Raw genomic sequence first — 57,671 nt, 5'->3', positions numbered from 1 at the left:
CATTAATGACAAACCTAAAAAAACTTCATAGCTTAAAGTTTGAACACATGCACGCATAGCTCCTAATAATGCATACTTATTATTGCTGGACCATCCAGCAAATAATACAGCATAAACAGATAAACTAGCCATCATTAAAAAGAACAAAATACCTATGTTTAAATCAATAATAACAAAATGAGAGGTAAAGGGAATAATAGGAATGACACACAATAAAGAAGTAAAAGCTATCACTGGCGATAAAATAAAAACAAATTTTTTACTAAAAGGAGGGATCCAATCTTCTTTAAAAAAAATTTTGATCATATCGGCACATAATTGCAAGCTCCCCATCCAACCAACGCGATTAGGTCCATGTCTATTTTGAAACCAAGCTAATAATCTTCGTTCAATAATACTTAACATGGCACTAGAAAAAACTGTTAAAAATAAAATAAAAATAACTTTCAAAAAACACAAAATTATTTTAGGAACATTTTCATCTAACCAAATCATTTAATAGATTCCCGTAAAAATTTAATTTTTTTACCAACAAGAGAAGCAGGAAAACCTTTTCTTCCAATGGGCAAACCTATTTGCTTTTCACTCAGACATGCAGATAATTTTATTGTCAAACGGTAATCTTTATTTAAACAATTAAATTCTACTATAGAATCTTTTTTTAAATTTAACCTCATTCCATCTGATAAACTAATCAAAGCATATTCTAATGGGATATTCTCTTGTATAGTAGAAGAGTATTGTGTTAATTCTTCATTTCCAAAAATATGATAATAAGGAATTATATTCCAGTATTTATCTTTTATAAAAACTTTCGAAGTTAAATTTGAATAACTATCTACTTTTCTTCGATTTTCTTTGAAAATATGTATTCCTGAATTACCCGATATTAAATCCTTACCTACTTCAACTTGAAATTTATTCCATGCTTGCGGTGAATTCCATCCTGGAAACCAAGCAAAGGGAATATGAGATACGGATGCATTAGGTTGATTATATCCTTCCATAGAAAATGCAAACATACTATTAATGTCTTTAGGTTGACGAGGTTCATGAACATCAATATCAGAACGTAAAGATGTTCTTCCACTAGAACGAATAGGAGATCGAGCAATCTTTTGACCATGAACTCGAAAACTAGAATTACATTCTTTTATTTTTATTTGTTTTAATATAGAATATTTCTCAGAATAAGCACTTATTACATCATCCAAACTAAACCAACACACTTCTTTAGTATCAATTTTTGACTTAATAATATGCAACCATTTCCAGCTATCAAAAAGACAATAATTTTGATTATAAAATTTAGGATCATAAACTTGAAAAAAACGCTGTGCTCTTCCTTCGAAATTTATTATTGTTCCAGAACTTTCAGTAAAATTCGTAGAAGGTAAAGATAATCCGGATCGCTTATAAGTTTTTGTATACTGATGATCTATAGTCATTATATTTTTTTGATTTTTTAAAAGATAATCACAATCATATTCAGATACAAAACGATATAAATCGTATTCCATAAAAATTATAGCATCTGCTTTTTTTTGTTTCATTTCATCTAATGCAGATTCTATAGACATTCCTCCAATCAATTCTGCGCCTAAAGCATTAGAAGAAGATGTTAAAAAAGTAGCACCAACATGGTGGTGAACAGAATAAGATTTAATAGCTTTCGCTATATTTATAGATGATTTTATAATAGAACTACTAAAAGAATGAGAACCTGAAATAATCAAGGTTTTTTTAGATGAAATTAATCGATTAGCAATTAATAATGCTTTTTCCTTTAATTCAGGATTCAAATTTGAAACTTCAGGTAAATTTTTATCTAACTGATGTGCGATAGCAGATGCTAAATCTACTTGTTTTGAAATAGGTGCAAAATAACACCATTCAGCAATATCATCTAATTTACTTTCATGTGTATGCATAATATATAAAGAATTTTTAAAATTTTCTGAAATATGAATATTAGAAGAAACGTTCCATTTTGGTATTCCATGTAAATTTGTTATATCTCTTGTCTTATTTTTAACTGCTTGACGAACTGCTAAAGCAACACGAGCAGACGTTTGTGTTAAGTCTTCTCCAAGAATTAAAATTACATCATAACTTTCGATTTCTTTTAATGACGGAACATATATATAATTATTTTTTAAAAATTCTAAAATTAATCTAATACACGCCTGTTCTTTTTTAGACATTCCATTAGAAAAATTTTTTTTTCCCACTAATTCTTGTAATGCGAAATTATTTTCTATACTAGACCTAGTAGAACCAACCCCAATTACACGATTGTATCTTTTAAAAAAATCAACTCCAATTTTTATTGCTTGATCAAAATCTAATACAGTTAAATTATTACTATTAATATATTGGGGTTTTTGGGGACGCATTTTTAAATTGGTATGAAGATACCCAAAACGACCAAGATCACAAAGCAAATAATGATTTATATTCTCATGATATCTATTCTCTATTCGACGTATTTCCCCATAACGTTCACCAATAGTAATATTGCAGCCAACACTACAATTCTGACATATTCCTGGAGAATATTGCATATCCCATTTGCGATTATATTTTTTAGAATGAGTTTTATCAGTAAATACTCCAGTAGGACATAATTCTATTAAATTGCCTGAATGTTCATTTTCTAATGAACCGTCTTCTATACGTCCAAAATAAATATTATTATTAGTACCATAAACCCCAAAATCAACACCATCTGCATAATCATTGTAGTATCTAACACAACGATAACATGAAATACATCGATTCATTTCATGTTTAATAAAAGATCCTAAATATTGATTTTTATGTGTTCTCTTTTGAAATCTATAATTTCGCATGCTATGTTTTGTCATTACAGTCATATCTTGTAAATGACAATGACCACCTTCTTCACATATGGGACAATCATGCGGATGATTCGTCAACAAAAGCTCGATAATAGCACTTCTAAAAATCTCCGATTCAGTATTTTTAATAGAAATTACAGCTCCATCGGTGACGGGAGTCATACACGACATGATTAATCGACCTTTATGATCTTCAAGACTATTATATTGCATTACAGCACATTGACGACATGCTCCTAAGCTGCCTAATAAAGGGTGCCAGCAAAAGTAAGGAACATTAACTCCTACTGATAAACAAGCTTGTAATAAATTATCTGATTTATTAACATTATAAATTTTACGATCTATATAAATTTTAGCCATAAGAGAATAATTCCAAAAACCTTTTTTAGATAAAATGACTTAAAATAACTATTTTCTATAAAAATTTTAATACTTAAACTAAATAGTTTTTACACTAAATATCATTAGATGGGATTCCAATAATTTTTTTATTCAAATTTATTTTTTCTGCATTAATTCCAGATTCAAATTCAGATCGAAAATATTTAATAGCACTTTGTAACGGTTCTATAGCTCCTGGCGCATGAGCACAAAATGTTTTTCCTGGACTTAAATGAAAACATAATTGTTCTAAATCGTTTATATCATTTTTTTGTCCTTTATTTTGTTCTAGACTTTTTAATATTTTTACAATCCATGGCAGTCCATCTCGGCACGGCGTACATAAACCACATGATTCTCGCGCAAAAAATTTTTCTATATTATACACTAGAGAAACCATATTAGTTTTATTATCGACAGCCATACAGAGAGCAGTTCCTAAACGACTACCAGCCTGACTTATGTTATTAAAATCCATGGGTAGATCTAAATGTTCTTCAATTAAAAAATCTGTACCTGCACCACCCGGCTGCCAAGCCTTTAAAAATAAACCAGACTTCATTCCACAAGCATAATCTTCTAAAATTTCACGTGCAGTAATACCGAAAGGCAACTCCCAAACACCAGGATTTTTTACTTTTCCTGAAAAACCCATTAACTTGGTTCCTGCATCAGAACTTCTGGATAAATTTCTATACCAATCTACGCCATGTAATATAATACATGGAACATTAGATAATGTTTCAACATTATTCACACAAGTGGGCCTTCCCCATAAACCAAATACTGCTGGAAATGGCGGTTTAGATCTTGGATTAGCTCTACGACCTTCTAAAGAGTTGATTAAAGCAGTTTCTTCTCCACAAATATAGCGTCCAGCTCCAGTATGTAGAATTAATTCAAAATTAAAGTTACTTCCTAAAATATTAAATCCAATATAACCAAAATTTATTGCTTCTTGTATAGATCTTCTTAAAATCTGTTCTGCTTGAACATATTCTCCTCTTAAAAAAATATAAGCACGAGAAACATTTAAAGCATACGCTGATAATATTATTCCTTCAATTAATTGATGAGGGATTTTTTCAATTAATAATCTATCTTTATATGTTCCAGGTTCCATTTCATCAGCATTACATACTAAATAAGAACGTTCTTTTGTATAAGATTTATTTTTAGGCATTAAACTCCATTTTAAACCAGTAGAAAATCCAGCACCTCCTCTTCCTTTTAAACCAGATTCTTTTATTATATTAATAATATCTTCTGGAAGCATGCTTTGTAACGCTTTTCTCAAAGCTCTATAACCATTTTTCTTACGATATTCTTCAATCCAAACAGTTTCTTCATCATCTCTTAACCACCAAGTTAAAGGATGTGTTTCTGCAAGACGTAAAATTTTATTCATTTGTATGATTCCAACAAACGCGGTATCGATTCTGTAGTTAAAAAAGAATATGTATCTTCATTAATCATAATTGTTGGACTTTTATCACAGTTTCCTAAACAACAAACTGGTAATAAAGTAAACCTGCCGTCTTTAGTTGTTTCTCCGGTTTTAATTTTTAAATGATCTTCTAACATTGCTTTAATTTTTTTATAACCAGTTAAAAAACAAACTACGCTATCACAATAACGAATAATATTACGACCGACGGGTTTACGAAAAATTTGACTATAAAAAGTAGCTACGCCTTCAATATCGCTCGGGTTAATTTGAAGTATTTCAGCAATAGCGTAAATGGCTTGATCGGAAATCCAGCCTCGTTTCTTTTGAACAATTTTTAACGCTTCTATTGAAATAGCACGAAAATTTTCATAATATTTTTTTTGATTTTCTATTTCGTTTATTTCTTCACTAGTTAATTTAAATTTTATAGAAATCTCTCGAATTTGACTTTTTTTTTATGCATGATTATCTATCCACGTCTGACATGACAAAATCTATACTGCCTAAGTACGCAATTAAATCTGATATTAAACTGCCACGAATTACTGAAGGTATTTGTTGTAAATGTGGAAAACTAGGTGTACGTATTCTTGTGCGATAACTCATTGTGCTACCATCACTGATTAAGTAATAACTATTAATGCCCTTTGTCGCTTCAATCATTTGAAAACTTTCGTTTGCTGGAATAACTGGTCCCCAAGAAACCTGTAAAAAATGAGTAATCATAGTCTCAATATTTTGTAAAACACGTTCTTTAGAGGGAGGTGTAGTTAATGAATCTTCAGATTTAAAAGGCCCTTTTGGCATATTGTGTAAACATTGTTTTAAAATAACAAGACTTTGATAAATTTCTTCTACTTTGATCATTACTCTTGAATAACAATCACTTATTCCTGTACCTATTGGTATTTCAAAGGTATAATTTTGATAGCCAGAATAGGGCCTCCATTTTCTTACATCAAAATTCAATCCTGTAGCACGTAAACCTGCGCCAGTGACACCCCATTGTAATGCTTCTTTCTTATTATATTCAGCAATACCTTTTGACCGATTAATTAAAATACTATTTTTTAAAGAAACATCAATGTAATACTTTAACCGTTTGGGCATCCAATCAAGAAATTCTTTTAATAAAATATTCCAACCTTTTGGTAAATCATTTGCTACACCACCAATACGAAACCAAGCAGGATGCATACGAGCACCTGTAATAGCTTCAACTAAATCATATATTTTCTGACGATCAGTAAAAGCAAAAAAAACAGGAGTCATGCATCCTATATCCTGAATAAAAGTCGAAATATATAACAAATGACTATTTATTCGAAACAATTCTGACATCATTACTCTAATTACTTCAGCTTTTTCTGGAACAGAAATATGGGCTAATTTTTCTACAGCTAAAACATAAGGTAGTTCATTTACGCAACCACCAAGATATTCAATTCGATCAGTATATGGAATGTAACTATGCCATGACTGACGTTCTGCCATTTTTTCGGCCCCGCGATGATGATATCCAATATCTGGAACGCAATCTACAATATGTTCGCCATCTAGCTGTAAAACAATTCTAAAAGCGCCGTGAGCAGAAGGATGGTTAGGCCCTAAATTTAAAAACATAAATTCTACATTATCATTTTTACGTTTCATGCCCCATAACTCAGGTTTAAATCTTAATCCTTCCATTTCTGAATCTTCTTTCTGTTCATTTAAAAAAAAAGATTCGTATTCAGTTGCTCTTGCAGAATAATTTTTTCTCAATGGATGTCCTTTCCATGTGCTAGGCATAATAATACGAGTTAAATTAGGATGTCGATCAAAAACAATACCAAACATGTCCCATGTTTCGCGTTCATACCAATTGGCATTAGGAAATAAGCTAGTAAATGTTGGCAGGATTAAATCATTTTCTAATAATGGCACTTTAATCATAATATCTGAGTTACGTTCAATAGATATTAAATGATAAAAAACTGAAAAATCAGCTTTAGGTAAATCTTCACGATATAATCTAATGCGTTCATCTGTACCGTGTAAATCATAAAGCATAATATAAGGTTGAGATAAATTACATAAAAATCTTCCTACTTCTATTAATAATGTTCTTTTAATCCAAATCACAGGAAAACCAGTCAAAGTAATTTGATAAAAAAAACATTCTTTACCAAAATTATCAAATAAATTTTTAATTACTGCATCAGTTGGCAGTTCTTCAGATTTAGTTTGCAAAAAAAATAAATCTTCTTTTGGAATCGTATTAATCATAAATCTCTCACTGTATTTAATTTTTTAAAAATACAATAATATTATTATCTAAAAAAAAATCAGTATTTTAAAGAAATTTATATTTTTTAACTTTATAATTAAATTTTTTCTGGATTTGTGAGATTAATAATATCAATAGTTTTTCTTCTTTTTTTAATTTTTTCAGATAACATTTTTTTATGATATACACCTTGTTCTCCAATTATCCAAGACAATGGTCTTCTTTCTTCATTGATTAATTTTTGCAACAACATTAAAGCTTGCATATATGCTTCAGGACGAGGAGGACAGCCTGGAATATAAATATCAACAGGTAAAAATTTATCTACTCCTTGAACGACAGAATAAATATCATACATGCCTCCAGAATTAGCACATGCACCCATAGAAATAACCCATTTTGGTTCTAACATTTGATCATATAATCTTTGAATCACAGGAGCCATTTTTATAAATGGTGTGCCCGCAATTACCATAACATCAGCTTGTCTTGGAGATGCACGTAATACTTCAGAACCAAAGCGTGCAACATCGTGTACCGAAGTAAAAGCAGATACCATTTCCACATAGCAACAAGATAATCCAAAATTATAAGGCCACAGAGAATTTTTTCGCCCCCAATTGACTAAATTATGTAATATTTGAGCTATTTTACCCATAAAAATATTCTTTTTTAAATATTCTTGAACAGGATCTAAAACAGACTCAGTACTTTGCTTTGGGTATTTCTTATTGTTATTTTTATCAGTATCTACTCTAGTTAAAGTATAATTCATTTTATATTCCATTAAAGTAAAATATATAACACATTTGATATTTGAATACTTTTAATGCGAAGACGACCAATCTAATGCTTTAACACGAATCAAATAAAACAAGCCTAATAAAAGAGATATTCCAAAAATCAAAGCTTCACTAAAACCAATCCATCCAGATTCTTTTATACTAATAGACCAAGCATAAAAATAAAGTGCTTCAACATCAAAAACAACAAAAAACATAGCAATTAAATGAAATTTTACAGAAAAATGAAGAACAGAACTTCCAGTTGATACAATTCCTGATTCAAAAGGAGTATTTTTGTATCTAGATGAAGATCTTCCGCCTAAAATCCAGCTTAAAACAAGCATAAAAAAACACAAACCAAAAGAAAAAAATATAAACAAAAAAAAAGATAAACATTCATTAATTGTTACTGTGTTTATCAACATCAATTTCCCCTAAAAATTTCAAAATATTTAAATTGAAAAATATAAATTTTTTGTATTTTATTTCATATTTTATTTTACGTTCTACAAAAAAATTACTATAGCCATATTAACTAATATGTTGTCTTTAATAAATAAAAAACTTATAAATTTCAGTTTTAATTTACTAAAACTTTATTTTTTTTACTCCTAACCCTTGATGAGCAAAAAAGCGACCCCATTTAATAATCATTCTATATTGTAGATATAAAAATAAAATACAAGCTTATGTAACTAATTAAAAGCCAAAAAAATGGCCGCATAAAGGTTGCAACCCAATTTATCAAGATATTGAATAGGAGAAATTTTAATGGGTAAAATTATTGGTATTGACTTGGGAACAACCAACTCTTGTGTTGCCATTATGGATGGCAACAAACCTCGTGTTTTAGAAAACGCAGAAGGTGATCGCACGACACCTTCAATTATTGCGTATACTCAAGAAGGAGAAGTCTTAGTAGGACAGCCTGCTAAACGTCAAGCTATAACTAATCCGAAAAATACACTTTTTGCTATAAAACGTTTAATTGGAAGAAAATTTCAAGATGATGAAGTTCAACGTGATATAAAAATTATGCCTTACAGAATTGTAAATTCTGATAATGGTGATGCGTGGATTGATATAAAAAATAAAAAAATGGCACCTCCTCAAATTTCTGCGGAAGTATTAAAAAAAATGAAAAAAACTGCAGAAGATTATTTAGGAGAAAAAATAAACGAAGCTGTTATTACAGTTCCTGCATATTTCAATGATGCTCAACGTCAAGCTACTAAAGATGCAGGAAAAATCGCAGGACTAGAGGTAAAACGAATTATCAATGAACCAACAGCAGCCGCACTTGCTTATGGATTGGATAAAGGTCAAGGAAATAGAACAATAGCTGTTTATGATTTAGGTGGTGGAACCTTTGATATTTCTATTATTGAAATTGACGATGTAGACAAAGAAAAAACATTTGAAGTACTTGCCACTAATGGAGATACACATCTTGGAGGAGAAGATTTCGATAGCAGATTAATCAATTACTTAGTGATAGAATTTAAAAAAGAACAAGGAATAGATCTGCGAAATGATCCACTGGCTATGCAACGCTTAAAAGAATCTGCAGAAAAAGCAAAAATAGAGCTATCATCTGCACAACAAACAGATGTAAATCTTCCTTACATTACAGCAGATTCAAATGGACCTAAACATTTAAACATAAAAGTTACTCGAGCAAAATTAGAATCATTAGTAGAAGATTTAATAATACGTTCCATTGAACCACTAAAAGTTGCATTAAAAGATGCAAAATTATCCATATCAGATATCAATGATGTGATATTAGTAGGTGGTCAAACTAGAATGCCTATGGTACAAGCTAAAGTCGCAGAATTTTTTGGGAAAGAACCTAGAAAAGATGTTAATCCAGATGAAGCTGTAGCAGTTGGTGCTGCGGTACAAGGAGGGGTATTGTCTGGTGATGTGAAAGATGTCTTGTTACTTGATGTAACCCCTTTATCATTAGGAATTGAAACTATGGGTGGGGTAATGACTTCACTTATAACTAAAAATACTACAATTCCTACTAAACATAGTCAAATATTTTCAACAGCAGAAGATAATCAATCAGCAGTAACCATACATGTACTACAAGGTGAACGAAAAAGAGCTGCAGATAATAAATCATTAGGACAATTTAACTTAGATGGAATTAATCCGGCACCTAGAGGAACAGCGCAAATTGAAGTAACATTTGATATTGATTCAGATGGAATATTACATGTCTCTGCAAAAGATAAAAAAACAGGAAAAGAACAAAAAATTACTATTAAAGCATCTTCAGGACTAAATGAAGAAGAAATTAAAAAAATGGTAAACGATGCAGAAGCTAATTCCGAAGCAGATCAAAAATTTGAAGAATTAATTCAAACACGAAACCAAGGTGATCAATTAGTTCATAGTACAAAAAAACAATTAAATGACAAAAAAGATTTAATTGAAGAAAAAACTAAAAAAGATATTCAAGCAGCTTTAGAGGAATTGGAAAAATCATTAAAGGGAGAAAATAAATCTGATATTGAAAAAAATATACAGAATCTTTTAAAGGTATCCTCTAAGTTAACAGAAATAAATCAAAAAAAATCAGAAAAAAATCAAAACGATGAAAATATATCATCTAATAAAACAGACGAAAATGTTGTAGATGCAGAATTTGAAGAAATTAAAGATCCCAAGAAATAATTAATTTCAAAAAATATTGAAAAATAATTATTGTGAATTTTAAACCAACACGGGCGTAGAAGCTTATCTACGCCCGTGTAATTATTTTAAAATTAGGAAGAGTAAGTAAGAATGGCAAAAAAAGACTATTATCAAATTCTGGGAATTCCTAAATCTGCTGAAGAACGCATGATTAAAAAAGCATATAAACGACTGGCAATGAAATATCATCCTGATCGAAACCAAGGAGATAAAGCTTCTGAAGGAAAGTTTAAAGAAATCAAAGAAGCTTATGAAGTCTTAATTAATGAAGAAAAAAGAAATGCATATGATCAATATGGACATGCAGCTTTTGAAAATGGTCAATCTCATAACACATATAGTAGCACTTTTACCAGTTCTGCAGATTTTGGTGATATTTTTGGAGATGTTTTTGGTGATATTTTTGGAGGAAATAGAACTCAAAGAGCTACAAAAGGAGCAGATTTATGCTATAATATAGAAATTTTATTGGAAGAAGCAGTAAAAGGAACAAAAAAAGAAATTCAAATTCCCACTCTTCAAAAATGCAAATCATGTCATGGAAGTGGTTCAAAAAATGGAACTAAACCTCGTGCATGTTCTACATGTCATGGAAAAGGTCAAATACACATTAGAAAAGGTTTTTTTACTGTTCAACAATCATGTCCCACCTGCCATGGTGCAGGATCAATAATTACCAATCCATGCAATGTATGTCACGGACAAGGACGAATTGAAACATATAAAAAATTATCAATAAAAATTCCACCAGGAGTTGATACCAATGATCGAATTCGTTTAAATAATGAAGGTGAAGCTGGTGCCAATGGAGCGGAATCAGGTGATCTATACGTCCAAATTACAGTAAAAAAACATCCTATTTTTGAACGAGAAGACAATAATTTATACTGTGAAGTGCCAATTAATTTTACAATGGCTGCATTAGGTGGGGAAATAGAGGTTCCAACTCTAGATGGTAGAGTTAAACTAAAAATACCATATGAAACGCAGTCGGGAAAACTCTTTCGTATTCGAGGAAGAGGCGTAAAGTCTATCCAAAATAGAAATCAAGGTGATTTATTATGTCGTGTTGTTGTCGAAACACCTGTAAATCTTAATGAAAAACAAAAAAATCTTTTGCATGAATTAGGAAATAGTTTAAATGGTTTTCGAGGCGAAAAAAATAGTCCTCGTTCAAAAAGATTTTTTGATGGAGTTAAAAGATTTTTCGATGACTTAACAAGATAAAATTTTATAAAGTATTGCTTCTAAATTAGAGGCAATACTATTTAAAAAATTATATTTTAGACATTTTACTAATTTGTAATGACAAATTAGATTTACAACGCGCGGCTTTATTTTTATGTATGAGACCTTTATTCACATGGCTATCAATGATAGGTTGCATTTTATTAAATGCCTCGTTTGCTATTATTTTATCACCAGCGATAATAGCTGCTCGTACTCTTTTTATAAAAGTACGAATCATTGAGCGCCGACTAGAATTTTTTTTCCGACGTTTTTCAGATGTTATTGCATCTTTTTTAGCAGATTTTATATTAGCCAATTTCTACCTCTGAATTTTTAAAAAATTAAAAATTTGTTTGAAAAAAAATTTAAAAATTAAAAATTTGTTTGAAAAAAAATTTAAAAATTAAACATTTGTTGGAAAAAAAAATATTAATGAATATACTAAAAAAATATTAGAATTTTAATTCAATCAAACAAAAAAATTATTAAATTTTTTAATACAATTTACTTCGTTTAACAAGGTCAACTTAACCATGAAGATTATACGAGGTATTCATAATATTAAGGAAATCAATTCTAATTCAATTATTACTATTGGAAACTTTGATGGAATACACTTAGGTCATCAAGAATTATTTTCAAATATATATAGAATGGGGCAAAAATACAAATTACCTACTATAATTATTTTATTTGAACCTCAGCCTCTAGAATTTTTAAGAAAAAAAGATGCTCCTCTTCGGATTACACAATTTCGTGAAAAAGTAACACGTATTGCTGCTTATAATTTTAACAACATTCTATGCATTAGATTCAACAAATCTTTCCAATCTTTAAGCGCAGAAGATTTTATCATAAATATACTTATAAATAAACTACATGTGAAATTTATAGTAATAGGCAATGATTTTAGATTTGGATTTCAAAAAAATGGAAATATCCATCTTTTAAAAAAATTAGGAAAAAAATATCAATTTAATGTTATACAAATTAAAGACTTATACAAAAACAATATAAAAATTAGTAGTACTAATATTAGAAAAGCGTTCTCTGAAAACAACATAAAACTAGTTTCTATTTTACTAGGTCGTAGATTTAGCATATCTGGAAAAGTGATACATGGAAATGCAATAGGAAGAACAATAAATTATCCTACAGCCAACATACTTTTAAATAAGAATTTTTTATTAACTAACGGAGTGTATGCAGTTAAAGTAAGATATTTATCAAATAAAAACGCTATAGGCATATCTAATATTGGAATTAAACCTAGTTTTTTTAAAACTAATACAAATAAATTACTTGAAGTTTACTTATTTGATATAAATATAAATTTATATGGGGAAAAAATAGAAGTTTTTATATATAAAAAAATACGTGATGAAAAAGTTTTTCTATCAAAAAAAGCACTGCAAAATCAAATTTTTAAAGATATTTTAACGGTTAAAAAATATTTTCAAATTTATTAAAACTAATTAATATAAAGAGAAAAAAATGAAAGATTATAAAAAAACTTTAAACTTACCTAAAACCGAGTTTTCTATGCGAGGAAATCTTTCAAAAAAAGAACCAAAAATATTAAAAAATTGGCATGAAAATAATTTATATGAATTAATTAGAAAAAAAAACCAAGAAAAAAAAATATTCTTTCTTCATGATGGCCCGCCATATGCTAATGGAAATATTCATATTGGACATGCAGTAAATAAAATTTTAAAAGATATTATCATAAAATCTAAAAATATGTCCGGTTTTGACGCGCCTTATATTCCATCTTGGGATTGTCATGGTTTGCCAATTGAACAAAAAGTTGAAGCGAAAATTAAATCAAATCAAAAAAAAATATCTACTGCAGAATTTCAAAAAAAATGTAGAAAATATGCGCAAGATCAAGTTAAGAAACAAAAAAAAGATTTTATCAGATTAGGAGTTATAGGTGATTGGGAAAATTCTCATCTTACAATGAACTTTAAAAATGAAGCGAATATTATTAGAACGCTATCTAAAATTATTAAAAAAAAATATTTATATCAAGACTTTAGACCTATACACTGGTGTCTTCAATGTTCATCATCACTATCTGAAGCGGAAATAGAATATTCTAAAAAAAAATCAGATTCAATTATAGTGGGTTTCAAATGTAAGCATAAATCAAATATAGAAAAATTATTTTTCTTTGAAAATTTGAATGACAAAGAAGTCTATATGCTGGTTTGGACAACAACACCTTGGACACTCCCATCTAGTAAAGCCATTTCAATAAATTCTAATTTTCAATATCAATTAATAGAAACTAAAAAATATAATTTAATTATAGCAAAAGAACTAGTTCAAAATGTACTCCGTATATTAAAGATAAAAAAATGGATAGAAATAAATTCTATTGAAGGAAAATTTTTAGAGAAAATCAAATTTTTACATCCATTTTTAAAAAATACTGATTTACCTATAATTTTAGGAGAACACGTAAATCTTGAATCGGGAACAGGAGCTGTTCATACAGCACCGGACCATGGAGTAGATGACTATATAGTTTGTCAAAAATATAATATTAAAACAAGCAATTTAGTAGATTTTAAAGGACAATACCTATCTAACGTACATCCCCAATTAGACGGTGTAAATGTTTTAAAGGCTAATCCAATTATTATAGAACTGTTGATAAAAAATTATGCATTATTTCACCATGAATCTTTAATGCATAGTTATCCGCACTGTTGGAGACACAAGAGTCCAGTTATATATAGAGCCACACCACAATGGTTTATAAAAATAGATAAGAAGAATTTGCGTTATAAATTATTGCAGGAAATAAAAAAAGTACGTTGGATACCTGAATGGGGAGAGTTAAGAATACAGGAAATGATTAAAAAAAGACCTGATTGGTGCATCTCAAGACAAAGAAGATGGGGTGTTCCAATGTCAATATTTATAAACAAAAAAACAGAAAATATTCATCCTGATACATTTTTTTTAATGGAAAAGATAGCAAAAAAAGTAGAATTAGAAGGAATACAAGCATGGTGGAATATAAATTTAGAAGAAATACTGGGAAAAGAATATCTGTTATATAAAAAAATATTAGACATATTAGATGTATGGTTTGAATCTGGAAACACACACACTTCAATAAAATATCATAATAAAAAGTATACTAAAAAAAATGCAGATATGTATTTAGAAGGGTCAGATCAACATAGAGGTTGGTTTATGTCTTCGTTAATAATATCAACATTAATTTCTGAGAAAGCACCATATTCTGAAGTACTCACTCATGGATTTGTTCTAGATGGAAAAGGACAAAAAATGTCTAAATCTATAGGTAACACTATTAGCCCTAACGAAATAATTAATACATTAGGAGCTGATATTTTAAGATTATGGGTTGCTTCCTCTAATTACTCAAACGATATTTTAATTTCTAAAGAAATACTAAATAGTTCATCTGATATTTATAGAAGAATCAGAAATACAGCACGATTTATGTTAGCAAATATTAATGATTTTAATCCTAAAACAGATATAATATCTAAAGATAACATGGTTTTTTTAGATAAATGGGCTATTGCGCAAACCAAAATAGTTCAAGAAGAAATTATAGATTTCTATAAAAATTATAATTTTCATGCAGTAGTACAACGTTTAATGTATTTTTGTTCTATAGAAATGGGTTCTTTTTACCTTGATATTATAAAAGATAGACAGTACACATTAAAAAAAAATAGTAAAGAAAGACACAGTTCTCAAACAGCTATGTACTATATAATTAATTCAATTGTAAGATGGATAGCGCCAATACTATCTTTTACTGCAGATGAAATATGGAGCTATTTACCGGAAAAAAATTCTCAATATGTATTTATGGAAGAGTGGTTTGACAAATTATTTTGTTTAGATCAAGATGAGTTATTAAATCATCAATTCTGGAATAAAATAATTAAGATTAAAAATGAAATAAATAAATTTTTAGAAGAGGAAATAAAAAATAAAAATATTAATAATTCACTTGAATCTTCTATTGTTTTGTATGTTATACCTGAATTATTCAGTAAACTAAAAATATTAGGAAAAGAGATAAAATTTATTTTTTTAACATCTGATGCAAAAGTAAGATTATATAATACAGCTCCTGCGTATGCTAAAAATAGTAAAACTATTCCTTATTTTAAAATCTCTTTAGAAAAATTTCAAGGGGAAAAATGTCCGAGATGCTGGCATTATTTTGATTTTACTAAAAACTATATAAAAAATAGAAAAATTTGTAATCGCTGTGTTTTAAACACTACAGGAAATGGTGAAACACGTATATTCATATAATGAAAAAACAATCTTTTAAAAAATCAAAAAATTTTATTTGTATAACTATAATAACCTTTATTCTTATTCTCGATACATCCAGTAAATATTGGATTGCAAAATATATTAAAATATACGAAACAAAAAAAATTTTTTCAATATTAAATTTTTTTCATGTACACAATTATGGTGCAGCATTTAGCTTATTATCTAAACAAAAAGGTTGGCAAATATGGTTTTTATCAATTATTAGTGTTTTTACTATACTTACGATAATTAGGATTATTCTAAAATCTAAAAAAAAAGAAATAAAAAAAATAACTGCATATTCTTTAATTATGGCAGGCGCTATAGGAAACTTAATAGACCGTATTATTTATGGTTTTGTAATAGATTTTATTGATTTACATATTGATAATTGGCACTTTGCTACATTCAATATAGCTGATTGTAGTATTTTTATTGGAATTTTAATTCTTATAAAAATAAATAAATAAATATAAAAATTAAATAGTTTATATAATATTCAATCACTATCAATATGTATATTTATTTTGGAGATAATACAGTGAATATCATATTGACTAACCCTCGAGGTTTTTGTGCAGGTGTCAGAAGAGCAATTTTAATACTTGAAAATGCATTGAAAATTTATAAAAAAACAATTTATGTTAAACATGAAATTGTACATAACAAATATATTATTAACAAATTCCGTACTAGAGGAGTGGTTTTTGTTGAAAAAATATCAAAAATTCCAGATTATTCAATAGTTATTTTTTCTGCGCATGGTGTATCAAAAAAGGTTGAACAAGAAGCTATTAAAAAAAAATTAATTATATTAAATGCTACTTGTCCATTAGTAGAAAAAGTACATATAGAAGTATCCAAATCTAGTCAAAAAGGAATAGAAACAATTCTGATTGGTCATAAAGGACATCCTGAAGTAGAAGGTACAATAGGACAATACAACAACAAAAATGGGAACATATATCTTGTTGAATCCATAGAAGACGTAAATAATTTATCTATTACAAGCAATCAAAAGTTAAATTTTTTCACACAAACAACTTTGTCTATTGAAAATACAAAAAATGTCATTACTGCCTTGAAAAATAAATTTCCAAAAATTTCTGGTCCTATTAAAGAAGATATCTGTTATGCAACAACTAATCGTCAAAAAGCAGTTCGTCAATTATGTCAAAAAGTTGATATATTACTTGTAATAGGTTCTAAAAATTCTTCTAATTCTAATCGTCTTGCAGAATTAGGAAAAGAAACTGGCACATTTACAAAACTTATTGACTCTTTTATTGATATTAAAAAAAAATGGTTGAAAAATATAAATAATATCGGTATTACAGCCGGAGCTTCTGCACCAGAGATATTAGTCATGGAAGTAATTCAGTATTTAAAAAAATTAGGGGCCAAAAAAACAATAGAAATGATAGGTATAAAAGAAAAGAAAGTTTTTAAAATTCCTCGAAAAATATTAAACGTCAAAGAAATTTTAGATAGCATGGGAAAAAATGAATAAAAAAACTCGTATTGCAATTACTGGACCAACAGGTCGAATGGGCAAAATGCTCATTAAAGAAATAAAAAAAAATGACAATGCATATTTAACAGCAGCCTTAGTTAAAAAAAATCATCCATTAATTGGAAAAGACATTGGTGAAATTCTTAAAATAGGAAATATGGGAGTCCTTATGAAGGATATATTAAATATCAAAAAAAATGATTTTGATGTTTTAATCGATTTTACTGAACCTAGTAGTACATTAGAGTATTTACTCTATTGCAGTAAATTTAAAAAAAATATTGTTGTGGGTACCACTGGATTTTCAAGAGAAGAAATTAATACTATTAATTTATATTCTAAAAAAATCGCTATAATTATGGCATCAAATTTTAGTATAGGAATTAATTTGTTATTACAACTAATTGAAAAAACTACTCAAATAATAGGAAAAAATTCTGATATTGATATTATTGAATATCATCATCGCAATAAAATTGATGCCCCTTCAGGTACAGCTTTAGAAATCGGAGAGACTATATCAAAAGTAATGAATTGGGATTTAAACAAACATTCTATATATTGTCAAAAGGGAATAACGGGAGTCAGAGCAGAAAAAAAAATTGGCTTTTCTGTGATACGTGCAGGTAATATTGTAGGGAAACACACTGTTATGTTTTCTAGTTCTGGAGAAGAAATAAAAATTACTCATACTGCCTCAAATAGAATATCTTTTGCTCAAGGTGCTATAAAATCAGCATTATGGGTTGATAAAAAAAAACCAGGTCTATTTAATATGAAAGACATCCTATCATTTTAATAAAAATGAAAATTATTTTATTAATGATATTTATTCAGAAATCGTTTACTTATAATAAAAAAACATATAAAAATTAATTTTTTTATAATTTTTCAACACAATATAAATGTCTATTACGACAATAGACAAAAATATTAATTTTAGTTAAAATAAAAAATATTTGATAAAATGGTAATAACAATTCACATGTAAAAATTTTTTTTTAATGGAGGATGTTTTGAGCCAATCAGCAGTGCTAGTTTTAGAAGATGGGACTAGATTTCACGGACGAGCTATTGGAGCCAAGGGAATAACTGTAGGAGAAGTTGTTTTTAATACATCAATAACTGGTTACCAAGAAATAATTACTGATCCCTCTTATTCACATCAAATTGTGACGTTAACTCATCCCCATATTGGCAATGTCGGAACTAATTCTCACGATGAAGAATCATCCAAAATTTATGCAAAAGGTCTTATTATCCGTGATTTATCATCCATTGCAAGCAATTATCGGAATAAAAAATGTTTTTCTTCCTACTTAAAAGAAAATAATATTATTGCTATATCTGATATTGACACAAGGAAATTAACACGTATTTTACGTACAAAAGGTTCGCAAAATGGATGTATTATAGAAGATAAAAAACAAAATTATATTATAGCACATAAAAAAGCTAAAAAATTTTCAAGTTTACAAGGTTTAGATTTAGCAAAAAAAGTTTCTACTAAACATATTTATAATTGGAAACAAGGAAGTTTTGATTTTGATAAAAAAAAATTCTTTTCCATTAAAAAACAAAATTTTTTATTTCATGTTATTGTATATGACTTTGGTGTTAAAAGAAATATACTGCGTATGCTTGTAGATAGAGGATGCTATTTAACAATTGTTCCAGCTACAACTGATCCAAAAGTAGTTTTAAAATTATCTCCGGATGGAATATTCTTATCTAATGGACCAGGAGATCCAAGACCTTGTTATTATGCTATTAATGCTATTCAGTTTTTTTTAAAAATTAATATCCCTATTTTTGGAATATGTTTAGGACATCAGCTATTAGCTCTAGCCAGTGGAGCTAAAATTATAAAAATGAAATTTGGACATCATGGAGCAAATCATCCTGTTAAAGAAATCAAAAATAACCGGGTAATAATTACATCTCAAAATCATAGTTTTACTGTAGACACCGAAAATATGCCAAATAATGTAGAAATTACACATAGCTCTCTTTTTGATGGAACATTACAAGGATTATCTTTAACTAATAAATTAGCTTTTAGTTTTCAAGGTCATCCAGAAGCAAGCCCTGGACCACATGATGCTTCATCTTTATTTGATCATTTCATTAAATTAATCGTTCGTCAAAAAACTAAAACTCAGTAATCAATTAGGGAAAAAAAATGCCTAAATCTACTGATATAAAATCAATTTTAATTCTTGGTGCAGGTCCAATAGTAATTGGACAAGCATGTGAATTTGACTATTCAGGTGCACAAGCTTGTAAAGCTTTAAAAGAAGAAGGATATAAAATAATTCTTGTAAATTCTAATCCTGCAACTATTATGACAGATCCTGACATGGCTGATTCTACATACATTGAACCGATTCATTGGAAAATAGTAGAAAAAATTATTCAAAAAGAAAAACCAGATGCATTGCTTCCAACCATGGGAGGACAAACAGCTTTAAACTGTGCTTTAGAATTAGATCATCAAGGCGTATTGAAAAAACATGATGTAAAAATAATAGGCGCAACAATTAATGCAATTAAAAAAGCTGAAGATAGAAAGTTATTTGAACATTCGATGAGAAAGTTAAATTTGAAAACTGCAAAATGTGGTATTGCACATAATATTCAAGAAGCATTTTCAGTTTTAGATAACGTAGGTTTTCCATGTATTATTCGTCCTTCTTTTACTATGGGTGGACATGGAGGGGGCATTGCTTATAATCATGAAGAGTTTGAAAAAATATGCGAAAGAGGACTTAAATTATCTCCTAGTACAGAACTTTTAATCGATGAATCACTTATTGGTTGGAAAGAATATGAAATGGAAGTTGTTCGAGATAAAAACGATAATTGTATTATAGTATGTTCGATTGAAAATTTAGACCCTATGGGTATTCATACAGGAGATTCAATTACCATAGCGCCCGCACAAACTCTAACTGATAAAGAATACCAAGCAATGAGAAATGCATCCATGTCAATTTTACGAGAAATAGGTGTGGAAACAGGTGGTTCTAATGTTCAATTTGCTATTAATCCCGAAAGTGGTCAGATGATTGTAATTGAAATGAATCCTAGAGTTTCTCGTTCTTCTGCTTTAGCGTCTAAAGCTACCGGATTTCCTATTGCAAAAATTGCAGCGAAATTAGCAGTAGGATATACACTAGATGAACTTGCAAACGATATTACAGGTATGAACACTACCGCATCATTTGAACCATCAATAGATTATATAGTTACAAAAATTCCTAGATTTAATTTTGAAAAATTTCCAGGATGTGATGATAGATTAACTACACAAATGAAATCTGTTGGAGAAGTAATGGCAATAGGTCGTACTTTTCAAGAATCTATCCAAAAAGCTATTCGGGGTTTAGAATTAGGTGTCAGTGGTTTTGACTCTAAAATATCCGATATTGATCCAGATTATCTTATTAAAATTAAACATGAACTAAAAGATGCGGGTTCTGATCGCATTTGGTATATAGGAGATGCATTTCGAGCTGGAATGTCTGTAAATGATGTATTTAATTTAACGTCAATTGACCCATGGTTTCTCATTCAAATCGAAGAAATTATTCTTATAGAACAAAAAATCATAAAAAGTGGATTTGTAGGATTAAAATATGACTTTCTTTATTTCATTAAAAGAAAAGGTTTTTCTGACCAACGTATTGCAATATTAACTCAGAAACATGAGAGTGAAATAAGACAACTGCGCTATAAACTAAATCTACATCCTGTTTATAAAAGAATTGATACATGTTCAGCTGAATTTTCAACTGAAACAGCATATATGTATTCAACATGGGAAGATGAATGTGAATCAAATCCAAACAATAATAATAAAAAAATTATTATATTGGGCGGTGGTCCTAATAGAATAGGGCAGGGTATAGAATTTGACTATTGCTGTGTACATGCTGCTCAAGCTTTACGAGAAGATGGTTTTGAAGCAATTATGATTAACTGTAATCCAGAAACAGTATCTACTGATTATGACATTTCGGATAGACTATACTTTGAACCTATTACATTAGAAAACGTTTTAGAAATAGTTAGAATAGAAAAACCTCAAGGAGTTATCATTCAATACGGAGGACAAACTCCATTAAAATTAGCATGTGAATTTGAAAAAGAAGGCATTCCTATAATCGGAACTAATCCAGATTCTATTGACAATGCAGAAGATCGTTATCGATTTCAAAAAACTGTTGATAAATTAAAATTACGGCAACCTTTAAATGCTACTGTTTTAACCTTAGAAGAAGCTTATAAAAAAGCAGAAATAATTGGCTATCCAGTTATGGTAAGACCATCTTATGTTTTAGGTGGAAGAGCAATGGAGATTGTTTACGAAAGAAATGGTTTAAAAAATTATTTTAAAATGGTATTAAAAAAAAATAATACTACACCAATTTTATTAGATCAATATTTGGATTATGCTACAGAAGTAGATGTAGACGCTGTGTGTGATGGAAAAACTGTTTTGATTGGAGGCGTAATGGAACACATTGAACAAGCAGGAGTTCATTCTGGTGATTCTGCATGTTCATTGCCAGTCTATACTTTGACCAATAAAGTTCAAGATGAAATTAGAAAACAAGTAGTGAAATTAGCATTTGAATTATCTGTAAAAGGATTGATGAATGTACAATTTGCTATTAAAAAAAATATAATATATATTATTGAAGTCAACCCCAGAGCAGCACGAACCGTTCCATTTGTTTCAAAGGCGACAGGACTTGCATTAGCAAAGATTGCTGTACGAGTAATGTGTGGAAAAACACTGTTAGAACAAGGTTTTATTAAAGAAATCATTCCTCCATATTTTTCAATAAAAGAAGCTGTTCTTCCATTTGAAAAATTTCAAGGCGTGGATCCTATATTAGGACCAGAAATGCGTTCTACAGGAGAAGTAATGGGTATTGGAAAAAATTTTTCTGAAGCTTTTTCTAAGGCTATGTTAAGTGCACATACCAATATGAAAAAATCAGGTCGTATTCTTCTCTCAGTAAGAGATGAAGATAAAAATAATATTATCAATTTAGCAGTTAAATTAAAAAAGATAGGATTTAAAATAGATGCAACTAAAGGAACATCTATAGCTTTAAGAAAATCTGGAATCGAATCTAGATTAGTAAATAAAGTTCATGAAGGACGTCCTCATATACAAGATCGTTTAAAAAATGGAGAATATTCTTATATTATTAACACTACATATTGTAATCAGGGAATAAAAGATTCAAAATTAATATGTCGCAGTGCTCTACAATATAAAGTACACTATGATACAACAGTCAATGGAGCTTTTGCGACTGTTATGGCATTAAATGAAAATCCAATGAAAAATATTAGATCTCTACAAGAGATGCATGAAAAAATAAAAAAATAAAATTTTGTCATTACAATGTAATTATAAACAACAACTCAATCAGAATTAAGTTAAGTAAATATTTATAAATATGTTGTGAAACATATTTATAATGCAGATAAAGGATCATTATTTCTCATGAATATAAGTTTGATTGCTGCTGTATCTAGTAACTTAGTTATTGGACATAATAATAAAATACCTTGGTGTCTCCCTGAAGATTTAAAATGGTTTAAGAAGCAAACAATAAATAAAAATATTATTATGGGTCGTGCAACTTGGGAATCTATCGGTAAACCTTTACCAATGCGTAAAAATATAGTTATTAGTAGAAATGAAATTAAAAAAAAAGATATAATTTGGGCTAATTCAATATCTAATGCCATTATATCTGCAAAATATAATGGAGAAATTATGGTTATCGGAGGTTCTCAAATATATAAAAAAATGCTATTTTATGCTAATAAATTATATTTAACTCACGTAGATATTAATATTATTGGAGATTCTTATTTTCCTGAATATACATTATATCCATATTGGAAAGTCTTATTTAGAAAAAAAAATATTAAAAATTCAATCAATCTGTATAATTATACTTTTGAGATTTTATCAAGATAAAAAAACATTTTTTAAAAATAATTAGCCATAAATATTATTGATATAAAAAAGGTTGTGAAAACAATTTTTTATCTTCCCATCGTAACATAATTAATTCTCCACCCCAACAGCAACCACCATCTAATGCAAAGAAAGGTTCAGGTATATATGTCCCTTTTAAAGAAGACCAGTGCCCAAAAAAAACAGAATATTCTTTTGAAACATAAGATGGCATCAAAAACCATGGTTTTAAAGGATATTTAACCAAATTAGGAGGTTGTTTACAAAACATGTTTAAACAAGAATCAGGATAACAATACCTCATTCTTGTAAGAGAATTGATAGAATATCTTATTCTATCTAATTGATTTAAACTTAATTTCCAAAAATTTACACTATAATCATAAATAGATTTTAAAAATAAAGCATAATTTTTATGCGATAAAAAATCTTCAATTTCTGATGCGCAAATTTGAGCTGTATTAATATCCCATTGCGGACTAATTCCAGCATGTGACATAATAATTTTACGTTTTTCATCAACTTTAATAAGAGACTGGCAACGTAGCCAACTAATTAATTTAAAAATATCTGACGAAGCAAGTAATTCATCAAGATAATTTTCTTTTTTATTTTTTTTAATACCAGCATGTATTGCAATTAAATTTATATCATGATTTCCTAAAACAATTTGGACTCTATTTTTTAATGAATAAAGATACCTCAAAACATTGAGAGAATCAGGACCTCTAGATACTAAATCTCCTGCAATCCATAAATGATCTTTTTTATCATTAAAAGATGATTTCTCTAAAATCATCCTAAACTCTTTATAACAACCATGTATATCACTTATAAAATAAGTACTCATGTATTATTGCCTTTTTAAATTAAAAAGTATTTACAAATTAATTTGATTGTTTTTTAAATTTTTTTAATTTTTTATATAAATAATTAGCTAATTGACAATACTGAACAATAGAAACATTTTCAGCTCGAAACATGGGATTGATTTTTAGTTGAATTAATTCTTTTTCAGAAAATAAATTTTTTAAACTATGACGTAAAATTTTTCTTCTATTTTGAAAAGAATTTTTTGTAATATAACTCAAAGTATTTATATCATAAACAAAATAAGGAGAATTAGTATGAGGAGTTAAATTAATAAAAACAGAATGAACTTTAGGAATAGGTCGAAAATCTTCAGGTGGAACATTTAATAGTATTTTAATGTTACAATAATATTGAGATATAATACTTAAACGACCATAAGATTTTTTTCCAGGAATAGAAATTAATCTTTCGGCTACCTCTTTTTGCAACATAAAATTCATATCTTTAATAACTTTAATTTGTTTAAATAAGCAAATAATAAAAGATGTAGAAATATTATATGGAAGATTCCCAAAAATACGAATTAATTGATTTTTTTTATGAAATAAATCGATAAAATTAAAATTTAAAGCGTCTTCATAAAAAACAATTAGTTTTGAATAAAACGAACGTTTTTTCAACAAAGATAATAAATTAGGATCCACTTCAATTACAATTAATTCTTGTAATAATTGACATATCGGTTTTGTTAATGCAGCTAATCCCGGTCCAATTTCTACTAATGTTTGTTTTATATTGGGATTAATTATTTTAATAATATCCTGAACAGTTTTTTTATTTACAAGAAAATTTTGACCGTATTTTTTTAAAGGAAAATGTCTTTTAGACTTTTTTATAATCATAAATCTACACTAAATTATTTCATGTTTAAATGTTATTAAAGAAAACATATTTATGAACTTATAATTTTTATATAAGAATTTTTTTTAAGTTCTTCTATCCAATTATGTTTTTCTGTCATTATTTTTCGATTAAACAAAATATCATAAGCTTGTTTTTTTTTAAAATTATAAAATTGATCTACTTGACGTATATCTAATAATTTAAATATATGCCATCCAGAATCAAATTTAACAGGCTTGCTTATTTCATTTTTATTAAAAGATACAAACACTTTTTTAAATTTAGAACTAAATAATTCTTTCGAAATCCATCCTAAATCACCTTTTTTATTAGATGAATAAAAATCATGAGATAAATTTTTAACAGCATCATCAAAACTATAAACTCCTTTTTTAATGTTTCGATATATATTAAAAATTTTCTTTTTTGATTCTTCATCCGTTAAAATAATAGAAGGTTTTATTAAACAATGTTGTACATAAAATTCATTTTTAATATTTTCTTTTTTATTTTTAATATCATTAACTTTTAAAATATAAAATCCTTTGTTCCCTAGAAAAGGACCTAAAACTTCTCCTTTTTTAAAAATATTTAAAGTCTTAGAAAAATTCTTTTGTATATCTAAAAAACTCATCCAAAACATTTTTTTTACTGAAAAAATAGATTTGTTTTTTTTGCAATCAGTAAATAATTTTTCAAAATCATAACCATTTTGAACTTTATTTACGATGCTTTCTGCTATATTCTTTCTATCTTTAATCGTATTATCTGAATCTTTTTTCGAAAAAGGTAATAAAATATAGCTTAAATTTATATTTTTAAATTTTTTATTATTTGCTATAAGTTTTTTAAAAATGAAATTAACTTCTTCTTCTGAAATATTAATGCGTTTATGAAGCTCATAATCTTCTACTATTTTTATTTTCAGCAGTCTTGCAATATTCTTCATGTAATTGTCATAATAAATATGATTATTAAGATCATGAGACAAAATGTAATTTTTTAATTGATTAACACTGATTTTTTTTTTCAAAGCAATACTTTTAAGGAAATTATTAATTTGTTCTTCAGTAATATTAACATTCATTCTATTTGCTTCTTGCAGTATCAAAGAATCTACAATCAATTTTTCAATAACTTTTTCTCTTAAAAAATTACTTTTTAAAGGGATTCTAAAAGTTTTACCTTCTTTTTTTAATACAAGAAGAATCTTATCGACATCACTACTTAATATAATTTGATCATTAACAATAGCTGCAATATTATCTACTTCATAATCCTCAGCTAATGCATAAAAAAAACTAGTAAAAATGTAAAAAATTAAAAAAATAAATACTTTCATTAAAATTCTTCTTTATTGTGAAAAAATGTTTTTATACTAAAATATTTTTTATTAAAATTATTTAATAAAAATATTTTTTATGATTTTCTTTTAAAGTATTAAAGTATGTAAAATTTAAAATCATACAAAAAAATAAGATAAATTTAGAATATTTTCTTGAGGTTATTTTCAAAAAAATATAAAGTATAAAATATTTATCTAAAAAATTCAGTTTTAATTAAAAACTTTATAATGAGAATTTATGGAATCCTGGTTAACATCTTTTATAACACAATCTTTAACATGCTCTCTCTTAATAGTCGGTGTTATTTCTTTTTTAGAATCTCTTACCTTAGTAGGATTGCTTCTTCCTGGTATTATTTTAATGACTACATTAGGCACCTTCATAGGTGATGGAAGATTACCGTTCTATCCCGCTTGGATATCTGGTACGATCGGATGTTTATTAGGTGATTGGATTTCATATTATATTGGCCTGTATTTCAAAAATTGGTTATATAATCTTAATTTCCTAAAAAAAAATCAAAAACTACTCGATAAGATCAAATCTGTACTACATAAACATAGCATGATTACTATAATTATTGGTCGATTTATAGGACCAACTAGACCTTTGATACCAATGGTCTCCGGAATGTTGAAATTACCACTGCAAAAATTTATTTTCCCTAGTATTGTTGGGTGTATATTATGGCCTCCAGTATATTTTTTCCCTGGAATAGTTACAGGAATTGCTATAAAAATACCTCAAAGTTCTGAAAATAATTATTTTAAATGGTATTTATTACTGATCTCAATTTTGATATGGTTAGGAATATGGCTCACGTCAAAATGGTGGAAAATCAGAAAAAATAATACAGGAAATCATAATTCGTTTTTTACTCAGAAAAAAATTGGCTTTTTAGCAATGTTATCTTCTTTTTGTGCAATTTTAGGTTTAATTTCTATACAATTTCATCCCACGATGTCAATTTTCAGGAAAATATTTTCTACTGTATTATTAGGAATATAATAATTATTATAATGAGTCAAGATTTTATTTTTAAAAAATTTTTAAAAAATATAACTCAAAATATTAGATCGTATTTCTTGTATTTAAGAAACATATAAAAAATCAATATGCAAAAATTTTAATTTGAATGAATGTCGTTGAACAGCTTGCACTTTAACTTGATATTTTATATCTTCAATACGCAGAAAAAAATTTTCTTTATAAAATTCTACTTTTTTTTGTAGATTAAAAACAGAATTATGATCTAATACAAGCAAAACTTCAGTTTTATTAAATCCATATAAAACTCCCGGGAATTTATTATTAATACGTAAACGTCTACTGAAACTTTTACCTTTTTCTTCTCTTTTTTCTGCCGAAAGCACAAACATATTTAAACCTCTTTTATTAATAAATTTTAAAATTATACTTTTTTTTGTGATCTTAACCAACAAATTTCTTGTTCCCATATATTAGAATTAATGGTTTCTAAAATCATTGGAATATTATAAAATTTTTTGTTTCTTACAATCCATCTAAAAGCTAATTCTCCTATTTCACCTAATCCTAAACTTTCATGACGATCAATACGACTATTAAGTTTTCTTTTTGAATCATTCAAATGAATTCCTTTTAAATATTTAAATCCGATTAAATTATTAAATTCTTCGAATGTATTTTCACAATCTTGTTTAGTACGTAAATCGTATCCTGATGCAAATAAATGACAGGTATCAATACAAACACCTATTCTAGATTTATCATCAATATTTTTAATAATTTTAGATAGATGTTCAAAAGAATATCCCACATTAGTACCTTGTCCTGCTGTATTTTCTATAACTGCAGTTACATTTTTAGTTTTTTCTAAAGCTATATTAATAGAGTGAGCGACTCTTAACAAACAAGAATTCTCAGTAATTTTATTTAAGTGACTACCCGGATGAAAATTCAAAAACATTAAACCGAGTTGGCTACAACGAATCATTTCATTAATAAAAGAATCTCTGGATTTTTTTAATAAATCATCGATAGGATGACCTAAATTAATCAAATAACTACTATGAGGCAAAATTTGTTGAGGTTTGAAATTATACTTGATACACAAATCTCTAAAAGAATCTATTTTTTTTTGAATCAGTGGAGGAGAAATCCATTGCAGCTGATTTTTAGTAAAAAAAGAAAAAGCTGTTGCTTTTATTTGAACAGCGCGTAAAACGGTTTTTTCTAAACCGCCAGAAGAACTAACATGCGCGCCAATATAGTTCATTTTATATTTTTTCCTATAAAAATATTTTTTATTTTAATATATCAAGATATATTTAAAAACTGAAAAAACGAAATATTAAAATGTATTTTTAAAAAAATTTATTTTTAATGATAAATATAAATTTCTATACTATAAAAGATTATAATACTGAGAAAGCATGTTTTAATCAATAAAAATAAGTTGAATGTATTTAATATTTTTTACTAAAGATTTTATAATTACACAAACACATTTGATAGAATAAGAATGAACAATATAATAATTCTATTATTTAGTAAAATTCATAATGCGATTAAAAATTTTTATTGTATCTTATTAATTTTAAAACGTTTTTACATAAAATTATATATTTTTATTTATTGTAAAAAATAAAATATTTATTATTGATAGACGATACTTGTAAAAAGTAATTTATATTGCATTCTAATTATAATGATTTATTTAATTTTATCTTTTTATATAGAAAAAATATAATTTTTACGTATTTATCATAAAAAGTCGAAAATTTTACAGAGTAAATTTTTTTATGTACAAACTAATTTGTTTTAGAAAAATATAATTTACTTAAGATTTATTTCATAAAATAACAGTAAATATTATTCTGTTATATATATTAAGTAATCAATAATTCTCTTTCTTTTTTAGTTATAACATTGTATTCTTTTAAAAAAATACATTTTTAATTATTTTACAAATTTAAAAAATATACGGTATAAAAAATTTTTATAAAAATATACATATATCTTTAATATCCTTTCTGGATCCACAATGAAAAATTATCATAATAATTTTTATAATTTAATTGCAATTTTACAAAAATACTGGTTGGAACAAGGATGTACTATTTTTCAACCATTAGATCTACCAATAGGAGCAGGTACATTTCATAATATCACTTTTTTAGGTACTATTGGACCAGAACCAATTAATGCTGCATATATACAATCTTGTCGTCGTCCTTCTGATGGAAGATATGGAGAAAACCCTAATCGTTTACAGCATTACTATCAATTTCAGGTTATCATAAAACCTCCCTTGGATAATATCCAAAACATTTATTTGAATTCTTTAAATTTATTAGATATAGATGAAAAAATACATGATGTACGTTTTGTGGAAGATAATTGGGAAAATCCTACATTAGGTGCTTGGGGCATTGGCTGGGAAGTTTGGTTGAATGGTATGGAAATTACTCAATTTACTTATTTTCAACAAGTGGGCGGATTAGAATGTAATCCTGTAACTGTAGAAATAACATATGGTTTAGAAAGAATTGCTATGCATATGCAAAATAAATCAAATGTATACGATCTAATTTGGAATACACATAATAATAAAAAAATAACTTATGGTGATATTTTTCGTCAAAATGAAAAAGAACAATCACAATATAATTTTGAATATTCTGATATTAGTTTTTTATTTAATTCTTTTGAACAATATGAATTAGAAGCAAAAAAATTAATAAATTTAAAAAAACCCTTATTATTAGTATCATATGAAAAAATATTGCAATCTAATCATATATTTAACTTATTAGATGCCAGAAAAGTTTTGTCTTCAAACGAACGTCAAAATTATATTTTACGCATTCGCAAGTTAACTACCCAAGTAGCGATAAAATACTTAAATGTAAGAAAAAAATTAGGTTTTCCATTATGTCATAAAAAAAGAGAAGAAAATGACAGAAAAAACACTATTAATTGAAATTGGAACTGAAGAATTGCCTTCTAGGCTACTTCAAAAAATATCTTTATCTTTTTATAAAAATTTTATTAAGGAATTAAATTCTTATAATATTAAATATAAAAAAATACAAAACTTTTCTACTCCAAGACGACTTGCGTTAAAAGTGATAGATGTTGATACAACAGAAAAATTTATAGAAATAAAAAAAAAGGGTCCATCTATAATCCATGCTTATGAAGAAAATGGATCTTTAACAAAAGCTGCTATTCATTGGTTAAAACATTGTGGAATTAATATAAAACAAGCTAGTCGTTTAAAAAATAAAAAAGGTGAATGGTTATTGTATCAAACCAAAAAAAAACAAGAAACTATTCAATTACTAATTGCTAAAATGACTGAATTAGCTCTTAAAAACATTTTTATCAAAAAACATATGCGATGGAACGAGTATAATCAGAAATTTTTTCGTCCTATTCGTAATATTGTAATTCTATTGGGAGATCAAAAAATAGCAGGAAAAGTATTTAATATTTCTTCTAATAATATTCTTCAAAATCATCTTTCTAATAAAGAAGAAAAAATAAAAATTAGAGATGCAAATGATTATCCAGACATTCTGTTTCAGAAAAATAACATTATCGCTAATTATTTAAATCGAAAAGAAATAATTATAAAAAAAATTCAAGAAACAGCAAAAAAAGTCGACGGTTTTATAAAAAATAATGATTTTTTAATTGAAGAAGTGACTTCTTTAGTAGAATCACCTATGGCACTTTTAGTTAATTTTAAAAAAAAATTTCTTGTAATACCTAAAAAAATAATAATATATGTTATAGAAAAACAACAAAAATGTTTTCCAATATATGATTCTAAACAAGAACTTCTTCCGCACTTTATTTTTGTTTCTAACACTAATTCAAAAGAACCAGAAAAAATTATTATAGGAAATCAAAAAGTAATGCATGCACGGCTTTCGGATGCTGAATTTTTTTTTAAAAATGATAAAACAATAAAATTAGAAGATCGTCTTTCATCTCTAAAAAAAGTTTTATTCCAAAATAAACTCGGCTCATTGTATGAAAAAACATTGCGTCTCAAATTACTTATAGAATGGATTGCTAAATATAATTTCAGCAATATAAAAGATTCAATTAGAGCCGCACTTTTATCTAAATGTGATCTTGTAACTCAAGTAGTATATGAATTTCCAGAACTACAAGGCACAATAGGTATGTACTATGCTTTAGCAGAACAAGAAAAAAAAGATGTTGCTATTGCTCTTAAAGAACAATATCTACCATCTTTTTCAGGTGATAAAATTCCATGTACTTCTATAGGTTGCGCATTATCAATTGCTGATAAAATAGATACTTTATCAGGAATGTTTTACATTGGGAATATACCCAGTTCAGACAAAGATCCATTTGCATTAAGACGTTTATCTATAGGAATAATACGTATTATTATAGAAAAAAATATATCCTTAAATTTAAAAGATTTGATTGATAAAAGCGTTGATCTATATTGTAATAAAAGTTCTAATAATTTAATTTTATCTAATAAAATTCTTGAATTTTTAATGAAAAGACTATTTTATTGGTATGAGGAAACAGGGTATGATATAAAAATTATAAAATCAGTATTATCATATAAATCAACTGAACTAATAGATATTCATAACAAAATACAAGCTATATCTTTTTTTAAAAAATCAGAATCTTCAAAATCAATAATATTATCTATCAAAAGAATATCTAATATTTTAGAAAAAGAAAATGAAAAGATTACTGGACATATTAATATCAAACTTATGAAAGAAACAGAAGAAATTATATTATTCAATTGTATAAATAGATTTAATATTGATACAAAAAATTTATTTTTAGAGAAAAAATATACGGATATCTTAAAAAAGATAAAAGATTTTGAAAAACCTATATGTAATTTTTTTGATAAAGTAAAAATACATGATTCGAATTCTAGAATTCGATTAAATCGATTACTTTTATTAAATACTTTGAAAAAAATATTTTTTATAATAGCAGATTTTTCTTATTTATATTAAATATTTTCAAAAAAAAAGTTACTATTAAATATAGTTTAATTTAAAAACAAAAATCATAAAGATTTTAAAGTGCCTTTAGGTAACGATGATGCTATAAAATCTTTTTTTATAAAAACTTCAGTAGTATCATTTAATTGAAGTAAAATATACCCATTTTTTGTAATTTTTTTTATACGTCCTAATAAGCCACTATTTGTTATAATTTCATCTCCCTGAGCAAGAGAATTCATAAGATTTTTATGTTCTTTATCTTTTTTTTGTTGAGGACGAAAAAGCATAAAATAAAACACTAGCAAAAATATTATAACCATGAATATTAAAGAATATGAATTACTACTTGACAATGTTTCATTTACTGCAGCATTAGCGTTCTGAATAAAAAACATTATTTTTGCTCCCTAAAATTATATTATTCAAAATCAATTTTATTTTTTTGCTGATAAAAATTAAACATAAACTCACTAAACTTATTTTTTTTTATTGCATTTCTTATATTAAACATCAATGTCTGATAATAATGTAAATTATGTATAGTATTTAAACGGGCTCCTAATATTTCATTACAGGCATCTAAATGATGTAAATAAGAACGAGTATAATGTTTACAAGTATAACAAGTACAAGTACTATCTAAACAAGATAAGTCTTCTTTATATTTTTTGTTTCTAATTTTAATGATACCATTTTTGACAAATAAATATCCATTTCTAGCATTTCGAGTAGGTATAACACAATCGAACATATCTACACCACGATTTACCCCTTCGATTAAATCTTCTGGTTTACCTACACCCATTAAATATCGAGGTTTATTTTTTGGTATTTGAGGACAAACATGTTCTAATAATTTATACATTTCTTTTTTTGGTTCTCCAACAGCTAAACCACCTAATGCATATCCATCAAAATCTATTTTAACTAGTTCTTTTAAAGATACATCACGTAAAGATTTATATATTCCTCCATGAATAATTCCGAATAATAAATTTTTATTTTTATATAAATCGAAATACAAACGACTTTTTTTTGCCCAATTTAGTGATCTTTCCATTGCATTTTTTGTTCTTTCCCAATCTTTTGTATATGGAATACATTCATCAAAAACCATAACAATATTCGAACCTAAATCTAATTGGACTTTCATAGAAATTTCGGGAGTTAAGAAAAAATTCTTTCCATTAATAGGATTACGAAAAAGAACTCCCTCATCATTAACTTTACAAAATCGTGAAAGACTAAAAACTTGAAATCCTCCAGAATCAGTAAGAATAGGTCCTGTCCAATGCATGAAATCATGTAAAGTTCCATGTAACTTTATTATTTCAGTTCCAGGTCTAAAATGCAAATGAAATGCATTAGCTAAAATAATCTTACTTCCTGTTTTTTCAATTTCTTCTGAACTAATACTTCTTATCGAACCATAAGTGCCAACTGGCATAAAAATAGGTGTTTCTATTATTTTTTTGTTAAAATTAAATATACCATATCTAGCATTTCCATCTTGATGTAAAATTTGAAAATTCATTTCTTCTCCGTAATTCTGATAATATTTTTATAAATTATTGTTGAAAAATACTAAACGATAAACTTTTCATACGGAGCTAATTTATTATAAGTTATGTACATCGCATCACCATAACTAAAAAAATTATATTTATTTATTATTGCTTCATGATAAGCATTCATTGTATTTTTATATCCTAAAAAAGAAGAAACTAACATAATCAATGTTGAATTAGGAAAATGAAAATTAGTAATTAATGCATCAACAATATTATGTTTATAACCAGGATATATAAAAATATCAGTATTGCTGATAAAATCCTGATTTTTATACCATGCATATGAATGATATGCACTTTCTAGAGCACGAAGTGTACTGGTACCAACTGCAATAATACGACCACCTTTTTTTTTACAAGATTGAATTTTTTTAATTACTGAAGAAGAAACTTCAACCGCTTCAGAATGCATGACATGTTCTTCTATTTTATCTGTTCTAACAGGTTGAAATGTACCGGAACCTATATGAAGAGTTATATAATCTATATCTACACCTTTATTATATAATGTATCTAATAAATTTAAATCAAAATGCAATCCAGCGGTGGGTGCTGCTATAGAACCTATTTTTTTTTTATATACAGTTTGATATAATTCAAAATCCAGTTTATTTTTAAATCTTTTAATATAAGGTGGTAAAGGAATTTCTCCAATATTGTTAATGATATCAATAGCTGAATCAATATTATTATGAAAAAATATTTTAAAAAAAGAATTACTATGATCAATAACAGAACATTTTATTTTTTTTTTATATCCAAAAAAAATATAAGTTCCAATATTGATATTTTTAGAATTTCTGATTCTTACTAGTATATTATTCAGATCTAATATTTTTTCAACTAAAATTTCAACTTTTCCTCCACTTTCTTTATATCCAAATAAACGAGCAGGAATAACTTGAGTATCATTTAAAATAATTAAATCACCAGAATTAATTTCATTGACAATGTCAAAAAAATGTTTATGAGATAACATTCCAGTATGTCCATATACAACCATCAAACGACATTTACTACGAATAGAACAAGGATAAAAAGATATAAGTGATTTTGGTATATTAAAAGAAAAATCAGAAAGTTGCATGCTGTGCTTCTTTTTTAAAAAATGTTTTAATGATTTAAGCAATCATTATTTTTGATTAGATGATTATCAATTTTACTTTTTAGCTTTTGACCGGCTTTAAATGTAACCACTCGTCTAGCTGTTATAAGAAAAACTTCTCCTGTTCTGGGATTTCTACCTGGACGAGATTTTTTATTCTTAACTTGAAAATTGCCAAATCCAGATAATTTGACGTCTTCTCCTTTTTCTAAGGATTTTCTAACTTCTTCAAAAAAAAATTCTACGAATTTTTTTGATTCTTTTTTAGTTAATTGTAATTTTTCAAATAAATTTTCCGAAATTTCAGATTTTGTAAGTACCATAATTTTATTTCCTCAAGATGGCTTGAAATTTTCTCTTCAATACTCCTATACAATCGTTCATCATTAAATTAATCTCATTATCTTGTAAAGTTCTTGTTTGACTTTGAAAAATAAAACTAATTCCTAAACTTTTTTTATTATTATTAAATTCTTTGCAAGAGTATACGTCAAATACATTAATTTCTACTTTTTGATTAATAAAAAACTTTTTACATTTTTCAATAACAGTATAGACGGCAATATCTTCTGATATTAATATTGCAATATCACGTCGAATAGTAGGAAATTTTGAAATCTCGCGGATTTTTAATGGCTTTAAATCTGAAAAATTACTTAGTGATATTTCAAATAAAAAAGTAGGACTATTTATATTTAATTCGGTTTCTAACCTTGGATGAATAGCGCCAATACTGCCAATTAAAAAATTTTTAAAATATATAGATGCACTTTGTTTTGGATGTAATCCAGATATCGTTTCACATCGGAATTCTATATCGTTTAATTTGCATAATGATTCTAATACAGATTCTAAGTCACCTTTTAAATCATAAAAATCCATTTTTCTTATTTTATAAAACCAATTTTCTTCAATATAATTACCACTTATAGCTCCTGCCAAAAAAACTTCTTGTTTAACACCAAGATTTTCTGTTTTATCTATTGCAAAACAGAGTCCACTTTCAAAAATACGAATACTTCGTTGCTGACGATTTTTATTATAAGAAATATTTTTAAGTAAACCAGGCCATAAGGAGATCCGCATACATGACATATCTTGAGAAATAGGATTAGATAATAACAAATTTTTTTTATTTGAGAAAATTAAATTTTGTATTTTAGGATCAATAAAACCATAATTTATAACTTCATAATAACCTTTATGAGTCAATATAATAGCAGATTTATCTAATAAAGAATCTGTTAATTCACTTTTTTTAACATAATTCACACATTCTTTTAATGGAATTGAAAAAATATTATTATATCCATATATTCGAAGTATATCACTAATTACATCTTCTTCAATGAGTATATCAAATCGCCAACTAGGAGGGATAACATCCCAAAATTTTTCTTGAAATTTTAAATTATAACCAAGATTGCATAAAATATTTGAAATAATAGTTGGATCAATTAAAAATCCTGCTATTTTATTTAATTTTTTATGATTTAATCTTATTGTATTATCGCATGTAACTAAATTTATTTTTTTTCCACTAATAGGTCCAGAAATACCGCCACATATTTTTATAATTAAATCAGTAGCATATTCGATAGCATAATTTTGCAGCAATGAATCAACACCATAATTGTAATATTCTAGCGTTTTATTAGAATTAAATTTTTTTATAATATAAGGAATAGATGTTTGATTAATCAAAGATGAACTTAAAAATATATTTTTAGTATTTTCATTCATATCAATAATATTAGCGTTAATATTTCCAGGAAGAGACAATATTTTATTTCTATCAGAAAAAACCAATATATTTTTATTTAAACTTATTGTAATATTATTTTTTAAAAATATATTTTCTTTATCTTTTGCCATGCGAACTATAATAGAACCTTCTATATGATCTAAATTAAATACGTTTAATGGTTGTCCAAGTTCAATTAGTACGTAGTTAATAATATTGATGATAACATTTTCTGATAAAAAATTAGAAAAAAACAATTTTTTCTTCATCCAAAAAGGTGTATCAACATTTATATCAATATTTTTAATAACTCTTCCAAGAAAATTCATGCATTTTTTTTTCGATTGAATATCAACGTCAATTTTTTGATCAATAATTACAGGAACTGATTTATATATTAAAGGAGATATTTTTAAATTATTTATAGCTGCTATATTACGTGATAAACCTAAAATACTTAAACCATCTGGACGATTTGAGGTAACGGAAACTTTGATGATATTATCATTTAATAAAAAATAATCATTGACATTTATTCCTATAGGTACTGTTTCAGGAAACTGAATAATTTTGTTATCGTTCAAAAAAATACCTAATTCAAAAAAAGAACATAGCATTCCCTCAGATAACTCTCCTTTTATAAATCTTTTACTAATTACAATGTTTTTAGGTAACGTAGAACCAATAGTAGCAACTGCTACTTTTATACCGCTAAAACAATTAGGTGCTCTACATACAATGTTTAATAATTTTTTTTTACCTATATCTACTTTTAAAATTTTTAAATTATTAAACTCCGCATGAAAAACACACTGAATAATTTTTCCAACTACAACACCTTGAAATTCAGACTCAAAACGCTGAATACATTCCACTTCAATACCCGCACTAGAAATTTGCTCATGTAAAATTTTGCTATCAACATTAGGATCTATCCATTCACGTAACCAGTTTTCACTAAATTTCATTTTATCTCACTAATTATATTTAAATTGATTTAAAAATCTTATATCGTTTTCAAAAAAAGATCGGATATCGGATATTCCATAGCGTAACATTATCATTCTTTCAATACCTATACCAAAAGCGCAAGCAGAATATATGCTTGAATCAACATCAACATTTTTTAAAACATTAGGATGCACCATTCCACATCCTAATATTTCTAAAGGTTTTCCATGATGATCAATAATATCCACTTCTGCAGAAGGCACAGTGAAAGGAAAATAAGATGGACGAAATTTAATACAAACATCTTTTCCAAAAAAATCATATAAAAATTCGTATATGATCCATTTTAAATTAGAAAAATTAATATTTTTATCAACTATTAAACCTTCAATCTGATGAAACATAGGTGTGTGTGTAATATCATAATCATTACGGTACACTTTTCCAGGAAAAATAAATCGAATTGGAGGTTTTTCTTTTTTCATAATACGTATTTGCATGCTTGAAGTTTGAGTTCTTAACAATCGAACATTATCAAACCAGAAAGTATCGTGATTGTCTCGAGCCGGATGATTTTTAGAAATATTTAAAGCATCAAAATTATGATATTCATCTTCTATTTCAGGACTATTTATGGATTGAAAACCTAATTTTAAAAAAAAATTTTTTATATAATTAATAGCATTTGTTATAGGATGTAAATAACCATTTTCAATACGACGTCCAGGTAAGGACACATCAATTTTTTCTGATTTAATACGTTTTTCTAAAATAGACTCGGTTAATTTTTGTTTTTTTTGATTAATTTTACTGATGATTTCTTGTTTTTTTTTATTTATGATAATACTGTATTTCTTTTTTTCTTCAAGAGAAAAATTTTTTAATTTTTTCATATAAGAAGTCAATGTGCCTTTTTTACCTAAACATTTAACACGAATTTCATCTATTTCTTCTATTGTTTTTGAATTTTTTATATTCATTTGAATAATTTCAAAAAATTGGTTTAAATTTAACATTTTATGGACTTTTTATTTTATTAATTTTGAATTTATATTTAAGATACTAAAAAGCTCCCATAAAGGAAGCTTATTTTACTTAGGCTAATAAGTTTAGACTAATAATTTTAAATTTTAAATATATAAAAAAATTTCATTATATATTATCAATTATTTGAAGTGGAGGGGAGAGTGATTTCCCCTCTTATATCAAATTTGATATTTACAATAAAGCTTCTTTTGATTTTTTTACTAATGCATTAAATGAAAAAATATCAAATACAGCAAGATCAGCCAATATTTTTCGATCAATATTAATTGAAGATTTTTTTAATCCGAAAATAAAATTACTATAAGACATTTTGCTTTGACGAACAGCAGCGTTAATACGTGAAATCCATAATTGACGGAATTGTCGTTTGCGTTGTCGTCTATCACGATAAGCATATTGACCAGCTTTAATTACTGCTTGACAAGCAACTCTATAAATACGTGAGCGAGCTCCATAGTAGCCTTTTGCTTGTTTTAATATTTTTTTATGACGAGCGTGGGCAATTACCCCACGTTTCACACGAGCCATTTATGCTCTCCTATTCGTAAAATCTTAATAAAATAAGTTGATTTACGCATATGGTAAAAAAGATTTAACTCGATCTATATCTCCTGTAGACACTAAAATCTTAGGACGAAGATGACGTTTTTTTGATGTTGTTTTTTTTGTTAAAATATGACGTAAATTCGCTTGTTTACGTTTAAATTTACCGGACGCAGTTTTTTTAAAACGTTTAGCTGCGCTTTTTAAAGTTTTAATTTTTGGCATAAACTATTTCATTTTAATTATAAAAATATAAAAAATCGTTTTAAACAATTTATTTATTAATTCTAAAGAATCTAATTAATAACTATTATTTCTTTTTAGGAGCTAAAATCATTATCATTTGTCGACCTTCAATTTTAGATGGAAAAGATTCTACAATTGCTAATTCAACTAAATCATTTTTAACTCTATTTAGCATATCAACACCAATTTTTTGATGTGCCATTTCGCGCCCCCTGAATCGCAAAGTAATTTTTGCTTTATCTCCATCTTCTAAAAAACGTATCAAATTACGTAATTTCACTTGATAATCACTTTCATCAGTTCCTGGTCGAAATTTTATTTCTTTTATTTGAATCACTTTTTGTTTTTTTTTCTGTTCCTTAGAAGATTTACTTTTTTCATATAGAAATTTTCCATAATCCATAATACGACAAACAGGAGGTTCAGCATTTGGGCTAATTTCAACTAAATCTAATCCTAATTCTTCAGATTTTTCTAAAGCTTCGCGTAAATTTACTATGCCCATTTGATCACCTTCAACGCCCGTAAGACGAACTCTAATAGCACGTATTTCACTATTGATTCGATTAGGGCGTGTTAATTGAATTCTTTTTCCACCTTTAATACTTTATTCCTCCATTTGATAAAAGTTACGAGTAATAATTTCTTTTTGTAACTTTGTAATAAAAACGTCAATATCAATCATTCCGAAATTATGACCATTTCGATTCCGAACAGATATTTTTTTAGAATTAACTTCTTTTTCACCGCAAATTAATATATATGGAATGCGACGTAACGTATGCTCTCGAATTTTAAAACCTATTTTTTCATTTCTCAAATCAGATTCTATACGAATATTCATATTTAAGAATTTTTCAAGTAATTTTTGAACATAATCTATACTAACATCAGTAATACTAATTATTACCACTTGTATTGGAGATAACCATGTTGGCAAATTACCTGAACACTCTTCAATCAATATACCAATAAATCGTTCTATTGAACCTAATATAGCTCTATGAATGATTACGGGAACTTTACGTTTATTTTTTTCATCAATATAGAATGAATTTAAACGTAATGGCAAATAAAAATCAAGTTGAATTGTGCCGCATTGCCAATTGCGATCTAAAGAATCTTGTAAAATAAATTCAATTTTAGGCCCATAGAAAGCACCTTCTCCTAATTGATATTCAAATGATAAATGATTTTCTAGCAACATATCAGATAAATCTTTTTCTGACTCATTCCATAAAGAATCAGTTCCAATACGTTTTTCTGGACGAGTAGATAATTTAACTAATATTTTTTTAAAATTAAAAAAACTATACAAATCATATATCATTTTAATACAATCGTTAATTTCAGCACGTACTTGTTCTCTGGTGCAAAATATATGAGCATCATCTTGAGTGAAGTTACGCACTCGCATCAAACCATGTAAAGAACCTGAAGGTTCATTACGATGACAACTTCCAAATTCTGCCATTCGGATAGGCAGATCTCGATAAGATTTTAATCCATTATTAAAAATTTGTACATGTCCAGGACAATTCATTGGTTTAATACAATATTCTCGATGCTCCGATGATGTAGTAAAAATAGCATTTTTATAATTATCCCAATGTCCACTTTTTTTCCATATTAACTTATCTATTAATAATGGTGTCTTAACTTCTTTATATTTATACTCTTTTAATTTTAATCGAACAAAGTTTTGTAATTCGTTAAAAATAATCCAACCTTTATTATGCCAGAAAATCATGCCTGGAGATTCTTCTTGTGTATGATATAATTGAAGAAACTTTCCAATCCTTCTATGATCTCTTTTGTCTATTTCATTTAAATAGTTAAGATGTTTATCTAGTTCGTTCTTATTAGACCATGCAGTACCATAAATACGCTGTAACATTTTATTTTTTCTATCGCCTTTCCAATAAACACCTCCAATTTTCTGTAATTTAAAATATTTACAAAATTTTATATTAAAAACTTGTATTCCCATATCAATATCTGCAAAATCTTCATGAAAATACAAAGACACTTTATTTTTACAACTATTTTTTTTATTTATTAAAGAAACTTTATATCCTTCAAAACGTTTTTGAAACAATTTTTTCGCTTTGGAATAAGAAACTAATTTATTAAAAATATCATATTCTTTTTTTATTAGATTCTTCATATTATTTTCCAATAAAACAAGATCTTGTTCGGAAATTGTACTTTCAAAATCTACATCGCAATAAAAACCATTTTCTGTAATATTACTTGTAGCGATCTGTGATAAAGGCCATATATTTTTTATAGCATAACTTAGAAGTTGAGTACAAGAATACCGAATAATATTTAATGCTTTATGATTCTTTTTATCAATAAATTCTATAAAAGAATCTTCTTCTATCAAATTATTTAAATTTGAAAAATGACTGTTAATAGAAATCGCAACAAGAGATTTAATAATATTAGGTTCTTTGTTTTTAATAATGTCTATTAATGAAACAGAATGCTCGTACACCTGCTGACTTCCATCACAAAATCTTATTACAGGCATTCTTAAATCCTTATAATTAAAAATATTAATTGTTTATTATCCGTGATGAAATTAATTATTCATCAAATGTTTACTTGCTATAGGTTCTTGTATAAAAAATAATTTTATCAATAGAAGAATATAAAGACATCTTTTTATAAAAAGTTTACAATTGATAAAACGATGCTAGTCAAATTTTTGACTAGCATATAAATTAAAAACGAGCATCTACAGCATCTGCTAATTGTTTAATAATTAAAGTGCTATCTTTCCAATTTAAACAAGCGTCAGTAATTGATTTACCATATATTAATGGTTGATTATTGGTTACTTTTTGAAATCCTTCTTCTAAAAAGCTTTCAATCATAACACCAAATATAGCTTTAGAACCATGATAAATTTGATTCGATACAGAATTAGAAACATTTTTTTGACGGAGGTGTTCTTTTAAACAATTACCATGACTAAAATCAATCATTAAATGTTCTGTTAAATTAAACTCACGCAAATGTTTTATTGCTGAATTAATATCATCAGAGTGATAATTAGGAGAACGACCACCTCGCATAATTATATGACCATATGGATTTCCGCTAGTATGATTAATTGTCATTTGTCCATCTTTATTAGGCGCTAAAAATAAATGCCGAACTTTTGCTGCACGAATCGCGTCAATTGCAATACGTATATTGCCATCAGTACCATTTTTAAAACCTACTGGACAAGAAAGAGCTGAAGCCATTTCTCTATGAATTTGACTTTCAGTTGTTCTTGCTCCAATAGCACCCCAACTAATTAAATCTGCGATAAATTGACCTATGACCATATCGAGAAATTCTGTTGCTGCTGGCATTCCTAATGCATTAATATCTAATAATAATTTACGAGCTACAGATAATCCATGATTAACTCGAAAAGTTCCATTTAAATCTGGATCTGAAATCAGACCTTTCCATCCAACAACTGTTCTTGGCTTTTCAAAATATGTACGCATTATAATTTCAAGACGTTCTTTATATTTTACTCTTAATTCATATAATCGATGTGCATATTCTACTGCAGCGATAGGATCATGAACTGAACATGGACCTATCACAACAAGTAATCGTAAATCTTGTCCAGTCATAATACGAGCAATATTTTGTCTTGTAGCAATAACAGTATCCATAATATCTGAAGTAATCGCATATTTCTTTGCTAATTCAGCCGGGGTTATTAATGGATCAATCCGTATTGTACGTAGTTCATCTGTTTTTTTCATTTTGTTCTCTAAATGAATTTTTATTCTGGAAAGAATATGAAGATTTCATAACAATCAAAAAAACTAACCAGTCATAATCTCATTTCTAATAGTTTTTTTAAAATACTTCATAGAAAAAATTTTATAATATTAGGGAGAAGAATTTTTAATAGTATACTTTAAATAATATAACAGAAGTTTCAAACAGGAAAAAATGAAGATCAAATCTTAAAGAAATTATAGTTATACAATATGATCAGTTTTCTGTTTAGTGATTGCTAGATATAAATAGATTACATTTAGTATATTATCATAATTTAGAATATATTTAATTAAAAGTGTTTATTTTATCTATCATCTTAACATTAATATTAATTAAAATTTTATTTTAACGATGTATTTTCTAAGAAAGATGCAATTGAAATTCCATACATCCATGATATTATTAACCGATAAAATATTACCAATACCACTGGACCAACAAACAAGCCAATCATCCCAAAAGTTAACAATCCACCAATGACTCCAGATAAAATTAGTAAAATTGGTAAATCAGCCCCTATACGTATAAAAAATGGTCGAAGTACGTGATCAAGTATAAATACAAGACAACTCCAAATTAATAATATTGTACCCCAATTAGTATGATTATTCCAATAAAGCCATGTAATTGAAGGTATTAAGATAGGCAAGGGTCCTAATTGTATTAAACAAGAAAAAAAAATTATTATCATTAAAAAAGCCCAATAAGGAACACCAGAAATCAACAATCCTATTCCGGATAGTATAGCTTGAATTAAAGCTGTTACCGCAACACCTAATGCTACAGCTCTAACCGCTTGAGTAGCCAATAAAATAATAGCTTCACCATTTTTTTCACTAAGTCGAAATGCAAAATGACGAATAGCATTACCAATTTTTTCGCCATTCCAATATAATAAAGCACTAAAAAATAACATAAGTGTTAAATGTACAAAAAATAATCCGCAATTTTTAGCTTGAATTATAAAAAATTCAGTTGTACGTCCCATATAAGGTCTTACTTCTCGAATTAATTTGCCTCCATCACTATCTAATAATTCCTGATAACTGATAAATATTTTTTTACCAATGATAGGAATATCTTGCAACCATACTAATTCTGGAAATTCTAGAGCATTTGAACGGAACCAATGAATAATAGGTATACTTGTTGCAATCAAGCTATTTACCAAAAAAAACACTGGCATAATAAATAAAAGAAGTAAAATTACAATCATAATTAATACAGCAATTGAACGTTTTCCACCTGAAAATTTTTGTATTTTTAACATAAGAGGCCAAGTGGCGATTACAATCATACTAGCCCAAGAAAATCCTAATATAAATGGATGAATTACTAAAAAACTTATCACACCCATAGAAATAATAAATATCAGTGATAAAATAGACTGCGATAAATCCATTTTCTCTTTTGGATTTTGCATATAATTGTTGTACCTCAATATTTTTATATTATAAATAATTTTTTTTAAAATTAATGTAATTTAATAAAAAAATTTTATATTTCTGAATAGAAATAGAAAACAATTATAGCATTAAAATTTATAAAATAATTAATAAAAAGAATATTGTTTAAAATACAAATACTTATTTATAATAGAAGTTAATTTTGAACAAAATTATTTTTCTATTTCTACAAATATATTTTTAATAAAAGAGACAATTATGAATAAAAAATTTAGAATTAATTTACAAAATGAAAATACATGGAAAAAAATTTCAATAACTAAAAATGCTATAAAACAAATTTTATTTCTGATTAATTTAAGTTCTGATAATATAGGAATAAGAATAAGCATAAAAAAATCAGGATGTGCAGGATTTCGCTATATCATGAAATTAATAAAATATTCAGATTTTAAAAAAGAAAAACACAAAAAAGAAATTAGTTTTACTTATGAAGGTATTCCTATATATATATATTCTAAAGATATACCGTTTCTAGAAGGAATTGAAATAGATTTTGAAAAAAATGAAATCAATAAAACATTTAAATTTTACAATGCTAAATTAGAAAACTTTTGCGGTTGTGGCGAAAGTTTTTCAATTAATTAAAAAATTACCAACATAATAAAAAATGATTTTTTTTACCTCTAGATAATAAAGTAAACTTTCCAAATAATTTATCTTCTTTATTAAAAATATGATTTTTTCTGATTTTTTTAGTATTAATAGATATTGAATTTGAAATTATCATATTTTTAGCTTGAGTGCGAGATTGTGCTAATGAAGTCAAAACTAGTGCTGCTTGCAAATCTTTTATATTATTAACTTTAATGAATGGAATGCCATCTTGTTGCAATTGTTCAAAGTCAGACTCTTTAATACTAGTGATATTTTTTAAAAACAAAAATTCTGTAATCCTTTCGGCCGCTAGTAATTGTTCTTTTCCATGAACTAACTGAGTAATCTTCTTTGCAAGAAAAGATTTGTCTTGAATAATTTGATTTTGGAGATGTTTTTTTTGTTCTCTTTTATTAATTTCTGACATTTTTACAAAAGTGAAGATTTTTAAAAAGTAATAAACATTAGAATCTTCTATATTCATCCAAAACTGATAAAATTTATAAGGACTAGTTTTGTTTGAGTCTAACCATATAGTCCCTGATTCTGTTTTTCCAAATTTAACACCATTAGACTGAATAAGCAGAGGCACTGTTAAACCATATGCTTCTTTTTTAGATTTTCGATTTATTAAATGCATTCCTGAAGAAATATTTCCCCATTGATCTGCTCCTCCGATTTGAAGATCCACCTCATATGTTTTGTTTAATATAAAAAAATCATATGCCTGTAATAAATTATAAGAAAATTCTGTAAATGAAATACCTTGATCTGGTCTTGTGATGCGTTTTTTAACTGCCGCTCGATTAATCATAGTATTAATTGAAAAATATTTTCCAATATTCCTCAGAAATGATAAGATATTCATCTTATTAAACCACATATTATTATTCAGTAATAAAGCACTATTTCCCCCACAATTAAAATCTAAAAAAAAAGAAATTTGCTTGCTAATTTTTTCTGTCCATACATTGATATTGTTATTAGAATTAAAAACACGTTCTTTTTCTTTAAAACTAGGATCTCCAATTAAACTTGTAGCTCCGCCTATTAATATTATAGGTCTATGACCTGCCATTTGGAATCTTTTTAAAGTAATTAAAGGCAAAAGGTGACCTATATGAAGACTTTCATCTGTGGGATCAAAGCCACAATAAAGAGAAATGGAATTTTTTTCAATGAGCTTGATTAAATTATCTTCATTTGTGATATGAGATATTAAACCTCTATCCCGTAATCTTTCAATTAAATTCAATTCACTCATTAAAGCCTCTTTTTAAATGTAAATAAAAAATATTTTTAAATTGATTTGAATTACATATTTTATATTAAAATATTTTATTCTAATTTTATTAGAACTTCAATGAGTAAAAATAAAATTAATAATTATTTATTAATAATGTATTTTTTATCTAATTTTAAATAGATTCAACATCTATAAACCATTTGACTCGTTGGGAAATAGTAAAAATACTAATTAAATCAATACATTCATTTAACATTTTATTAAGCAGAAAACGTGAAGAACATTCAATTAACAATTTATGAAAATATTTTTTTTTATTTTTTAATAAAGAAATGTAGCAAGGACCTATAAAATATAAAAAACAATTATATTTAAGGGACTTTTTTTGTAAAATTTTACGCATTAAATTTAAAAAAAATATATTATTTTCCGCGCATAAACTTTCCGAATAAACAATACTATGAAAACTCCAAGGAGGCAATGAAAAACTTTTTCTAAAAGATAACATTTTTCTTGAGAAAAAAAAATACCCATTATTAGATATTTCTTTTAAATTTAAATCATTAGAAAATGATGTTTGTATCAATATTTTAAATGATTTTTTTATACTCTTAGTTAACTGACTTAAATTAATATAAAATTGAGCAAAGTATTCCATAGAACGAAAATCAAACGACAGAAAATAATGATCAATACAAATTAAAACAATTAATTTTGTATGAGGGAAATAGTAGTTTTGAGAAATTTCTTCTGTTGTAATAATAATAGAAGGACTAGAAATAGAAAATTCAAAAATCTTTATGTTTAATGTATTTTTATTTATTTTTTTTTTATTTAATAAAAATAATAAAGTTCTCTCTGGAAAAATATCTTGGATTTTATTTTTAATTCCTTCTATATCTGTTTTGATTATAACTAAAGAGAAATATCCACAATTGTAACAAAAAATTGGTTTTTTAATTTTAATTAAACAAAATTTACAAAATAAAATATTGCGATATTTATTAATTTCTAAATAATTATTACAGCTTTTACATTCAAATATCCAATTACATTTAGTACATTGTAATATAAAAAAAAACAAACTAAATTTATTAAAAATTAATAAAATTTGTTTTGTTTGAAAATTTTTATAAATTTCATTGATAAGAGTCAATGTCAAACCAAATTTTATTTTTTCTTTTTTCAAATCGATAATGCTATTATTGAATTTATTCAAATGAATATATTTATACAATTTTATATAAAAACATTTTTTATGTAAAATATTATATAAAGTTTTTAATGAAGGAGTTTCTGAATCTAAAATGATAGGTATGTTTTCTTTATATGCTCTTAATACACTTAAATCTCTAATATTGTATCTACATTGATCAGTATTTTTATATTTTATATTATGTTCTTGAAGGAAAATAATAACACCTAATTTTAAAAAAGGTAAAAAAATACTTTTTCCTGTTCCAATAACAATAGAATTTTCACCGTTTTTTGTTCTAATCCAATTTTTTAAGTATTTAGTACCGGTTAATTTTGAATGTATTATATCAATAGATACGTCAAAATATTTTTTTAAAAAAAATAAAATTATATTTATGTTTTTAATGTAAGGAACTAAAATTAAAATTTGCATATCTTTGTATAAGACTGAACGAATTAAACCTAAATAAAACTTGACTCTGGAATATAAATTAATCTGGGTTAATAACCAAGATGAAAAATGTTTCTTTATTAGAATATCATTTAAAACCATTAACGTTTTTTTGTTTAAAAAAAATTTTTTTTTAAATTTTAATATTTTTTTTTCAGAAAAAAATTTATGATAAACATTTTTTTTACATAATTCTTGAACTTCTAATTTTTTTAAAATAATTTGAGATAAATTATATTTTTTTAATTCCGTGCTTAAAATGTTATTTTTCTTTAAACAAAGCAAAGCATATAATTGTCTGTTTCTTTTTTTAAAATATTTTAATTCTAATTCTTGACCTTTTTTTGTTATACTCCACTCATAAATATATTTATCTTTTATCACATAATTAGAATGTAAAATCTTTGGTAAAATAGAAAAAAATAAACTTCCAATAGGACAATGATAAATTTTGCTTATCCACTTTATGATGTTTAACATTATACCTGTATAGAGTGATTTGTTATCAATCAATAATTTAACATATTTCAGATTTAATCGATTTATATCATCTTGTTTATAAACAGAAACTACGATACCTATTATATATTTAGAATTAAAAGGAACTAAAATTCGCCCCCCAATAATAGGATACATAAAATCGGGTATAAAATACTTAAAATATTGTCTAATTGGAATAGGCAAAACAACTTTTACAATAATCACTTGTATATCCATAAAATATATTAAATTTTTTTTTTATTAAATTCACACAATTTAAATATTAAACATATATTACATCTAATTTTCCTTGCAGTACAAACATATCGGCCGTGTGAAACAAACCAAGAATGGAAATTTAATTTAAAAATATTTGGCACTACTTTAATCAATTTTTTTTCAACTTCTTCTACATTTTTTCCTTTAGCAAAATTAGTGCGATTTGATACTCTAAAAACATGTCTATCTACAGCAATAGTTTTCTTTTTAAACAATACATTTAAAATAATATTAGATGTTTTTCTTCCTACACCGGGCAAAGACTCTAATTCAATACGATTATTTGGAACAATTCCACTATATCTAGTTAATATTAAAAAAGAAGTACGAATAATATTTAATGCTTTAGTATTATATAAACCAATATCTTTAATATAATTTTTAAGACGTTCTAATCCTAATGATAAAATTCTTTCAGGTGTATTTGCTTCTTTAAATAATATTTTAGTAGTTTTATTTACAATAAAATCAGTAGATTGAGCTGAAAGAATTACAGATAATAATAACTCAAAATCAGAAGAAAAAACTAATTCTATCTTAGGTTTAGGGTAATTTCTATAAAATAGTGATAAAATTTTATAACGTTTTTCTTTATTCATTATAATCTTATTTTTTAATCTTGTTAGTACACAAACATGTTAAAGTTTTTTTAACTTTGTTTTTTTTATAAAATGAATCTATTAAATTTTTAACCGCAATTAAAAAACCCAATATAAAAAAACCACCAGGTGGAAAAACAGCTAAAATAATAGTAAATTGCTTATTAAGTAGAGTAATACAAAACGAATGATCTATACTAGATATAATTTTATTAGCCCCGAAAAATAAGGTTCCATTCCCTAATATTTCACGTATAGAACCTACTATAAACATAGCTAAAGTTGAACCTAAACCTATTAAAATACCGTCAAAAAAAGATTCTATTACAGAACTTTTATAAGCAATAAGATCTGCACGCCCTACTATAATACAATTTGTAACTATTAATGGTATAAAAATACCTAAAGATTGATATAAATTAAATTCGTAAGCATGAATCAACATCTCTATAGATGTAACGATCGAAGAAATAATCATCATATAAATCGGAATTCTTAAATCTTTGGGTATGATGTTTTTAAAAATAGCGATTACAGTATTTGTAAAAGTTAATACTACAGTAGTTGTTATTCCTAATCCTATAGAATTAATAGAGTTTGTTGTCATTGCTAAAACTGGACATAATCCCAATAATTGTACTAAAGAGGAATTTCTATTCCATAATCTATCATATAAAAAATATTTAATATTCATGAAGACCCTTATTTGAAAAATCAAATGTTAAAGGTATGTTTTTGATAAAAATAACTGTTCTTTTTACAGCATTTGTCACAGATTGTGGCGTTATCGTGGCACCTGTGAATTGTTCAATTTTACCTCCATATTTCTTTAATTTAAAATCATTATCTTCTATAGAAGATACATGCATACCAGTGAATTCCTTGATCCAGTTAGAAACAGATAATTCAATTTTGTCTCCGATACCCGGCGTCTCCCTGTGGGATAAAACCCTTACGCCGATAATTTTTCCATTAAAATACGCTGCTACTAACATATAAATAGAACCAGAATATCCATCAGGTGCTGTAGTTTCAACAATTGCTGCCTCAGGTTTTTCATTTTTAAAAAACAACCATAAATTATGAGTTTTATGATCACCTAAAAATTTATTTTGAATTTTATACGTTCTTTTTTTTAATGTGCGATATATATGAGCAGGAAAAACTTCCTCTAATAATTTTATTTTTTCTTTTTCTTGTTGCTCAATAATTTTATTATTTGTAATTTTATTTATTAAAACTATTCCTGTTATACAAATAACTGAAAAAAAACTCATTAAAAAAGCATCTCTGAATATTTTTTTTAATTTTCTCATATATTACTGTGACCATATCCAGAAGTTTTTGTATAATGATCTATCAACGGCACAGTCATATTTGCAAACAAAATAGAAAAAGCAATTGCATCAGGATAGTCGCTATAATTTCTAATGATCCACACTAAAACACCAATAATTATACCAAAAAATATTTTACCTATATTAGTACAAGAAGTAGTTACTGGATCTGTAGCTATAAAAAAAGCGCATATCATAGTACCACCGGAAAAAAAATGGACTAGTGGAGACATGAATAATTCGTTTGAAAAAAAATAAGTTATAATTGATAATATTCCTAAAGAACATAAAAAACTTACTGGAATTCGCCAACAAATAATTCGTGTAAATAATAAAAAAACACCACCTAAAAAAAAGCTTATATTTATATATTTCCAACTATTTCGAATAAAAATTTTTTTATTTTTTAATCCTTTTTCTCCGGATAAAAAATTATTTTTTAAATGAGATTTAATCTTAAAATCATTCAAAGGAGTAGCTTCTGTAAAAGCATCAGGAATAATCTTTAAATCACTTTTATTTATACTATTTACACCATTTGAAAAAATAATAGATGTAGATTGTTTAAGATCATTAAAAAAAGAAACAGAAAAATCTCTTTCGGGCCAATTATTCATATAAATCGGGAAAGATATTAATAATACCGCATATCCAACCATAGCTGGATTAAATATATTTTGACCAAGTCCACCATATAAATGTTTAGCAATAACAATAGAAAAAAATAAACCAATAATTATTATCCACCAGGGAAGTAAAGAAGGAATACTAACTCCAAATAAAATCGAAGTTAAAACTGAGGAATTATCCTGTAAATGAATTTTAATTTTTTTACAACGGATCTTTAAAATAATAATTTCCAACAATAAAGCAACTAATATCGAAAATAAAATTTGCACTACAGCACTGCTGCCAAAAAAGTAATATTTAGCAAAAATACCTGGAATACAAGCTATAACAACTAAAAACATTATTTTTCTAGCACTATAAACATTATATATACGAGGAAAGTTCATTTTTTTTCTTAAATTATGTATGTGTATAAAACATATTTATATGAAAATTTATTTTTTAGACCGCATGCGTTCTATTGCATCTTGAACTGTTTTTTTTCGTATATTTTTTTGCATTAAAGCACAATTTTTGTTATTCATATTAATCATTAATTTTTCTTCTAATAATCGTTTTTTTCTTTTTTTAAATCGGCTCAATGACATTTTTTTACGAAAATCATCCAACTCAATATTTTTTAAAATAATTTTCTCTTTTTTAAAATATTTTACTAAAGGAATATAACTAGGACATACTTTTTCACATGCTTTACATTCAATACAATCTAAAATATGATATTTTTTTGATTTTTTATGATCTTTTTTTTTACTATACCAATAAAGTTGTTGAGGAAGTAAATTTACAGGACATACATTCGAACAATAACTACATCGAATACAAGCACCTTCGATAATATTTTTATATTTTTCTTTTTTGAGGTCAATTGAAATACAATTTATTTTTTTTGATATAGAAAAATTTATATTGTTAATCTTTTCTCCCATAAAGGGACCTCCTAAAAATATAGACTCAATAGAATCTTTGTTTAATTTTTTATTAATTAAAAAATGTTTTATTGGAGTTCCAATTCTGACCCAAAAATTACCAGATAAATAATTCTGGCTACCTAAAAAAGTTATAATGCGTTCTGTTAATGGTTCTCCGTTAATAATCGCTCTTTTTATAGAAAATATTGTAGCAATATTAAAAATAAGATATCCTATATCTATAGAATGCTTTTTATAAGGTATTTCTTTCCCCGTTAAAGATTTAATAAGTACTTTACTACTGCCTCCAGGATATTTATTTTTAACAATACATATTTTAAAACATGATTCATTTTTAATTAAACTATGAATTTTTGAAATTGATCTAATACTATCTTCTTGAACTGCAATAAAAACTGTTTTTATTTTAGTGATCCAACAAATAATCTTGCATCCTATAATTACTTCATCTAGATGATTTTCTATTAAACAATTATCTGACGTTATATAGGGTTCACTTTCCACGGCATTGACAATTAAAGTATGGACTTTATTAAGACTTAAAAATATTTTTTTTGAAGAAGGAAATTGTCCTCCTCCAAGACCAACAATACCCGATTGGTGAATTATTTTAATGAGTTTTTCAGGAGTATATCTTTTGTATTTTTTGATAGGTTTTAACCTAATCCATTTATCTAAATAATCGGGGCGAATTACAATTTTGATATTTTTTATATCTTTTTCTGTAGGATTTGAATCCAAATAAATTTTTTCTATTAAACCTGAAGTTGGTGCATGAATAGGAACATGAAAATTATCGCTAAAAGTTAAAGGTTGTCCACGCAATACTTTTTGATTGCTCTTAACACGTATTTTTTTTTTATAAACATGACTTTCTATAAGAAAAAAAAATTTTTCAGGAAGAGGCGATGATTTTAATAATAAATTATTAGATTTATTTTTTGTAAATAAATATTTTATACCACCCTTAAAATTATATTTTTTTTTATATGAAAAGTAGAAAAAACTATATTTTTCCAAAATTTTATAGAAAAAAAAATTTTAAAAATATTCTTCATCATTATCAAATTAATTTTGTTCATAGATTTCTTTTTTTATTTTAATGCAATTAGTAGGACAATGTAATAAACAAATATTACAACCAGTACAAAATTTCTCTAAAACTGTATGTATAAAATTAGGTGCACCAACTATTGCATCTACTGGACAAAAAATAGCACATTTTGAACATCCAACACAGTTTTTTTCATCAATCCATACGGTAGTATGTCTTTGTTTTTTATCATTTTTAATTAGATTTGTTTTTGGTGCTTCTATACTTAATAAGCTAGCTATTTCTAATACCAGATCTATTCCGCCAGGAATACACTTGTCAATTTTTTCAGAATGTTTTGATATTGCTTTTGCATAAGGATAACATCCGGGATATCCACATTGAGCACATTGACTTTGAGGCAATAATTTATTAATCATTTCTATAGTAGGATCTTCTTTAAATTCGGACTTATAAGCAGTAAAACTTAATATTATTCCTAAAAAAAAAGATAAAACACTAAAAATAAAAATTATTAGCATAATCAAAATTTTATTAAACCCTTAAAACCCATAAATGTAATAGATATTAAACTTACAGTGATTAAAATAATAGGAGCACCTTGAAACGGAAGAGGAATATCAGATAATATTATCCGTTCACGAATGCAAGAAAAAATAATCATTACAAAAGTAAACCCTAATGATGCACTTATACCATAACATATGCATTCTAAAAATGTATGATTTGAATACAAACTAAATAATGGAATAGCTAAAACAGAACAATTAGTTGTAATTAACGGAAGAAAAATTCCGAGTAGACGATATAAAACAGGACTAGTATTGCGTAATACTATCTCTAAAAATTGAACACTTACTGAAATAATTAACATGTAAACTATAACTCTTAAATAAAATAAGTTAAGAGGTAATAAAATAAAAAAATTAATAAACCATAATAAAACTGATGATATGAGCACAACAAAAGTAGTTGCATAACTCATTCCTAAAGCTGTTTCAATTTTACTCGAAGCGCCTAAAAAAGGACATAAACCAAGAAATTTCACTAAAATAAAATTTTCAATTAATATATTAGAAATAAAAAATAAAATATAATGTTTCATTTATAATTCCTATCATTAGGAGTGTTAATTTTATTTTTATTTGATAAAGTAATTTTCTTATTTTATTCGTTAATGATATATTTTAAAATTACTAAGGCAAAACTAAAAAACATATTGAATATTTTTCTTAATCAAACGTTCAGTTGTATCTACAATAGTTTGAGTATAAAAATCAATTTCAACATTCATTAAACTGCCATTTTTTTTATTTTTTATTGTAGTAGATAAGAAAGTATGAGGTATAATATTAACACAAAATTCATTTTTGATAATATCTCCAACTGTAAGACTAATTCCATCAATACAGATAAAACCTTTATAAAAAATATACTTCATTAACAATTTATTTTTCATTTTTAACCATATAATACAATTATCATCTGATTTTAATATCTGAGAAATCTCGGCTGTATTCATAACATGACCAGATATTATGTGACCACCAATTTCATCTCCGTATTTTACTGATCGTTCAATATTAATACTGTCCCCGATATCTAACATTCCTAAATTAGTATTTTTTAAAGTTTCTTCTACAACATCACATGTTATATAAGAATTATGAATTAGTTTAACAGTTAAACAACACCCATTCTGTGATACTGAATCACCTAACTTTAAATTTTTAGAAAAAATAGATGGGATTTTAACTGTATAACTGTAATTTTTTTTTTTCTTTTCTATAGAAACAATAGTAGCTATCCCATGTACGATACCTGTAAACATAATATTGCCTTTAAAATAATATTTTTGCATATGTTATCAATATAACATAAAATTTCTCTATAAATTTCTAGTATTTTAAAAAAATTATTTGTATGTTATATTGAAAATAATATATAATTTAAATCATATAAAAATATTAAGAATTTTTTAATATTTACGTTCGTAGCTCAATTGGTTAGAGCGCTACCATGACATGGTAGAAGTTGGTGGTTCAAGTCCACTCGAACGTATTAAAAACATATTCTTTAGGTAATTTTTATTTGATTAAAAAAACTATTAGTAAATATCCAAACAAATCATTCTTAATAGCCTATAGCGGCGGACTAGACTCCACAGTACTTCTTTACCAATTATTAGAAATAAAAAAACAATCCCATATTAAAATACGTGCTATTCATGTTAATCATAATCTTAATTTAATTTCAAAAAAATGGGCAGAACATTGTAAAAAAATTTGTAGTATCAATCACATACCTTTAATTGTAGAAGATATTAATATTGAAAAAAATACAAAAAATCTTGAAGAAAAACTAAGAATAAAACGATATAATATTATATACAGTTATTTATTTTCTGATGAAATACTTTTAACTGGTCATCATATGAATGATCAATGCGAAACATTTATTTTATCTTTAAGAAGAGGAAGCGGTCCTACTGGTCTATCCGGCATGTCTTTTGAAACTATATTTGGAAGAAATAAAAAAATAGTTCGTCCGTTTTTAAAAAAAACAAAAAAAGAATTGCAATTATGGGCTCATAAAAAAAAAATAAATTGGATCGAAGATTTTAGCAATTTAAACATTGATTATGATCGCAATTTTATACGAAATAAAATTATTCCTGTATTAGAAAAAAGATGGCCTTATTTTATAAAAAATTGTTTTCGTACCACACAGATATGTGCGCAAGAAACGATACTACTAAATTATTTTCTTCATGAAAAAATTAGTGATTTTATACAATTTGATGGCTCGTTAAACATTGAGAGTTTTAAAAATATAAAAAAAGAAATATGTATAGCATTAATTAGATATTGGATTTTATTAAAAAAAATAAAACTTCCGTCTTATAAAAATATTCAATGCATTTATGTTCAAATGATTTTTAGTAAAATAGATGCAAATCCTAAAATATTTTTAAATCGACACGAAATAAGACGTTATAAAAAATCACTGCATTTTATAAAAAAGAAACCTGATATTAAAGAAACATTATTATTCTGGCATAAAACAGATAATAAACTAATACTCCCTAACAATTTAGGATATTTAATAAAAAACAATAATGGAATTATACTCCCTGCACCTAAAAAGAATGAATTAATCAATATTCGTTTTCAACACGAAGGTCAAATTTTAATTTTAGGAAGAAACAAAAAAAGAAAAATAAAAAAAATTTGGCAAGAAAAAAATATCCCTCCTTGGTTTAGAAATCAAATTCCACTTCTGTTTTATAATGATTATTTTATTAGCGCTCTAGGAGTATTTGTTGTTAATATAAAATATCAGGATAGAAAGAATTGGGTGATATCTTGGCAAAATAATTTAAAATTAAATTATAATAATTCGTTTCCGTTTTGTTAGAATATTTTTTAAATAGCATTGAAAATATATTTTTAAAAATTATTTTTATTTGCATAAATCAATTAACTCAAAAATTTTTTTAATATCAATTCTTTGATATAATGGAGTAAATTTATTGATTTGATGAGATAATAATGGTTTTTTAATACCGTTCCAAGTTAATTTTGAAATTAAAAAAGATTCTGTTTTAATTGCTAAATCAGGTATTATTGGTTTTAAGAAAATCATTACAATTCTAAATAAGTTAATACCCATTGTACAAACTTCTTGTAATTCAATAATATTTTTTTCTGTTTTTTTAATTAACCATGGTTTTTTTTCATTAATATATTGATTGGCTACATCTAATAATTTCATAGATTCTCTTATAACAAAACTAAATTCACGGTTTT

51 protein-coding genes and 1 tRNA gene (2 of these 52 running past the window's edge) are annotated in these 57,671 nt (G+C 26.1%); 16 read left to right on the top strand and 36 right to left on the bottom strand.

From position 1 onward, the window contains the following. The 7 genes from nuoH to ndhC all read right to left on the bottom strand — a co-directional run. Window positions 1-495, bottom strand: partial view of an NADH-quinone oxidoreductase subunit NuoH gene (nuoH, locus tag ACTP5B_RS01385; RefSeq protein WP_464829328.1) — the 5' portion only. The gene continues 474 nt to the left of window position 1, outside the view; only the first 495 of its 969 coding nucleotides appear in the window; its start codon is at window positions 493-495; the stop codon falls past the left edge of the window. Continuing rightward, window positions 492-3,224 (bottom strand): NADH-quinone oxidoreductase subunit NuoG, encoded by a 2,733-nt coding sequence (nuoG, locus tag ACTP5B_RS01380; protein WP_464829326.1) that lies wholly within the window; start codon window positions 3,222-3,224, stop codon window positions 492-494. Before nuoG ends, nuoH begins: the two co-directional genes overlap by 4 nt. Window positions 3,225-3,318: 94 nt before the next feature. After that, window positions 3,319-4,653 (bottom strand): NADH-quinone oxidoreductase subunit NuoF, encoded by a 1,335-nt coding sequence (gene nuoF, locus ACTP5B_RS01375; protein WP_464829324.1) that lies wholly within the window; start codon window positions 4,651-4,653, stop codon window positions 3,319-3,321. Further along, complete coding sequence (gene nuoE / locus ACTP5B_RS01370; RefSeq protein ID WP_464829418.1) at window positions 4,650-5,138, bottom strand: NADH-quinone oxidoreductase subunit NuoE; 489 nt, start codon at window positions 5,136-5,138, stop codon at window positions 4,650-4,652. Before nuoE ends, nuoF begins: the two co-directional genes overlap by 4 nt. A 22-nt stretch (window positions 5,139-5,160) precedes the next feature. After that, a complete protein-coding gene (nuoC, locus tag ACTP5B_RS01365) occupies window positions 5,161-6,963 on the bottom strand; it encodes an NADH-quinone oxidoreductase subunit C/D (protein ID WP_464829322.1) in 1,803 nt (600 codons plus the stop codon). A 98-nt stretch (window positions 6,964-7,061) separates the two neighbouring features. Next, on the bottom strand, window positions 7,062-7,739 hold the full coding sequence (locus ACTP5B_RS01360; RefSeq protein WP_464829320.1) for a NuoB/complex I 20 kDa subunit family protein: 678 nt from the start codon (window positions 7,737-7,739) through the stop codon (window positions 7,062-7,064). A 51-nt stretch (window positions 7,740-7,790) separates the two neighbouring features. Continuing rightward, entirely contained in the window at window positions 7,791-8,174 is a 384-nt protein-coding gene (ndhC, locus tag ACTP5B_RS01355) for an NADH-quinone oxidoreductase subunit A (RefSeq protein WP_464829318.1), read from the bottom strand. Between the two features lie 346 nt (window positions 8,175-8,520). On the opposite strand from ndhC, the gene dnaK reads away from it, so the two are divergent. Together dnaK and dnaJ are read left to right on the top strand one after the other, a co-directional pair. Beyond that, window positions 8,521-10,434: a molecular chaperone DnaK gene (dnaK, locus tag ACTP5B_RS01350; protein ID WP_464829316.1), complete on the top strand. Its 1,914-nt coding sequence runs from the start codon at window positions 8,521-8,523 to the stop codon at window positions 10,432-10,434. A 111-nt stretch (window positions 10,435-10,545) separates the two neighbouring features. Continuing rightward, window positions 10,546-11,682, top strand: a complete 1,137-nt coding sequence (gene dnaJ / locus ACTP5B_RS01345; RefSeq protein ID WP_464829315.1) for a molecular chaperone DnaJ — start codon at window positions 10,546-10,548, stop codon at window positions 11,680-11,682. A gap of 49 nt (window positions 11,683-11,731) precedes the next feature. On the opposite strand, the gene rpsT is transcribed toward dnaJ, so the two are convergent. Further along, complete coding sequence (gene rpsT, locus ACTP5B_RS01340) at window positions 11,732-12,001, bottom strand: 30S ribosomal protein S20 (RefSeq protein ID WP_464829313.1); 270 nt, start codon at window positions 11,999-12,001, stop codon at window positions 11,732-11,734. A 217-nt stretch (window positions 12,002-12,218) separates the two neighbouring features. Between rpsT and ribF the strand changes: the two genes are divergently transcribed. From ribF to folA, 8 genes are all read left to right on the top strand, one after another. Then, the gene (ribF, locus tag ACTP5B_RS01335; protein WP_464829312.1) at window positions 12,219-13,154 is read left to right on the top strand and encodes a bifunctional riboflavin kinase/FAD synthetase; all 936 of its coding nucleotides are present in this window, start codon (window positions 12,219-12,221) and stop codon (window positions 13,152-13,154) included. Between the two features lie 25 nt (window positions 13,155-13,179). Next, window positions 13,180-16,002, top strand: a complete 2,823-nt coding sequence (ileS, locus tag ACTP5B_RS01330) for an isoleucine--tRNA ligase (RefSeq protein WP_464829311.1) — start codon at window positions 13,180-13,182, stop codon at window positions 16,000-16,002. Continuing rightward, on the top strand, window positions 16,002-16,478 hold the full coding sequence (lspA, locus tag ACTP5B_RS01325) for a signal peptidase II (RefSeq protein WP_464829309.1): 477 nt from the start codon (window positions 16,002-16,004) through the stop codon (window positions 16,476-16,478). Before ileS ends, lspA begins: the two co-directional genes overlap by 1 nt. A 71-nt stretch (window positions 16,479-16,549) precedes the next feature. Next, on the top strand, window positions 16,550-17,518 hold the full coding sequence (ispH, locus tag ACTP5B_RS01320) for a 4-hydroxy-3-methylbut-2-enyl diphosphate reductase (protein WP_464829308.1): 969 nt from the start codon (window positions 16,550-16,552) through the stop codon (window positions 17,516-17,518). After that, entirely contained in the window at window positions 17,511-18,320 is an 810-nt protein-coding gene (dapB, locus tag ACTP5B_RS01315) for a 4-hydroxy-tetrahydrodipicolinate reductase (RefSeq protein ID WP_464829306.1), read from the top strand. Before ispH ends, dapB begins: the two co-directional genes overlap by 8 nt. A gap of 217 nt (window positions 18,321-18,537) precedes the next feature. After that, on the top strand, window positions 18,538-19,686 hold the full coding sequence (gene carA, locus ACTP5B_RS01310; protein ID WP_464829304.1) for a glutamine-hydrolyzing carbamoyl-phosphate synthase small subunit: 1,149 nt from the start codon (window positions 18,538-18,540) through the stop codon (window positions 19,684-19,686). Between the two features lie 17 nt (window positions 19,687-19,703). Beyond that, window positions 19,704-22,928 carry a carbamoyl-phosphate synthase large subunit gene (gene carB / locus ACTP5B_RS01305; protein ID WP_464829302.1) on the top strand — a complete coding sequence of 1,075 codons (3,225 nt, stop codon included), beginning with the start codon at window positions 19,704-19,706 and terminating at the stop codon, window positions 22,926-22,928. A gap of 117 nt (window positions 22,929-23,045) precedes the next feature. Further along, window positions 23,046-23,528: a type 3 dihydrofolate reductase gene (gene folA / locus ACTP5B_RS01300; RefSeq protein ID WP_464829301.1), complete on the top strand. Its 483-nt coding sequence runs from the start codon at window positions 23,046-23,048 to the stop codon at window positions 23,526-23,528. 34 nt (window positions 23,529-23,562) lie between these two features. Here the strand turns inward: folA and apaH are convergent, their stop codons facing one another. The 3 genes from apaH to ACTP5B_RS01285 are packed head-to-tail and all read right to left on the bottom strand — an operon-like array spanning window position 23,563 to window position 26,586. After that, window positions 23,563-24,378, bottom strand: a complete 816-nt coding sequence (gene apaH / locus ACTP5B_RS01295; protein ID WP_464829299.1) for a bis(5'-nucleosyl)-tetraphosphatase (symmetrical) ApaH — start codon at window positions 24,376-24,378, stop codon at window positions 23,563-23,565. A 37-nt stretch (window positions 24,379-24,415) separates the two neighbouring features. Further along, on the bottom strand, window positions 24,416-25,243 hold the full coding sequence (rsmA, locus tag ACTP5B_RS01290; RefSeq protein WP_464829297.1) for a 16S rRNA (adenine(1518)-N(6)/adenine(1519)-N(6))-dimethyltransferase RsmA: 828 nt from the start codon (window positions 25,241-25,243) through the stop codon (window positions 24,416-24,418). A gap of 50 nt (window positions 25,244-25,293) precedes the next feature. After that, a complete protein-coding gene (locus ACTP5B_RS01285) occupies window positions 25,294-26,586 on the bottom strand; it encodes a peptidylprolyl isomerase (RefSeq protein ID WP_464829295.1) in 1,293 nt (430 codons plus the stop codon). 241 nt (window positions 26,587-26,827) lie between these two features. On the opposite strand from ACTP5B_RS01285, the gene ACTP5B_RS01280 reads away from it, so the two are divergent. Then, window positions 26,828-27,598 carry a DedA family protein gene (locus ACTP5B_RS01280; protein ID WP_464829294.1) on the top strand — a complete coding sequence of 257 codons (771 nt, stop codon included), beginning with the start codon at window positions 26,828-26,830 and terminating at the stop codon, window positions 27,596-27,598. 83 nt (window positions 27,599-27,681) lie between these two features. Here the strand turns inward: ACTP5B_RS01280 and rplY are convergent, their stop codons facing one another. Beyond that, window positions 27,682-27,969 carry a 50S ribosomal protein L25 gene (rplY, locus tag ACTP5B_RS01275; protein ID WP_464829292.1) on the bottom strand — a complete coding sequence of 96 codons (288 nt, stop codon included), beginning with the start codon at window positions 27,967-27,969 and terminating at the stop codon, window positions 27,682-27,684. A gap of 32 nt (window positions 27,970-28,001) precedes the next feature. After that, a complete protein-coding gene (nfo, locus tag ACTP5B_RS01270; RefSeq protein ID WP_464829290.1) occupies window positions 28,002-28,847 on the bottom strand; it encodes a deoxyribonuclease IV in 846 nt (281 codons plus the stop codon). Window positions 28,848-29,615: 768 nt separating this feature from the next. Here nfo and glyQ point away from each other — a divergent pair. Both glyQ and glyS read left to right on the top strand, forming a co-directional pair. Then, window positions 29,616-30,554 carry a glycine--tRNA ligase subunit alpha gene (glyQ, locus tag ACTP5B_RS01265; RefSeq protein WP_464829289.1) on the top strand — a complete coding sequence of 313 codons (939 nt, stop codon included), beginning with the start codon at window positions 29,616-29,618 and terminating at the stop codon, window positions 30,552-30,554. After that, window positions 30,529-32,601 carry a glycine--tRNA ligase subunit beta gene (glyS, locus tag ACTP5B_RS01260; RefSeq protein ID WP_464829287.1) on the top strand — a complete coding sequence of 691 codons (2,073 nt, stop codon included), beginning with the start codon at window positions 30,529-30,531 and terminating at the stop codon, window positions 32,599-32,601. Before glyQ ends, glyS begins: the two co-directional genes overlap by 26 nt. 53 nt (window positions 32,602-32,654) lie before the next feature. On the opposite strand, the gene yajC is transcribed toward glyS, so the two are convergent. From yajC to ydiK, 12 genes are all read right to left on the bottom strand, one after another. Beyond that, window positions 32,655-32,990, bottom strand: a complete 336-nt coding sequence (gene yajC, locus ACTP5B_RS01255) for a preprotein translocase subunit YajC (protein ID WP_464829416.1) — start codon at window positions 32,988-32,990, stop codon at window positions 32,655-32,657. A 20-nt stretch (window positions 32,991-33,010) separates the two neighbouring features. Further along, window positions 33,011-34,126, bottom strand: coding sequence for a tRNA guanosine(34) transglycosylase Tgt (gene tgt / locus ACTP5B_RS01250; RefSeq protein ID WP_464829285.1), 1,116 nt, complete (start codon window positions 34,124-34,126; stop codon window positions 33,011-33,013). A gap of 50 nt (window positions 34,127-34,176) precedes the next feature. After that, window positions 34,177-35,250 carry a tRNA preQ1(34) S-adenosylmethionine ribosyltransferase-isomerase QueA gene (queA, locus tag ACTP5B_RS01245; protein WP_464829283.1) on the bottom strand — a complete coding sequence of 358 codons (1,074 nt, stop codon included), beginning with the start codon at window positions 35,248-35,250 and terminating at the stop codon, window positions 34,177-34,179. Window positions 35,251-35,276: 26 nt separating this feature from the next. After that, entirely contained in the window at window positions 35,277-35,591 is a 315-nt protein-coding gene (locus tag ACTP5B_RS01240) for an integration host factor subunit alpha (RefSeq protein ID WP_464829281.1), read from the bottom strand. A 4-nt stretch (window positions 35,592-35,595) separates the two neighbouring features. Then, complete coding sequence (pheT, locus tag ACTP5B_RS01235; RefSeq protein WP_464829280.1) at window positions 35,596-37,980, bottom strand: phenylalanine--tRNA ligase subunit beta; 2,385 nt, start codon at window positions 37,978-37,980, stop codon at window positions 35,596-35,598. A gap of 9 nt (window positions 37,981-37,989) precedes the next feature. Further along, window positions 37,990-38,979, bottom strand: a complete 990-nt coding sequence (pheS, locus tag ACTP5B_RS01230) for a phenylalanine--tRNA ligase subunit alpha (protein WP_464829278.1) — start codon at window positions 38,977-38,979, stop codon at window positions 37,990-37,992. A 202-nt stretch (window positions 38,980-39,181) separates the two neighbouring features. Continuing rightward, entirely contained in the window at window positions 39,182-39,538 is a 357-nt protein-coding gene (gene rplT / locus ACTP5B_RS01225) for a 50S ribosomal protein L20 (protein ID WP_464829276.1), read from the bottom strand. A gap of 42 nt (window positions 39,539-39,580) precedes the next feature. Continuing rightward, complete coding sequence (gene rpmI, locus ACTP5B_RS01220; protein WP_464829274.1) at window positions 39,581-39,778, bottom strand: 50S ribosomal protein L35; 198 nt, start codon at window positions 39,776-39,778, stop codon at window positions 39,581-39,583. An 85-nt stretch (window positions 39,779-39,863) separates the two neighbouring features. Next, complete coding sequence (gene infC, locus ACTP5B_RS01215) at window positions 39,864-40,403, bottom strand: translation initiation factor IF-3 (RefSeq protein ID WP_464829414.1); 540 nt, start codon at window positions 40,401-40,403, stop codon at window positions 39,864-39,866. Window positions 40,404-40,406: 3 nt separating this feature from the next. Then, entirely contained in the window at window positions 40,407-42,335 is a 1,929-nt protein-coding gene (thrS, locus tag ACTP5B_RS01210) for a threonine--tRNA ligase (protein ID WP_464829273.1), read from the bottom strand. Between the two features lie 193 nt (window positions 42,336-42,528). After that, window positions 42,529-43,575, bottom strand: a complete 1,047-nt coding sequence (locus ACTP5B_RS01205; protein WP_464829271.1) for a 3-deoxy-7-phosphoheptulonate synthase — start codon at window positions 43,573-43,575, stop codon at window positions 42,529-42,531. Between the two features lie 362 nt (window positions 43,576-43,937). Next, window positions 43,938-45,020 (bottom strand): AI-2E family transporter YdiK, encoded by a 1,083-nt coding sequence (ydiK, locus tag ACTP5B_RS01200; RefSeq protein ID WP_464829270.1) that lies wholly within the window; start codon window positions 45,018-45,020, stop codon window positions 43,938-43,940. Window positions 45,021-45,261: 241 nt separating this feature from the next. Here ydiK and ACTP5B_RS01195 point away from each other — a divergent pair, with 241 nt between their 5' ends. After that, complete coding sequence (locus tag ACTP5B_RS01195) at window positions 45,262-45,651, top strand: HesB/IscA family protein (protein WP_464829269.1); 390 nt, start codon at window positions 45,262-45,264, stop codon at window positions 45,649-45,651. A 4-nt stretch (window positions 45,652-45,655) separates the two neighbouring features. On the opposite strand, the gene tyrS is transcribed toward ACTP5B_RS01195, so the two are convergent. From tyrS to ACTP5B_RS01145, 10 genes are all read right to left on the bottom strand, one after another. Continuing rightward, the gene (tyrS, locus tag ACTP5B_RS01190) at window positions 45,656-46,924 is read right to left on the bottom strand and encodes a tyrosine--tRNA ligase (protein WP_464829267.1); all 1,269 of its coding nucleotides are present in this window, start codon (window positions 46,922-46,924) and stop codon (window positions 45,656-45,658) included. A 154-nt stretch (window positions 46,925-47,078) separates the two neighbouring features. Further along, entirely contained in the window at window positions 47,079-49,259 is a 2,181-nt protein-coding gene (gene priA, locus ACTP5B_RS01185) for a replication restart helicase PriA (protein ID WP_464829266.1), read from the bottom strand. Window positions 49,260-49,279: 20 nt separating this feature from the next. Beyond that, complete coding sequence (gene nth / locus ACTP5B_RS01180) at window positions 49,280-49,912, bottom strand: endonuclease III (RefSeq protein WP_464829264.1); 633 nt, start codon at window positions 49,910-49,912, stop codon at window positions 49,280-49,282. A gap of 7 nt (window positions 49,913-49,919) precedes the next feature. After that, complete coding sequence (locus ACTP5B_RS01175; RefSeq protein WP_464829263.1) at window positions 49,920-50,606, bottom strand: electron transport complex subunit E; 687 nt, start codon at window positions 50,604-50,606, stop codon at window positions 49,920-49,922. Beyond that, entirely contained in the window at window positions 50,596-51,228 is a 633-nt protein-coding gene (rsxG, locus tag ACTP5B_RS01170) for an electron transport complex subunit RsxG (RefSeq protein ID WP_464829261.1), read from the bottom strand. Before rsxG ends, ACTP5B_RS01175 begins: the two co-directional genes overlap by 11 nt. Beyond that, entirely contained in the window at window positions 51,225-52,265 is a 1,041-nt protein-coding gene (locus ACTP5B_RS01165; RefSeq protein WP_464829259.1) for an RnfABCDGE type electron transport complex subunit D, read from the bottom strand. Before ACTP5B_RS01165 ends, rsxG begins: the two co-directional genes overlap by 4 nt. Window positions 52,266-52,313: 48 nt before the next feature. Next, the gene (gene rsxC, locus ACTP5B_RS01160) at window positions 52,314-53,828 is read right to left on the bottom strand and encodes an electron transport complex subunit RsxC (protein WP_464829258.1); all 1,515 of its coding nucleotides are present in this window, start codon (window positions 53,826-53,828) and stop codon (window positions 52,314-52,316) included. A gap of 48 nt (window positions 53,829-53,876) precedes the next feature. Continuing rightward, complete coding sequence (locus tag ACTP5B_RS01155; protein ID WP_464829412.1) at window positions 53,877-54,383, bottom strand: RnfABCDGE type electron transport complex subunit B; 507 nt, start codon at window positions 54,381-54,383, stop codon at window positions 53,877-53,879. 2 nt (window positions 54,384-54,385) lie between these two features. Beyond that, complete coding sequence (gene rsxA / locus ACTP5B_RS01150; RefSeq protein ID WP_464829256.1) at window positions 54,386-54,967, bottom strand: electron transport complex subunit RsxA; 582 nt, start codon at window positions 54,965-54,967, stop codon at window positions 54,386-54,388. A 102-nt stretch (window positions 54,968-55,069) separates the two neighbouring features. Further along, on the bottom strand, window positions 55,070-55,693 hold the full coding sequence (locus tag ACTP5B_RS01145) for a riboflavin synthase subunit alpha (protein WP_464829255.1): 624 nt from the start codon (window positions 55,691-55,693) through the stop codon (window positions 55,070-55,072). A 156-nt stretch (window positions 55,694-55,849) separates the two neighbouring features. Here ACTP5B_RS01145 and ACTP5B_RS01140 point away from each other — a divergent pair. Continuing rightward, window positions 55,850-55,923: transfer RNA gene (locus ACTP5B_RS01140), tRNA-Val, on the top strand. A gap of 30 nt (window positions 55,924-55,953) precedes the next feature. Next, entirely contained in the window at window positions 55,954-57,279 is a 1,326-nt protein-coding gene (gene tilS, locus ACTP5B_RS01135; protein WP_464829410.1) for a tRNA lysidine(34) synthetase TilS, read from the top strand. A gap of 45 nt (window positions 57,280-57,324) precedes the next feature. Here the strand turns inward: tilS and metG are convergent, their stop codons facing one another. After that, window positions 57,325-57,671: the 3' end of a methionine--tRNA ligase gene (metG, locus tag ACTP5B_RS01130; RefSeq protein ID WP_464829253.1), read on the bottom strand. It continues 1,297 nt past the right edge of the window; only the last 347 of its 1,644 coding nucleotides appear in the window; its start codon lies beyond the right edge, outside the window; it ends in the stop codon at window positions 57,325-57,327.

Source organism: Buchnera sp. (in: enterobacteria), from assembly GCF_056343165.1.
Note: the sequence above shows the minus strand (reverse complement) of the source record. Positions and strands in the feature narration are given on the sequence as shown.

Bases quoted from the DNA above. Each gene is read 5' to 3' on its own strand.
- thrS (WP_464829273.1), bottom strand. From the start codon at position 42,335: ATGCCTGTAATAAGATTTTGTGATGGAAGTCAGCAGGTGTACGAGCAT.
- rsxG (WP_464829261.1), bottom strand. From the start codon at position 51,228: ATGAGAAAATTAAAAAAAATATTCAGAGATGCTTTTTTAATGAGTTTT.
- ileS (WP_464829311.1), top strand. From the start codon at position 13,180: ATGAAAGATTATAAAAAAACTTTAAACTTACCTAAAACCGAGTTTTCT.
- ACTP5B_RS01285 (WP_464829295.1), bottom strand. From the start codon at position 26,586: ATGAAAGTATTTATTTTTTTAATTTTTTACATTTTTACTAGTTTTTTT.
- pheT (WP_464829280.1), bottom strand. From the start codon at position 37,980: ATGAAATTTAGTGAAAACTGGTTACGTGAATGGATAGATCCTAATGTT.
- pheS (WP_464829278.1), bottom strand. From the start codon at position 38,979: ATGTTAAATTTAAACCAATTTTTTGAAATTATTCAAATGAATATAAAA.
- dapB (WP_464829306.1), top strand. From the start codon at position 17,511: ATGAATAAAAAAACTCGTATTGCAATTACTGGACCAACAGGTCGAATG.
- rplY (WP_464829292.1), bottom strand. From the start codon at position 27,969: ATGTTTGTGCTTTCGGCAGAAAAAAGAGAAGAAAAAGGTAAAAGTTTC.
- queA (WP_464829283.1), bottom strand. From the start codon at position 35,250: ATGCAACTTTCTGATTTTTCTTTTAATATACCAAAATCACTTATATCT.
- apaH (WP_464829299.1), bottom strand. From the start codon at position 24,378: ATGAGTACTTATTTTATAAGTGATATACATGGTTGTTATAAAGAGTTT.
- ACTP5B_RS01205 (WP_464829271.1), bottom strand. From the start codon at position 43,575: ATGAAAAAAACAGATGAACTACGTACAATACGGATTGATCCATTAATA.
- dnaK (WP_464829316.1), top strand. From the start codon at position 8,521: ATGGGTAAAATTATTGGTATTGACTTGGGAACAACCAACTCTTGTGTT.
- tyrS (WP_464829267.1), bottom strand. From the start codon at position 46,924: ATGAGTGAATTGAATTTAATTGAAAGATTACGGGATAGAGGTTTAATA.
- ACTP5B_RS01195 (WP_464829269.1), top strand. From the start codon at position 45,262: ATGAATAAAAAATTTAGAATTAATTTACAAAATGAAAATACATGGAAA.
- nuoC (WP_464829322.1), bottom strand. From the start codon at position 6,963: ATGATTAATACGATTCCAAAAGAAGATTTATTTTTTTTGCAAACTAAA.
- ydiK (WP_464829270.1), bottom strand. From the start codon at position 45,020: ATGCAAAATCCAAAAGAGAAAATGGATTTATCGCAGTCTATTTTATCA.
- ribF (WP_464829312.1), top strand. From the start codon at position 12,219: ATGAAGATTATACGAGGTATTCATAATATTAAGGAAATCAATTCTAAT.
- ACTP5B_RS01175 (WP_464829263.1), bottom strand. From the start codon at position 50,606: ATGAATATTAAATATTTTTTATATGATAGATTATGGAATAGAAATTCC.
- rplT (WP_464829276.1), bottom strand. From the start codon at position 39,538: ATGGCTCGTGTGAAACGTGGGGTAATTGCCCACGCTCGTCATAAAAAA.
- ndhC (WP_464829318.1), bottom strand. From the start codon at position 8,174: ATGTTGATAAACACAGTAACAATTAATGAATGTTTATCTTTTTTTTTG.
- nuoG (WP_464829326.1), bottom strand. From the start codon at position 3,224: ATGGCTAAAATTTATATAGATCGTAAAATTTATAATGTTAATAAATCA.
- lspA (WP_464829309.1), top strand. From the start codon at position 16,002: ATGAAAAAACAATCTTTTAAAAAATCAAAAAATTTTATTTGTATAACT.
- dnaJ (WP_464829315.1), top strand. From the start codon at position 10,546: ATGGCAAAAAAAGACTATTATCAAATTCTGGGAATTCCTAAATCTGCT.
- ACTP5B_RS01240 (WP_464829281.1), bottom strand. From the start codon at position 35,591: ATGGTACTTACAAAATCTGAAATTTCGGAAAATTTATTTGAAAAATTA.
- ACTP5B_RS01155 (WP_464829412.1), bottom strand. From the start codon at position 54,383: ATGCTAATAATTTTTATTTTTAGTGTTTTATCTTTTTTTTTAGGAATA.
- ACTP5B_RS01165 (WP_464829259.1), bottom strand. From the start codon at position 52,265: ATGAACTTTCCTCGTATATATAATGTTTATAGTGCTAGAAAAATAATG.
- nuoF (WP_464829324.1), bottom strand. From the start codon at position 4,653: ATGAATAAAATTTTACGTCTTGCAGAAACACATCCTTTAACTTGGTGG.
- ACTP5B_RS01145 (WP_464829255.1), bottom strand. From the start codon at position 55,693: ATGTTTACAGGTATCGTACATGGGATAGCTACTATTGTTTCTATAGAA.
- nth (WP_464829264.1), bottom strand. From the start codon at position 49,912: ATGAATAAAGAAAAACGTTATAAAATTTTATCACTATTTTATAGAAAT.
- folA (WP_464829301.1), top strand. From the start codon at position 23,046: ATGAATATAAGTTTGATTGCTGCTGTATCTAGTAACTTAGTTATTGGA.
- ACTP5B_RS01360 (WP_464829320.1), bottom strand. From the start codon at position 7,739: ATGAATTATACTTTAACTAGAGTAGATACTGATAAAAATAACAATAAG.
- rpmI (WP_464829274.1), bottom strand. From the start codon at position 39,778: ATGCCAAAAATTAAAACTTTAAAAAGCGCAGCTAAACGTTTTAAAAAA.
- glyS (WP_464829287.1), top strand. From the start codon at position 30,529: ATGACAGAAAAAACACTATTAATTGAAATTGGAACTGAAGAATTGCCT.
- carB (WP_464829302.1), top strand. From the start codon at position 19,704: ATGCCTAAATCTACTGATATAAAATCAATTTTAATTCTTGGTGCAGGT.
- rsmA (WP_464829297.1), bottom strand. From the start codon at position 25,243: ATGATTATAAAAAAGTCTAAAAGACATTTTCCTTTAAAAAAATACGGT.
- ACTP5B_RS01280 (WP_464829294.1), top strand. From the start codon at position 26,828: ATGGAATCCTGGTTAACATCTTTTATAACACAATCTTTAACATGCTCT.
- nfo (WP_464829290.1), bottom strand. From the start codon at position 28,847: ATGAACTATATTGGCGCGCATGTTAGTTCTTCTGGCGGTTTAGAAAAA.
- rsxA (WP_464829256.1), bottom strand. From the start codon at position 54,967: ATGAAACATTATATTTTATTTTTTATTTCTAATATATTAATTGAAAAT.
- glyQ (WP_464829289.1), top strand. From the start codon at position 29,616: ATGAAAAATTATCATAATAATTTTTATAATTTAATTGCAATTTTACAA.
- tgt (WP_464829285.1), bottom strand. From the start codon at position 34,126: ATGAATTTTCAAATTTTACATCAAGATGGAAATGCTAGATATGGTATA.